This window comes from Acidisoma sp. 7E03, assembly GCF_054665075.1.
Map to the genome: position 1 here is coordinate 55527 of NZ_BAAFHE010000014.1, position 49485 is coordinate 105011.

At 69.1% G+C, this 49485-nt stretch carries 45 protein-coding genes and 1 pseudogene (1 of these 46 cut by a window edge); 24 read left to right on the forward strand and 22 right to left on the reverse strand.

Translation table 11 applies throughout. From position 1 onward, the window contains the following. The 3 genes in view from ACYQ6W_RS19225 to cobJ are tightly spaced (each overlapping or abutting the next) and all read left to right on the forward strand, a layout consistent with a single transcriptional unit that may run on beyond the window. Positions 1-474 carry the 3' portion of a precorrin-8X methylmutase gene (locus tag ACYQ6W_RS19225; RefSeq protein ID WP_459677594.1) on the forward strand. It extends 159 nt beyond the left edge of the window, so only the last 474 of its 633 coding nucleotides appear in the window; its start codon lies off the left edge, out of view; its stop codon occupies positions 472-474. Continuing rightward, on the forward strand, positions 471-1208 hold the full coding sequence (locus tag ACYQ6W_RS19230; RefSeq protein WP_459677595.1) for a precorrin-2 C(20)-methyltransferase: 738 nt from the start codon (positions 471-473) through the stop codon (positions 1206-1208). The genes ACYQ6W_RS19225 and ACYQ6W_RS19230 overlap by 4 nt, the downstream gene beginning before the upstream one ends. After that, positions 1205-1966 (forward strand): precorrin-3B C(17)-methyltransferase, encoded by a 762-nt coding sequence (gene cobJ, locus ACYQ6W_RS19235; RefSeq protein ID WP_459677597.1) that lies wholly within the window; start codon positions 1205-1207, stop codon positions 1964-1966. The genes ACYQ6W_RS19230 and cobJ overlap by 4 nt, the downstream gene beginning before the upstream one ends. Here the strand turns inward: cobJ and ACYQ6W_RS19240 are convergent. Further along, the gene (locus tag ACYQ6W_RS19240; protein WP_459677598.1) at positions 1939-2691 is read right to left on the reverse strand and encodes a cobalt-precorrin-6A reductase; all 753 of its coding nucleotides are present in this window, start codon (positions 2689-2691) and stop codon (positions 1939-1941) included. The genes cobJ and ACYQ6W_RS19240 overlap by 28 nt on opposite strands. On the opposite strand from ACYQ6W_RS19240, the gene cbiE reads away from it, so the two are divergent. The 3 genes from cbiE to cobM are packed head-to-tail and all read left to right on the forward strand — an operon-like array spanning position 2691 to position 5040. After that, positions 2691-3905 (forward strand): precorrin-6y C5,15-methyltransferase (decarboxylating) subunit CbiE, encoded by a 1215-nt coding sequence (cbiE, locus tag ACYQ6W_RS19245; RefSeq protein WP_459677599.1) that lies wholly within the window; start codon positions 2691-2693, stop codon positions 3903-3905. The genes ACYQ6W_RS19240 and cbiE overlap by 1 nt on opposite strands. Then, entirely contained in the window at positions 3902-4276 is a 375-nt protein-coding gene (locus ACYQ6W_RS19250) for a cobalamin biosynthesis protein (protein WP_459677601.1), read from the forward strand. Before cbiE ends, ACYQ6W_RS19250 begins: the two co-directional genes overlap by 4 nt. Further along, positions 4273-5040: a precorrin-4 C(11)-methyltransferase gene (gene cobM, locus ACYQ6W_RS19255; protein WP_459677602.1), complete on the forward strand. Its 768-nt coding sequence runs from the start codon at positions 4273-4275 to the stop codon at positions 5038-5040. The genes ACYQ6W_RS19250 and cobM overlap by 4 nt, the downstream gene beginning before the upstream one ends. Here cobM and ACYQ6W_RS19260 read toward each other — a convergent pair. Further along, positions 5028-6134, reverse strand: coding sequence for a cobalt-precorrin-5B (C(1))-methyltransferase (locus ACYQ6W_RS19260; protein WP_459677604.1), 1107 nt, complete (start codon positions 6132-6134; stop codon positions 5028-5030). The genes cobM and ACYQ6W_RS19260 overlap by 13 nt on opposite strands. 5 nt (positions 6135-6139) lie before the next feature. Between ACYQ6W_RS19260 and cobA the strand changes: the two genes are divergently transcribed. The 5 genes from cobA to ACYQ6W_RS19285 all read left to right on the forward strand — a co-directional run bounded on the left by cobA (position 6140) and on the right by ACYQ6W_RS19285 (position 10527). Beyond that, positions 6140-6970 (forward strand): uroporphyrinogen-III C-methyltransferase, encoded by an 831-nt coding sequence (gene cobA / locus ACYQ6W_RS19265; RefSeq protein ID WP_459677606.1) that lies wholly within the window; start codon positions 6140-6142, stop codon positions 6968-6970. Continuing rightward, entirely contained in the window at positions 6967-8286 is a 1320-nt protein-coding gene (locus tag ACYQ6W_RS19270) for a cobyrinate a,c-diamide synthase (protein WP_459677607.1), read from the forward strand. Before cobA ends, ACYQ6W_RS19270 begins: the two co-directional genes overlap by 4 nt. After that, complete coding sequence (cobT, locus tag ACYQ6W_RS19275; protein WP_459677608.1) at positions 8283-9296, forward strand: nicotinate-nucleotide--dimethylbenzimidazole phosphoribosyltransferase; 1014 nt, start codon at positions 8283-8285, stop codon at positions 9294-9296. The genes ACYQ6W_RS19270 and cobT overlap by 4 nt, the downstream gene beginning before the upstream one ends. Before the next feature lie 7 nt (positions 9297-9303). Then, on the forward strand, positions 9304-10044 hold the full coding sequence (gene cobS / locus ACYQ6W_RS19280) for an adenosylcobinamide-GDP ribazoletransferase (protein ID WP_459677609.1): 741 nt from the start codon (positions 9304-9306) through the stop codon (positions 10042-10044). Between the two features lie 270 nt (positions 10045-10314). Further along, positions 10315-10527, forward strand: coding sequence for a hypothetical protein (locus ACYQ6W_RS19285; protein WP_459677611.1), 213 nt, complete (start codon positions 10315-10317; stop codon positions 10525-10527). Between the two features lie 149 nt (positions 10528-10676). Here the strand turns inward: ACYQ6W_RS19285 and ACYQ6W_RS19290 are convergent, their stop codons facing one another. From ACYQ6W_RS19290 to ACYQ6W_RS19300, 3 genes are read right to left on the reverse strand one after another with little or no spacing between them, the layout of a single operon-like run. Continuing rightward, positions 10677-11675: a sugar ABC transporter substrate-binding protein gene (locus ACYQ6W_RS19290; protein WP_459677613.1), complete on the reverse strand. Its 999-nt coding sequence runs from the start codon at positions 11673-11675 to the stop codon at positions 10677-10679. A 50-nt stretch (positions 11676-11725) separates the two neighbouring features. Beyond that, entirely contained in the window at positions 11726-12766 is a 1041-nt protein-coding gene (locus tag ACYQ6W_RS19295) for an ABC transporter permease (RefSeq protein WP_459677615.1), read from the reverse strand. Beyond that, a complete protein-coding gene (locus ACYQ6W_RS19300) occupies positions 12766-13566 on the reverse strand; it encodes an ATP-binding cassette domain-containing protein (RefSeq protein WP_459677616.1) in 801 nt (266 codons plus the stop codon). The genes ACYQ6W_RS19295 and ACYQ6W_RS19300 overlap by 1 nt, the downstream gene beginning before the upstream one ends. Positions 13567-13790: 224 nt before the next feature. Between ACYQ6W_RS19300 and ACYQ6W_RS19305 the strand changes: the two genes are divergently transcribed. Beyond that, positions 13791-14138 carry a hypothetical protein gene (locus ACYQ6W_RS19305; protein WP_459677617.1) on the forward strand — a complete coding sequence of 116 codons (348 nt, stop codon included), beginning with the start codon at positions 13791-13793 and terminating at the stop codon, positions 14136-14138. Here the strand turns inward: ACYQ6W_RS19305 and ACYQ6W_RS19310 are convergent. Genes ACYQ6W_RS19310 through ACYQ6W_RS19325 form a run of 4 tightly spaced genes read right to left on the reverse strand, consistent with a single transcriptional unit; the run spans position 14116 to position 17303 of the window. Next, entirely contained in the window at positions 14116-14871 is a 756-nt protein-coding gene (locus tag ACYQ6W_RS19310; protein WP_459677618.1) for a gamma-glutamylcyclotransferase, read from the reverse strand. The genes ACYQ6W_RS19305 and ACYQ6W_RS19310 overlap by 23 nt on opposite strands. Positions 14872-14921: 50 nt before the next feature. After that, positions 14922-15227 (reverse strand): chorismate mutase, encoded by a 306-nt coding sequence (locus ACYQ6W_RS19315; protein WP_459677620.1) that lies wholly within the window; start codon positions 15225-15227, stop codon positions 14922-14924. Positions 15228-15230: 3 nt separating this feature from the next. Beyond that, the gene (locus tag ACYQ6W_RS19320; protein ID WP_459677621.1) at positions 15231-15779 is read right to left on the reverse strand and encodes a histidine phosphatase family protein; all 549 of its coding nucleotides are present in this window, start codon (positions 15777-15779) and stop codon (positions 15231-15233) included. Positions 15780-15815: 36 nt separating this feature from the next. After that, entirely contained in the window at positions 15816-17303 is a 1488-nt protein-coding gene (locus tag ACYQ6W_RS19325; RefSeq protein WP_459677623.1) for an aldehyde dehydrogenase, read from the reverse strand. 204 nt (positions 17304-17507) lie between these two features. Between ACYQ6W_RS19325 and ACYQ6W_RS19330 the strand changes: the two genes are divergently transcribed. From ACYQ6W_RS19330 to ACYQ6W_RS19340, 3 genes and pseudogenes are all read left to right on the forward strand, one after another. Beyond that, complete coding sequence (locus ACYQ6W_RS19330) at positions 17508-18092, forward strand: acetate uptake transporter (RefSeq protein ID WP_459677624.1); 585 nt, start codon at positions 17508-17510, stop codon at positions 18090-18092. 152 nt (positions 18093-18244) lie between these two features. Beyond that, a pseudogene (locus ACYQ6W_RS19335) lies at positions 18245-18733 on the forward strand (NAD(P)-dependent oxidoreductase); the annotation flags it as partial. A gap of 6 nt (positions 18734-18739) precedes the next feature. Then, on the forward strand, positions 18740-19162 hold the full coding sequence (locus ACYQ6W_RS19340; RefSeq protein WP_459677657.1) for an NAD-binding protein: 423 nt from the start codon (positions 18740-18742) through the stop codon (positions 19160-19162). Positions 19163-19177: 15 nt separating this feature from the next. Here the strand turns inward: ACYQ6W_RS19340 and ispD are convergent, their stop codons facing one another. The 3 genes from ispD to ACYQ6W_RS19355 all read right to left on the reverse strand — a co-directional run bounded on the left by ispD (position 19178) and on the right by ACYQ6W_RS19355 (position 21145). Further along, a complete protein-coding gene (ispD, locus tag ACYQ6W_RS19345) occupies positions 19178-19858 on the reverse strand; it encodes a 2-C-methyl-D-erythritol 4-phosphate cytidylyltransferase (RefSeq protein WP_459677625.1) in 681 nt (226 codons plus the stop codon). A gap of 101 nt (positions 19859-19959) precedes the next feature. Further along, entirely contained in the window at positions 19960-20382 is a 423-nt protein-coding gene (locus ACYQ6W_RS19350) for a hypothetical protein (protein ID WP_459677626.1), read from the reverse strand. A 94-nt stretch (positions 20383-20476) separates the two neighbouring features. Next, positions 20477-21145, reverse strand: a complete 669-nt coding sequence (locus tag ACYQ6W_RS19355; protein WP_459677627.1) for an HAD-IA family hydrolase — start codon at positions 21143-21145, stop codon at positions 20477-20479. 328 nt (positions 21146-21473) lie between these two features. Here ACYQ6W_RS19355 and pstB point away from each other — a divergent pair, with 328 nt between their 5' ends. Genes pstB through phoB form a run of 3 tightly spaced genes read left to right on the forward strand, consistent with a single transcriptional unit; the run spans position 21474 to position 23793 of the window. Beyond that, on the forward strand, positions 21474-22316 hold the full coding sequence (gene pstB, locus ACYQ6W_RS19360; protein WP_459677628.1) for a phosphate ABC transporter ATP-binding protein PstB: 843 nt from the start codon (positions 21474-21476) through the stop codon (positions 22314-22316). A gap of 5 nt (positions 22317-22321) precedes the next feature. Further along, positions 22322-23050 carry a phosphate signaling complex protein PhoU gene (phoU, locus tag ACYQ6W_RS19365; RefSeq protein WP_459677630.1) on the forward strand — a complete coding sequence of 243 codons (729 nt, stop codon included), beginning with the start codon at positions 22322-22324 and terminating at the stop codon, positions 23048-23050. Positions 23051-23070: 20 nt separating this feature from the next. Then, entirely contained in the window at positions 23071-23793 is a 723-nt protein-coding gene (gene phoB / locus ACYQ6W_RS19370) for a phosphate regulon transcriptional regulator PhoB (protein WP_459677631.1), read from the forward strand. A 57-nt stretch (positions 23794-23850) separates the two neighbouring features. Here the strand turns inward: phoB and ACYQ6W_RS19375 are convergent, their stop codons facing one another. Continuing rightward, a complete protein-coding gene (locus ACYQ6W_RS19375) occupies positions 23851-24834 on the reverse strand; it encodes an adenosine kinase (RefSeq protein WP_459677659.1) in 984 nt (327 codons plus the stop codon). Positions 24835-25177: 343 nt separating this feature from the next. On the opposite strand from ACYQ6W_RS19375, the gene ACYQ6W_RS19380 reads away from it, so the two are divergent. Next, positions 25178-25735, forward strand: coding sequence for a bactofilin family protein (locus ACYQ6W_RS19380; protein WP_459677633.1), 558 nt, complete (start codon positions 25178-25180; stop codon positions 25733-25735). Positions 25736-25914: 179 nt separating this feature from the next. Here the strand turns inward: ACYQ6W_RS19380 and ACYQ6W_RS19385 are convergent, their stop codons facing one another. Together ACYQ6W_RS19385 and recG are read right to left on the reverse strand one after the other, a co-directional pair. Beyond that, positions 25915-26349: an NUDIX hydrolase gene (locus tag ACYQ6W_RS19385; protein WP_459677634.1), complete on the reverse strand. Its 435-nt coding sequence runs from the start codon at positions 26347-26349 to the stop codon at positions 25915-25917. Then, positions 26346-28448: an ATP-dependent DNA helicase RecG gene (gene recG / locus ACYQ6W_RS19390; protein WP_459677635.1), complete on the reverse strand. Its 2103-nt coding sequence runs from the start codon at positions 28446-28448 to the stop codon at positions 26346-26348. Before recG ends, ACYQ6W_RS19385 begins: the two co-directional genes overlap by 4 nt. On the opposite strand from recG, the gene ACYQ6W_RS19395 reads away from it, so the two are divergent. Then, positions 28447-28716 carry an FAD assembly factor SdhE gene (locus ACYQ6W_RS19395; RefSeq protein ID WP_459677636.1) on the forward strand — a complete coding sequence of 90 codons (270 nt, stop codon included), beginning with the start codon at positions 28447-28449 and terminating at the stop codon, positions 28714-28716. The genes recG and ACYQ6W_RS19395 overlap by 2 nt on opposite strands. Next, positions 28713-32156 carry a transcription-repair coupling factor gene (gene mfd / locus ACYQ6W_RS19400; RefSeq protein ID WP_459677638.1) on the forward strand — a complete coding sequence of 1148 codons (3444 nt, stop codon included), beginning with the start codon at positions 28713-28715 and terminating at the stop codon, positions 32154-32156. The genes ACYQ6W_RS19395 and mfd overlap by 4 nt, the downstream gene beginning before the upstream one ends. 27 nt (positions 32157-32183) lie before the next feature. Here mfd and ACYQ6W_RS19405 read toward each other — a convergent pair whose 3' ends face one another. Then, entirely contained in the window at positions 32184-32945 is a 762-nt protein-coding gene (locus ACYQ6W_RS19405) for a gamma-glutamylcyclotransferase family protein (protein WP_459677640.1), read from the reverse strand. 246 nt (positions 32946-33191) lie between these two features. On the opposite strand from ACYQ6W_RS19405, the gene ACYQ6W_RS19410 reads away from it, so the two are divergent. The 3 genes from ACYQ6W_RS19410 (at position 33192) to ACYQ6W_RS19420 (ending at position 37268) form a co-directional block, all read left to right on the forward strand. Beyond that, a complete protein-coding gene (locus ACYQ6W_RS19410) occupies positions 33192-35669 on the forward strand; it encodes a Hint domain-containing protein (protein ID WP_459677641.1) in 2478 nt (825 codons plus the stop codon). 91 nt (positions 35670-35760) lie between these two features. Further along, positions 35761-36276: a DUF2867 domain-containing protein gene (locus tag ACYQ6W_RS19415; protein ID WP_459677643.1), complete on the forward strand. Its 516-nt coding sequence runs from the start codon at positions 35761-35763 to the stop codon at positions 36274-36276. 77 nt (positions 36277-36353) lie between these two features. Beyond that, positions 36354-37268 (forward strand): bestrophin family protein, encoded by a 915-nt coding sequence (locus ACYQ6W_RS19420; protein WP_459677644.1) that lies wholly within the window; start codon positions 36354-36356, stop codon positions 37266-37268. Between the two features lie 11 nt (positions 37269-37279). On the opposite strand, the gene ACYQ6W_RS19425 is transcribed toward ACYQ6W_RS19420, so the two are convergent. From ACYQ6W_RS19425 to ACYQ6W_RS19450, 6 genes are all read right to left on the reverse strand, one after another. Beyond that, positions 37280-37837 carry a cytochrome b gene (locus tag ACYQ6W_RS19425; protein ID WP_459677646.1) on the reverse strand — a complete coding sequence of 186 codons (558 nt, stop codon included), beginning with the start codon at positions 37835-37837 and terminating at the stop codon, positions 37280-37282. Next, positions 37834-38889, reverse strand: coding sequence for a catalase family peroxidase (locus tag ACYQ6W_RS19430; protein WP_459677648.1), 1056 nt, complete (start codon positions 38887-38889; stop codon positions 37834-37836). Before ACYQ6W_RS19430 ends, ACYQ6W_RS19425 begins: the two co-directional genes overlap by 4 nt. Positions 38890-39113: 224 nt before the next feature. Continuing rightward, positions 39114-41060: a glycosyltransferase gene (locus tag ACYQ6W_RS19435; RefSeq protein ID WP_459677649.1), complete on the reverse strand. Its 1947-nt coding sequence runs from the start codon at positions 41058-41060 to the stop codon at positions 39114-39116. A gap of 84 nt (positions 41061-41144) precedes the next feature. Then, positions 41145-42707 (reverse strand): SEL1-like repeat protein, encoded by a 1563-nt coding sequence (locus tag ACYQ6W_RS19440; protein ID WP_459677650.1) that lies wholly within the window; start codon positions 42705-42707, stop codon positions 41145-41147. Between the two features lie 24 nt (positions 42708-42731). After that, positions 42732-46331, reverse strand: a complete 3600-nt coding sequence (locus ACYQ6W_RS19445) for an O-linked N-acetylglucosamine transferase family protein (protein ID WP_459677651.1) — start codon at positions 46329-46331, stop codon at positions 42732-42734. A gap of 115 nt (positions 46332-46446) precedes the next feature. Further along, positions 46447-49485, reverse strand: a 3039-nt coding sequence (locus tag ACYQ6W_RS19450; protein ID WP_459677652.1) for a beta strand repeat-containing protein, incomplete at its 5' end; no start/stop codon positions are given.

Below are 49485 nucleotides of genomic sequence, written 5' to 3' on the forward strand. Positions count from 1 at the left end.
GCCATCCGTTTCGGCGGCGGCTTTGCGGAAGCCGCGCGTGCTGCACTCCTGGCGGGGGCGCCGATCCTCTGCGATTCCCAGATGGTGGCGCATGGCATTACCCGCGCGCGGCTGCCCGCCGGCAATGCGGTCGTCTGCACGTTGGGCGCGCCGGAGGTGCCGGAGATCGCGCGGCGCATTGGCAATACCCGTTCCGCCGCCGCCTTGGACCTCTGGGGCGAGAGGCTGGCGGGTGCGGTGGTCGCCATCGGCAATGCGCCGACGGCGCTGTTCCATCTGCTCGAACTGCTCGATGCCGGGGCGCCGCGTCCGGCCGCCGTCATCGGCCTGCCGGTGGGCTTCGTCGGCGCCGTCGAATCGAAGGAGGCGCTGGCCGCCGATGGCCGCGTGCCCTTCCTCATCGTCGAGGGCCGCCGGGGCGGCAGCGCCATGGCGGTCTCGGCCGTCAATGCCTTGGCGAGCGAAGCCGAGTGAGCAGCACGCAAGCCGGCCGGCTCTACACGCTCGGCATGGGCCCGGGCGATCCGGAACTCCTCACCCTCAAGGCCGCGCGGATTTTGGCCGCGGTGCCGATCATCGCCTATTTCGCCAAGGCCGGCCGGCGCGGCCATGCCCGCACCCTCGCCGAGGGTCATCTGCGCGCCGATGTCGAGGAGCTGCGTTTCGACTATCCGGTGACCGTCGAGATCCCGCATGACGATGACCGCTACGTCGACGCCATGACGGCCTGCTACGACGCGGCGGCCGAGGCCATCGCGGCGCGCCTCGCCGCTGGGCAGGATGTCGCTCTGCTCTGCGAGGGCGATCCCTTCTTCTACGGCTCCTCCATGTATGTCTTCGACCGGCTGCGCAGGCGCTTCGCGCAGGAGATCGTGCCCGGCATTCCCGGCATGGTCGGCTGCTGGGCGCAGGCGCAGCTGCCGATGACGCATGGCGATGACGTGCTGGCCGTGCTGCCCGGCACCATGGCGGAAGAGGCGCTCGAAGCGGCGCTCCGTAGGGCCCAGGCTGCGGTGGTGATGAAGCTCGGCCGCAACCTGCCGAAGGTGCGGCGGGTGCTGGCGCGGCTCGGCCGCGCCGAGCGCGCCGTCTATGTCGAGCGCGGCACCATGGCCGCCGCCCGTATCGTCCCGCTGCCGGAACTGGCGCAGGAACCGGTGCCCTATTTCTCGATGCTGCTCATCCCCGGCCGCCAGGGGCGGCGATGAGCGGGCGGCTTTACGTCATTGGGCTCGGCCCGGGGGCGGAGGCGCTGATCACGCCCGAGGCGCAGCAGGCCCTCGCCCAGGCGACGGATCTCTACGGCTATTTTCCCTATGTCGCGCGGGTGGCGGAGCGTGCGGGCCTGACGCGCCATGCCTCGGACAATCGAGAGGAATTGGCCCGCGCCCGCGCCGCCCTCGCGCGCGCGGCCGAAGGGGGCGTCGCCGCCGTGGTCTCGGGCGGCGATCCCGGCGTCTTCGCCATGGCGAGCGCGGTCTTCGAGGCGGTGGAGCAGGGGCCGGCGGCGTGGCGCGCGCTCGACATCCAGGTGATCCCGGGCATTTCGGCGATGTTCGCCGCCGCCGCCCGGATCGGTGCGCCGCTGGGCGGGGATTTCGCGGTGATCTCGCTCTCCGACAATCTCAAGCCGTGGGAGGTAGTGCTGGCGCGGCTCGCCGCGGCAGCCGGCGCCGGGCTCACGCTCGCCCTCTACAACCCGATCTCCGTCGCGCGGCCCTGGCAGCTCGGCGCGGCACTCGGGCATCTTCTCGGCGTCATCCCCGGCGATGTGGCGGTGGTCTTCGCCCGCGCCGTGACCCGGCCGGACGAGCGCATCGAGATCCTCACCCTCGCCGAAGCGGCGGAGGCGACGGCACGGGCCGATATGCGCACCCTCGTCTTCGTGGGCACGGCGGAGACCCGCCGCATCGAACGGGCAGCGGGCGCGCCCTGGCTCTACGCACCGCGCCGGGTGCGGGCGTGATCGAGAATCCAGGCGAGCGCGGCCTCGGCCGTTTCGGCGCGGTCTCCCCCCGAAGCGGGCGGCCGCTCGACCATGACCACGGGCAGGCCGAGGCTGCGGGCGGCGGCGAGCTTGGCGTCGGAGCCGCCGGAATTTTTCGTCACCAGGATGTCGATGGCCGCCTCGGCGAGCAGCCGGCGCTCGGCCTCCGCCGCGAAGGGGCCGCGGGCGGTGATGAGGCGGGCCTGTGGCGGCAGAAGGGCCGCCTCCGGCGCATCGACGCTGCGGATCAGATAGTCGTGCTGCGGTGCCAGGTCCCGGAAGGGGATGAGATCCTGCCGGCCGATGGTGAGGAAGACGCGGCGTGGCGCGGTGCCCAGGGCCTGCGCCGCCTCGGCCATGGTGGCAACCGGGTGCCAGTCGTCACCCGCCTGGGGCACCCAGCCCAGCCGTTCCAGGCGCAGCAGCGGCACGCCTGCCACGCGGGCAGCGGTGATGGCATTGGGCGTGATGCGGGCGGCGAAGGGATGCGTCGCATCCACCAGTGCCTCGATGCGCTGCTCCGCCAGATAGCGAGCAAGGCCCTCGGCCCCGCCGAAGCCGCCGATGCGATGCGGAATGAGTGGCAGCACGGGGCTGCGGGTGCGCCCGGCGAGCGAGAGGATGGGCGTCACGCGCGTCTCCTCCGCCAGCAGCCGGGCCAGCGCGCTCGCTTCCGTCGTGCCGCCCAGGATGAGCAGCCGCAATGGTGAAGCCGGTTCCATGGCTGGCGATTGTCGGCATCGGGGAAGACGGTGTCGAGGGGCTCTCCGCCGCGGCGCGCGCGGCGATCGCGGGGGCGGAATGCATCGCGGGCGGTGCGCGGCACCTGGCGCTGGCTGCCGCCCTCATCCCGGCGGCGGCCGAGCAACTGCCCTGGCCGAGCCCGATGACCGAGGCGCTCCCCGTGCTGGAGAGCTGGCGCGGCCGCCGTGCCGTGGTGCTTGCCTCGGGTGACCCCTTCTGCTTCGGCGTCGGCAGCCTGATCGCCAAGCGCCTGGTCCCTGGGGAATGGCGCAGCCTGCCGGCGCCCTCCGCGGTCTCGCTCGCGGCCAACCGTCTCGGCTGGGCGCTGCAGGATGTCGCCGTGATTTCCTTCTGCGGCCGCCCGCTGGAGGCGCTGCGCCCCTTGCTGCAACCGGGCGCCCGCATTCTGGCGCTCTCGGCGGACGCCACCACGCCGCCGGCGGTCGCCCAGGCCATGACCCGCTGGGGCTTCGGCGACAGCCAGATCACCGTGCTGGAACAGCTCGGCGGCCCGGACGAATTTTCGTTCAAGTTCAAGGCATCCCGCGGCGTTCATGATCCGATCGCAGCGCTCAACCTGCTGGCGATCGAGGTCACGGCCGGCCCCGCCATCCCCCTGGCCCCGGGCCTGGACGAGGACTGGTTCGAGACCGATGGGCAGATTACCAAGCGCGAAATCCGCGCCCTGACGCTCACCGCGCTGGCGCCCCGCCGGGGCGAACTGTTGTGGGACGTCGGCGCCGGTTCCGGCTCCATCGGGATCGAATGGATGCTACGCCACCCGGCCAACCGCGCCATCGCGATCGAGGCTCGGGCGGATCGCGCGGCCCGTATTTCCCGTAATGCCAAGGCTTTGGGCGTTCCAGCTCTGATCGCACGTGAAGGCCGCGCACCGGAAGCTCTGGATGGATTCCCGGTGCCCAATGCGGTCTTCATCGGTGGTGGAGCCCATAATTCCGAAATCACAGAGCTTTGCTGGGCAGCATTGAAGTCCGGCGGCAGGTTCGTGATCAACGCCGTGACTCTGGAGACGGAGCGCGCCGTGCTGGCGCTGCATGCCCGCTGGGGTGGGCGGCTGACGCGCATCGGGATCGAGCGTCTGGAGGCGCTGGGCCCGATGCAGGGCTTCGCCCCCGCTCGTACGGTGCTTCAATATCGGGCGGTAAAGCCATGATCGTAGCTGGTATCGGTTGCAAGACCGGCGTCTCGGCCGCAGCCGTGCTGGCGCTATTGCACGCCGCGCGGGACGAAGGCTTCGGCACGCCTGATCTGCTCGCCGTGCCGGAGTTTCGTCGCGGCGAGGCCGGCATTGCCGAGGCCGCGCAGGCGCTCGGCATCCCCATCCTCTGGATCGGCCGGGCGTCCTTGAAGGGCGAGCAAGGCCGCTGCCTCACCCGCTCGGCGCGGGCGGAGCGGGACGTGGGCCTCGCCTCCGTCGCCGAAGCGGCGGCGCTGGCCGGGGCAGGTCCCGGCAGCCGCCTCATCCTGCCCCGCATCGCGGCCGGCGGCGTCACCTGTGCGCTCGCGGAAGGTTTGGTCCATTGACCGTCTATTTCATCGGCGCCGGGCCGGGTGCGGCCGACCTGCTGACGCTGCGCGGGCGGGACATCCTGGCCCGCTGCCCCGTCTGCCTCTATGCCGGCTCCATCGTACCGTCGGAGATGCTGGCGCATTGCCCGCCGGGCGCGCGCCTCGTGGATACCGCGCCGCTCGACCTCGACCGCATCACCGCGGAATATGCCGCCGCCCATGCAGCGGGCCAGGACGTCGCGCGGCTGCATTCGGGCGATCTCTCGCTCTACAGCGCGGTCGCCGAACAGACCCGTCGGCTGGATCGTCTCGGCATCCCCTGGGAAATGGTGCCCGGCGTGCCGGCCTTCGCCGCGGCTGCTGCCGTGCTGGGGCGGGAACTCACCGTCCCCGGCCTCGCGCAGAGCCTGGTGCTGACGCGGATGGACGGTCGCGCCAGCCCAATGCCGCCGGGCGAAAGACTCGCCGCCTTCGCGGCGACGGGCGCGACGCTCGCCATCCATCTCGCGATCCATCGTCTCGCCGAGATCGTGGACGTGCTGACGCCGCATTACGGTGCGGATTGCCCGGCCGCCATCGTCGCCCATGCGAGCTGGCCACAGCAGCGAGTGATGCGGGGCACGCTCGGGACCCTCGCGGCCCTGCATGCGGCTGATCCGGTGGCGCGCACCGCCCTCATCCTGGTCGGGCTCGCTCTGGCCCCCGAGGATTTCCGCGAAAGCGCGCTCTATGACGTGGACTATGTGCGCCGCTTCCGCGGCCAGGATCAGCCGGGATGACGTGCGAGGGGCGTGCCCGCCCGGTCGATGATCAGCACCTCGAGCGCGATCGGCGCCGTGCCCAGCACCTCGGCCGCTGTGGCATGGGCGCGGGCGGCGATGGCCTCGGCCAGCGGCAGATCGCCAGCCAGGGCGAAGGCGTGCAGCGTGGTATTGGCCTGCGCGATCTGCGTGACGAGGCCCGGCTCCGCACCAAGGTCTTGCGCCACTTGGGCGAGTGCCGCCGCATCCACGCTGCCGCGCTTGGAATGGAGATCGAGGCGCCCTTGCGCGAGCTTCGTCATCTTCGCCGGGCCGCCGGCGATGGTGACCCGCGGCACGGGATGGCGGCGCAGGTATTTCAGCGTGCCGCCGACGAAGTCCCCCATGTCGATCAGTGCCGCATCGGGCAGGCCGTAGAGCCGCTGCGCCGCCTCTTCCGAGGTGCGGCCGGTGCTGGCCGCGACGTGAGGCAGGCCGAGGGCGCGGGCCACATCGATCCCGCGATGGATGCTGTCGATCCAGGCCGAGCAGGAGAAGGGGATGACGATCCCCGTCGTGCCCAGCACCGAGAGTCCGCCCAGGATGCCGAGGCGGGGGTTCAGCGTCTTCTCGGCCAGCGCCTCGCCGCCGGGGATGGACAGTTCGACATGCCAATCGGTCTCGCCAGTAAGCTCGGCCAGAGCCTCCGCGATCATGCGGCGCGGCACCGGGTTGATGGCGGGCTCGCCCGGAGGAATCGGCAGGCCGGGCAGGGTGACGGTGCCGACGCCCGGGCCGGCCGCGAAGGTGACGCCGTGGCCCAGGCCCCCGCGCGAGACCGTCGCGCGGATCAGGGCGCCATGCGTCACGTCTGGGTCGTCGCCTGCGTCCTTGACGACGGCGGCTTGCGCGGCGTTTGGAGAGAGCCGCGTTTCGGCAAGGGCGAACGCCACCGCCTGTCCGCCGGGCAGGCGGATGGTGACCGGATCGGGGAAGTGGCCGGTGAGCAAGGCTTCCGCCGCGGCGCGCGCCGCCGCGGTGGCGCAGGCGCCGGTCGTCCAGCCGCGACGGAGAGAGGGCGTATCCACGCCCAAGGTTTTAGAGAGGCGCCGGGCGCGAGTCACGGCGGGCATGACGGATGGTGATGGAGACCGAGCGGGAGAGGGGGTTCGCGCGCCTGATCGCAAACCGGCCGCGGCTGGAGCCGGGCCATGTCTGGCTGGCGGGCGCCGGACCGGGTGACATCGGGCTGCTCACCCTCGATACCGTCAGCGCCCTCGCCCAGGCCGAGGTCGTGCTGCATGACGCGCTGGTGGGGACCGAGATCTTCTCGCTGATCCAGCCGGGGGCGGAGCTGATCCATGCCGGCAAGCGCGGTGGCAAGCCCTCCTCCGAACAGGCCGGGATTTCCGCCGAACTCGTGGTGCAGGCCCGCGCCGGGCGGCGCGTGCTGCGGCTCAAGGGCGGCGATCCCTTCGTCTTCGGCCGCGGCGGGGAGGAAATCCTGACCCTCGCCGAAGCCGGCATCCCCTTCCGCGTCATTCCGGGCATGACGGCGGGTGTGGCCGGGCTCGCCGCCGCCCTCATTCCCGCCACCATGCGGGGCGTCAACCAGGCCATCATCTTCGCGACCGGCCATGGCGCGGAAAGCCAGCATGCGACGCTGAACTGGGAAGCGATGGCCGGGCTCGGCCAGCCCATCGTGCTCTACATGGGCGCCAAGCGCATCGGCACCATCGCCCGCCGCCTGATGGCGGGCGGCATGCCGGCGGATATGCCCGCCGCCCTCATCCAGGGCGCCACCACGCCGGAGCAGCGGGTGACGGTGACGGATGTCGCCCATATCCCCGATATCGCGGCCGGGGCGGAGGATGCGGCGCCGGCCCTCATCGTCATCGGCCGCATTGTCGCCCTCCGCCGTCAGATTCTGGATCTCGTCGCCCAGCTCGCGCCGGAGCTGCGCGGATGAGCGTGCGCGGCCTGATCCTGGCCGCACCGCGCTCGGGCTCGGGCAAGACGACGGTGACGCTGGCGCTCGCGGCTGCGCTCCGCCGCCGGGGTCTCACCATTGCCGTCGCCAAGTCCGGCCCGGACTACATCGACCCGGCCTTCCATGCGGTGGCGACGGGGCGGGCGGTGCTCAACCTCGACAGTTGGGCCATGGCGCCCGGCCAACTCGATGCCCTGGCCGCGGCCGCGGCCGAGGGCGCGGATCTCCTGCTCATCGAAGCCTCTATGGGTCTCTTCGACGGCGCCGGCCCTGCGGGTCGCGCCGGGCGCGCGGCCGATCTCGCGGCGCGCTTCGGCCTGCCGGTCGCCCTCGTGATGGACGTTTCGGGCCAGAGCCAGACGGCGGCGGCCGTCGCACGCGGCTTCATCGGGATGGAGCCAGGGGTCGCGATCGCCGGCGTCATCCTCAATCGGCTGGGCAGTGCCAAGCACGAGGCCGGCATTCGCCCGGCGATGCAGGTGGTGGGCCTGCCAGTCTTCGGCGGATTGCCGCGCGCGGCGGCCATCACTTTGCCGGAGCGGCATCTCGGCCTGGTCCAGGCAGAGGAGACGGGCGATCTCGCGGCGCGGATCGCGGCCCTCGCCGATCTTGCCGAAGCCCGCTTCGATCTCGACGCTCTGCTGGCGGCAGCGCAGCCCCTGGGGCTGCAACCCTCGGCGCAGCCCGCGCTGCGCCCGCCGGGCCAGCGCATCGCGGTCGCGCGGGACGCCGCCTTCACCTTCCTCTACCCGCATCTCCTGGCCGGCTGGCGCCGCGCGGGGGCCGAGATTTCCTTCTTTTCGCCGCTCGCCGACGAGGCACCGGCCGAACACGCCGATGCCTGCTGGCTGCCCGGCGGCTACCCCGAGCTGCATGCGGGGGCGCTGGCCGCCGCGCGCGGATTCAAGCACGGCCTGCACCGTTTCGCGGAAACCCGGCCGGTGCATGGCGAATGCGGCGGCTACATGGTGCTGGGCACGGCGCTCACCGATGTCTCTGGACAAACTCACGAGATGGTGAGACTGCTGGGCCACGCGACGAGCTTCGCCGCGCGCAAGATGCACCTCGGCTACCGCCGCGCGACCCTGCTGGCCTCCGGTCCCTTGGGGCCGGCCGGCACCGTGCTGCGGGGGCATGAATTCCACTATGCGACCCTGTCCGAGCCCGGACCGGACCAGGCTTTCGTCGAACTGGCGGATGCAGGCGGTGTGGCGCTCGGCCAGGCCGGCAGCCGCCGCGGCTTCGTGACCGGCAGCTTCTTCCATCTCATCGCGCAAGAGGAGCACTCCGTATGATGGCATCCCAAGGGGATTTCCTGCAGGAGCTGCTGCGTAAACTCCCCGGGCCGGACCTGGAAGCAGCCGCCGCGGTCATGCGCCGGCAGGCACAGCTCACCAAGCCGCCCGGCAGCCTCGGCCTGCTGGAGGAAGGGGTGGAATGGCTCGCCCGCTGGCAGCGGCGGGACATGCCGCGGCTGGATCAGGTGGACGTGCTGGTCTTCGCCGGCAATCACGGCGTCACCGCGCAAGGCGTCTCGCCCTATCCGGCCTCCGTCACCGAACAGATGGTGGCGAATTTCCGTGCCAATGGTGCGGCGGTGAACCAGATTGCACGCAGCGTCGGCGCCAGCTTCTCGGTGGTGCCGGTCCAGCTCGACAAACCCACTGCGGACTTCACCGAAGCCGCGGCGATGACGCCCTTCGAATTCCGCGCCGCCCTCAAGGCAGGGTACGACGCCGTGGTCCCCGGGACCGACCTGCTCTGCCTGGGCGAGATGGGCATCGGCAATACGACGGCGGCGGCCGCCATGTCCCGCGCCCTCTTCGGCGGCACGGGTGCCGCGTGGGCCGGGCGCGGCACGGGGCTCGATGCCGCCGGCGTCGCCCACAAGGCGGAGGTGGTGGAGCGTGCCATCGCCTTCCATGGCGAAGCGCTGCGCGACCCCTGGGAAGTCGCCCGCCGCCTCGGCGGGCGGGAGACGGCGGCGATCCTGGGTGCCGTGCTCGCCGCCCGGCGCCACAGCATCCCGGTGCTGCTGGACGGCTTCGTCTGCTCCGCCGCCGCCGCACCCCTCATCCGGCTGATGGCGGATGGCTTGGACCACACTTTGATCGGCCATGCCTCCGCTGAGGCCGGACACCGCCGGTTGATCGCCGAACTGCACCGCCCGGTGCTGCTCGCGCTCGACATGCGGCTGGGCGAGGCCTCGGGCGCGGCCCTCGCGGTCTCCATCCTGCGCGCGGGTGTCGCCTGCCATGCCGGCATGGCGACCTTCGCGGAAGCCGCCGTCGACAATCGGGGCTGAGACGCCGATGAGCGTGAAGGCCGATCTCGCCTCGGCCTTCGGCTTGCTGACCCGGCTGCCCCTGCCGAAGGCCGCGCGCGCCTCCGCGCCGGGGCAGGGGGTGTGGGCCTGGCCGCTGGTGGGCGCCGTGGCCGGGCTGATCGGCGGTCTCGTCTATACCCTCGCGCTGCGCTGGGATCTCACGCCCTGGCTCTCCGGCCTGCTCGCCGTCTTCGCCATGGTGCTGACGACAGGCGGCTTTCATGAGGACGGCTTGGCCGATACGGCGGACGGCACCGGTGGGGCGACGCCGGAGCGGAGGCTCGCCATCATGAAGGACAGCCGCATCGGCAGCTATGGCGTGCTCGCGCTCATCGCGTCCGTTGCTCTGCGCGCCGGCGCGCTTGCCGCCATCACCGAGCCTGCGCGCGTGGTGCCGGCGGTGCTGCTGGCCGCGGTCGCGGGCCGCGCCGCGATGCCGGGCGTCTTGCTGCTGTCCGGCCCAGCGCGGCCGGGCGGGCTCGCGGCCAGCCTCGGCCTGCTGTCCTCCGCCCGGGTCTTGGCCGCCTGGGGCATCGCCATCCTGATCGGCCTCCTCTGTGGCGGGCTGCATGCGACGGCACTCACGGCCGCCGCCGTGCTGCTGGTGGCGCTGGGCGCCGCCTGGTTCGGCGACCGGCGCTTGGGTGGCTATACCGGCGACACGTTGGGGGCTGCCGAGCAGATCACCGAGATCGCGGTGCTGCTGCTGCTCGCGCCGCGCCTCTGAACCGTATCAGGTTGCCATCAGGCAACGAGTTGGCGCGCCAGAATTTCCCATTGACAAAGCGACGTTCGCGGCGCCAGTTTGTGGCATGATCCAAGTCTCCACCCGCATGATGCTGAATTATGCCGTGCGTCGTCATATCGACGACGGCAGGGGTGGGGATCGTGTACGCTAGGCAGATGAAAACAGCCTGAGTCGACGACCCAAACCCCTCTCACCCGAGGGGTTTTTTTATGTCCGGCCCCTCTTCCCCTCAGAAAGATTGGCCTGGTCATGAACCCACTTCTCGCCCGCTGGTTATGGCTCTTTCCACCCTTCGGGGCCGTGGCGCGGCCTCCCGGCGCGATCCTGCGCCGGCTTCTCGCCGATGATGCGCCGGTGCCCGAAGCGGCACCTTTGAACGATCATCTGCGCTATGATTGCGGCTTGTCCGATTGCCGGCCCCGTCGCCGCGCGGATCATGAAGGGAGCGAACCCTTCACCTGACGCGCTCCCTTCACCGTCACCCGCGGCTTCATGCCGCGGGTCTACCCGCCTGGGCGCCCAGACGCTGTCAGGGCGCCGCAGTGGGTCGGCCCCCGGGTCAAGCCCGGCGATGACGCGATGAGAGTGTTTCAGTTACGATCTGAACCGCTCTACCGGATGCCGCGCTTGATCAGCGGGATCAGCGCGTCGATGCTCTGCGGCGTCTCCACACCCGCGCCGGTATTGATGTTCAGCCCGGCAAATTTGTACTTAGACGAAAGCACGCACTGCATCACCGGCAGGAAGCCCTGCAGGTAGAGCTGCTGGTCCAGCGTCGCCGTGATGTATTTGGACTGCAGCCCCGCGATCGTCGCGGGCGCCAGATCAATACCGCCGACTATGACGTCACCCGGCTTCTTGCCGACCTGCTTCAGCGCCTGCGGAATGAAGGCGGTGACGCCGCCATGCTGGGTGCCGATCGCCTTCAGATTGGGGTGGGATTCGAGGAAGGCGACGAGGATGGGCACGGCGAGCGACGAGTCACTGTCCACCTGCGGCGAGATTTCGAGCTTCGTCACCTTCACGCCGGCCTTCTCCAGCGTGTCCGCCAGGCCGCGATCGCTCTGGCTGCGCGTGGTTTCGTTGAAGACGCCATATTCCAGCGCCTCGTCGCCGGATTTCAGCCCGGCCGCCAGCATGGCATTCGCGGTGATCTGGCCACCGACATAGAGATCGACGCCGGCATAGCCCGTGCCCTTGTCACCGAACATCTTCTCGGCATTGGGCAGCGGCGTATTGCCGACGGTCACCAAGATGCCCTGCTTCTCGGCCTTGTCGATCAGCGGGTCGAAGGCGTCATCCCCGGGATGCCCGGTGATGCCGATGCAGGTGGGCTGCGCCGCCATGGCCTGGCGGAACTGCGTCAGCATCTTCTCGGGGCTCCAGGCCGAGAACTGCTCGATCACCTTGATGCCGAAGGCATGGGCGGCGTCGGCCGCGCCGGTCTGGCGCGCGAGCGTTGCGCCGTCACCGGGATTGCCGCCCATCTGCATGTACATCACCATGCCCTCTCCGAGCGGACCCTTGGTGGTCGGCTCCGTCGCATGCGCGGCGACGCCGAATGCCACCAGGCCGATGCCGGCCAGCAGTGCCGATTTCAATCCTCTCATGACAGTCTCCCTCGTGTTCTTGTTGGTCTTGGGAAAGAGGGCCGGGCGCGCTATCCGCGATGGAGGCCCACGAAACCGCCGATCGCCCGGAGCTTGGCCGGGCTGTCGACGATCAGATGCAGGGTGACGGCGGCGACGAAGATGATTCCTTCGATCGCCTGCACCCAGAAGCCGGCGATGCCGGTGGCGACGATGCCGGCTTCCAGCATGCCGATGATGAAGGTGCCGAAGAAGGTGCCGACGACGGTCGCCGTGCCGCCGAAGACCGAGGTACCGCCGATGAAGACGCCGGCAAGGGCGGGCAGCAGATAGCCCTGGCCCTGGGTCGAGAAGTAGTTGAGGTTTTCAATCGTCAGCAGCACCGCCGCGAAGCCACCGAAGAGACCCATGGTGGTGAAGAGCTTGATCGTCTCCCGCGTCACGTTGATGCCGGCGACCCGCGCCACCTGACGGCTGTCGCCGATGAAGAGCACATGCTCGCCGAAGCGATGGCGGTTGAGGATGAACCAGGTGAAGACGGCGAGCCCCGCCGCCCAGACGAATTGCATCGGCAGCACGCCGAAGAGGTCACCCGCGAAGACGTTGTAGACCGCGGTGCCGTCGAGCTGCTGCAAGGCGTCCGACTGGCCACCGGAGAGGATGGAGGCCGCCCCGGCCCAGAAGAACTGCGTACCGATGGTGACGATGATGGAGGGCACGCCGACGAGCGCGACGAGCAGGCCGTTGACGACACCCACCAGCGCACCGCCCGCGAGGGCCGCGACGACGCCGAGCCAGGGGCTGCCGAGATCCCCCGCGCAGACCGAGAAGAGATAGCCGGAGAAGGCGAGGATGGAGGGGAAGGAGAGGTCGATCTCGCCGGCCGCGACGACGAGGGTGAGGCCCGTCGCCAGCACCATCATCGGCGGCACGGTGGTGAGGAAGGAGAAGTAGATCGGCCAGTGCAGGAAGACGCGCGGCGCGAAGACGACGAAGAGCAGCACGAGCAGGATGCAGACCAGGATGATGGGCAGACCCTCGATGCCGGCTAGGCGGGCGAAGCCCCGCGCGCCCGGCCGCTGTGCCCCGTTCGCAGAGAGATGCGTGCTCATCAGCCAACCCCCACGTTGCGGCCGCCGTGCTGCAGGTCGATCAGGAATTTCGTGAGTTCTTCCAGCGTCATTTCGCCGGACTTGATGTCGGCGACGATCCGTCCGCGGTCCAGCACGATCAGCCGGTCGGCCAGTTCGTGGACATGCGCCAGGTTGTGCTCGATGTAGATGCAGGCCCGGCCCGAGTCCTTGATCGAGCGCACGAAGTCGAGAACCTTGCGGACTTCGCTGATGGCGAGCGCCACCGTCGGCTCGTCCAGGATGATGAGATCGCTGTCGAAATGCATGGCGCGCCCGATGGCGATGCCTTGCCGCTCCCCGCCCGAGAGCTTGGAGATGGTCGAATCGGCGTCGATGCCGACACCGCGGAAGCCCAGGCGATTCTTCAGCAGGTCGTTCGCGATGCGCCGCTCTTCCGCCACCTTGATGAAGCCGAAGCGGTTGGTGAGCTGTCGGCCCACGAAGATGTTGCGCCACAGCGGCTGCTTCTCGCCGAGTGACTTCTCCTGATAGACCGTCTCGAAGCGCAGCCGGTGCGCCTCCCGCACCGAGTAGCGTGTCCAGTCAACCAGCTCGTCGCGAATGTAGAGCCGGCCGTTGGTCGGCCGCACGACGCCGGTCAGCACCTTGATGAGCGTCGATTTGCCGGCGCCGTTGTCGCCGATGAGCCCCACGATTTCGTTGCGGCCGATCGCGAGGTCGATCCCCTGCAGCGCGCGGATCTTGCCGTAGGACAGGCTGATGCCGTCCGCCCTGACGATATGCTGGTACGGCCGGACAGCCGGCGGCTCCTGGTCCATCCTGTCGGTTCCCCCGTTTATGCCGTGGTCAGGCCCCCTATCCGGGGTCTCTGCCGGGTCTTCTAATTATCCGACTTTTGAATGGTCGGACGTTACGAAGCGTCGGGAGAGCTGTCAAATGGAGTTTGCGGCGCGGGCCGACGGCGGCCGGACGATGCACCCTATTTGTGCCGTTTTAAGCCCCGTTTCGGCATCGTACACTCGGCATGCGAAACGGAGAGGGGATGACGGCAGTCATGAAGCGGATGCCAGGCTCGGCCCTCTGTGGCCTCGCGGTGGTTCTCCTGGTCTCCGCCCTCGCGCCTAGCGCGGCAGAGGCACGGTATTGCCGGAGGCCGGGCTACCCGCCCGGCTGCGTCGCGCATCCGGTGGCAACGCCCGGCGCCGGTGCGCCCGGCGTCGGCGTCGTGCCCGGGGCGGGCGCGGGTGCTCCCGGTGCCGGTGTGGCGCCACGGCCAGGGGTCGGCGCCTATGGCGCGGGGGTCACACCTGGTGTCGGCTACGGCGCGCCGGGTGCGGGCGTTCAGCCCTACAACGCCGGCGGCCCGGTCAATCGGCCGGGCTACCGCTGATCCCGCCTGAGTTCGTGCGGGCGGTGACGCGCGCGGCGATGCGGTCCAGCATCGGGTCCGACAGGCCAAGGGCGGCGAGTGCCGCGACCGTGTCGAAGAGATAGGCGGCACAGGTGCCGAGGATGCCGGAAGCGCTCGCCACCCGGTCGGCAATCTCGGCTTCGTCCAGCGCGCCCGCATAGCGGGGATAGGTGCGGTCGATGACGAAGGTGAGCGCCCGCACCGGCCCCTTGGGTGTCTCCGCCGTCACCCATTCCGCGCAATAGGCGCGGCCCGCCATCTCCCGCCGCCAGACCAGGCGCATCTCGCCGATCATCTGGGCGCGCGGGATGCGAAAGGCGACGCCGCTGCACGAGCCGCCATGATCCAGCGCCAGCATTAGGCCGGGGTTTTCGGGTGAGCCGCGGCCGAGATGCAGCCACAGGCAGTAGCTGCGGTGATAGCCGTGGATGGTCGCGACCCGCCGCTCGGCATAGTCGATGACCGGGTTCCAGATCAGCGAGCCATAGCCGAAGAGCCAGAGGTCCTCGCCCTCGGGCAGGGTGCCGAGCGTCCTGGCGAGATCCGCATCGAGCTCCGCATCGCTGGCGAAGCGCATGGCCTCCGGGGAATTGGTGCGGATGTAGCTGAGCAGAGAGCCGTCGGTCAGGTTCTCCCGGGTGATGGCATATTGCTGGCCCTCGGGCGGGGGCAGGGCGGCGGGGGCCTCGGGCGGCGCGCGGTGATCCGTCATTGGGGGAGGCTAGGGGGGTGCCCGGCCTGGGGTCAAGCCGCGCGGCCGGCTCAGCCCTGCCGGGCGGCCTCGTGATGCCGGATCACCTCGCGGATGACGAAGGTGAGGAACTTCTCGGCGAAATCGGGGTCAAGGTCGGCGGCCTGGGCCAGGCTGCGGAGGCGGGCAATCTGCTGCTCTTCCCGCGCCGGGTCGGCGGGCGGTAGATCATGCGCCGCCTTCAGCGCGCCCACCGCCTTGGTGCAGCGGAAGCGTTCCGCCAGCATATGGATCATGGCGGCGTCGATGTTGTCGATGCTGCGGCGCAGTTGCAGCAGTTCCACCATTGCCGGGCTAGAGGACGGGGTATCGGCCATGGGTCATGCCTCCTGCGACGAAACGGGAATGATGCGCACGGCGCCCAGAGCTGGCGCCGGGGCGGAAAGGTCCACCGGCCGGCCTTCGGCCAGAGCGGTGAGGATTTTCAACGGCCCGCCATGGGTGACGAGCACCTGCGCTTTACCCTGTGCCGCGATCTCCGCCCAGAGGCTAGAGACACGTGCGAGAAGATGGGCGCCGCTTTCGCCGCCGGGCGGGGCAAAGCCCAGGAGGTCGGCCGCCCAGTCATCCAGCGCCGCGCGGGGGACCTCGTCCCACACCCGGCCCTCCCAAGCGCCGAAATCCATCTCCTGCAAGCGGTCGTCCAGGCGCGGGGGCGGCGCCTGCCAAGCCGCGGCAATCGCCTCGGCGACCGCGCGGCAGCGACGGCGCGGGCTGGTCCAGATCGCAGCACCTTGCAGCGGCGCCAGGGCGGCGACCATCGGCGGGATGTCGGCGGGGTCGGCGAGCGGCAGATCGAGCGCACCGTAGCAGCGGCCGGCGCCACCCGACACGGCCGGGTGGCGCACCAAGGCGAGAGGCCAGGGCATGGGCGGAGCGGAGCGGCCGAGGCCGCCCTTTCGGGCTCAGGCCAGCTTCACCCAGGTCGACTTCGACTGCGTGTAGCTCACCACGCTGTCGAAGCACTTGTCGCGGGCGTCGCCCGACTGCTTGTAGCCACCGAAGGGCTGCGTCATGTCGCCCTCGTCGAAGCAATTGACCCAGACCGTGCCGGCTTCGACTTCCCGCGCCATGCGGTGCGCGGTGGTGAGATCGGTGGTCCAGATGCCGGCGGCGAGGCCGTAGATGGTGTCGTTCGCCACCGCGATCGCATTCTCCACGCCATCCACCGGGATGAGGGCGGCGACGGGGCCGAAGATCTCTTCCTGCGCGATGCGCATCTTGTTGTTGACGCCGGTGAAGAGCGTCGGCGCGACATAGGCGCCCTTTTCCAGCCCCTGCGGCACGTTGCCGCCGAAGGCGAGGGAGGCGCGGTCCTCGTTCTTGCCGATGTCGATGTAGTTGAGCACGCGCTTCTGGTGCTCGAAGGTGACGAGCGGGCCCATGTTCGTGCTTTCCAGCAAGGGATCGGCCGGCTGCCAGGCTTCGGCTTCGCGCATGAAGCTGAACAGGAACTCGTCGTGGATCTTCTTGTCGATGAGCAGGCGCGAACCCGCGTTACAGACCTCGCCCATGTTGTTGTAGATGCCCCAGGCCGCGGTCTTGGCGATGGCGCCGACGTTGCGATTGTCGCCGAGGATGATCTGCGGCGTCTTGCCGCCGCATTCCAGCGCGACCTTCTTCATGTTGGACTGGCCGGCATAGACCAGCATGAGCTTGCCGATTTCGGTGGAGCCGGTGAAGCTGACCTTCGCGACGTCCATGTGCAGGGCGAGGGCGCGGCCGGTGATCTCCCCGGGGCCATTGACGACGTTGAAGACGCCCGGCGGGCCGCCGGCCTCGACGAAGAGGCGGGCGAGATGCACGGCGGAGAGCGGGGATTGTTCGGCGGGTTTGAGGATGACGGAATTGCCGGCGGCAAGCGCCGGCGCGATCTTCCACACCGCCATCAGCAGCGGATAGTTCCAGGGGACGATGCAGCCGACCACGCCCAAAGGCTCGCGCGTCGTGTAATGCAGCACGTTCGCCGGGCTCGCCGTCGTCGTGCCGGTGATCTTGTCGATGCATTCGGCGGAAAAGCGGATGGTGTGGGCGGCCGAGGGCACGTCGATCGTCACCATGTCGTTGATCGGCTTGCCCATGTCGAGCGTGTCGAGCAGGGCGAGAAGCTCGACTTCCTTTTCGATGAGATCGGCGAAGCGATACATCACCGCCATGCGGTCCCGCGGGTCCATGCGCGACCAGCTGCCGCTTTTGAAAGCTTTCAGGCCATCGGCGACGGCGCGGTCCACGTCGGCTTCCGTCGCGATCCCGATGGCGGCGAGCACCTGGCCGTTGGCGGGGTTGATGGTTTCGAAATGGCCGCCGCTCATCTCGGCCATCGCGCCACCGATGAAGGACCGCGTCTCGAAGGTGAGGGCGGCCGCTTTCTCGTGCCAGCTCGGGCTCGTCATGGGTCTCTCCATCCTGGGGTGTGTGGCGCCGAGCCTATCACGGCTGCCGGGTGCGGGAAGGGGGCGAAAACAGTCCGAATACTGGAAACGATACGAATCTTTCATCGGCGCGCAGCACGGGTGTAGGATTCGCCCGCGGCGGAGATTCTGCCGCCCAATCAAAGCGATCCCGGGCGCAGGCATTCGGGACGATGGGAGAACGACATGAACAAGCTTGCCAATCCGGCGCCCCTCGGGCTCGTGGGCTTTGCGCTCACCACCTGGATGCTCAGCATGGTCAATGCCGGCTGGTATCCGGCGACCAGCGTGCCGATGGTGCTGGCGCTGGCCTTCGCCTTCGGCGGCACGGCACAATTCGTCGCGGGCGTTCTGGAACTGCCGCGCGGCAATACCTTCGGCTTCGTCGCCTTCTGCTCCTACGGCGCCTTCTGGTGGTCCTTCGCCCTCTTCGTGCTGTTCTTCGAGGCCAAGGTGCCGCCCGCCTTCGTCGGCTGGTATCTCTTCATGTGGGGCGTCTTCACCTTCTACATGTGGATCGGCAGCCAGGCGCTCACCCGGGCCGTCTCTTACATCTTCCTCGCCCTCTGGATCACCTTCCTGCTGCTCGCGCTGGGGGCCTGGGGCATCGGTGCCGCCCACATGATCGGCGGCTATGCCGGCCTCGTCACCGCGATCCTCGCTTTCTACGTCTCGGCGGCGGAGGTGATCAACGAGACCCATGGCCGCATCGTCCTGCCGCTCGGCAACCGGCTGGCGCCGGGTGACGTGCGGGCCGCCCAAGTCATCTGATGCAGGTCGTCTGATCCGGACGGAGGGGTGATTTGACTTGCGGGGCATTTGCCCCGCAGGTGATGGACCGACCGGCTGATCGCGCGGGATGACCCGGCGCCAGGCAAGGCGCCGGGTCAACTGCGTCTGGGGGCCGAGGATCAGGCAAGAAGAGAAAGAGGGCGGCTTTGACCAAGGAACGAGTGGGATTTATCGGCCTCGGCCATATGGGCCGCGGCATGGCGCGCAACATTCTGCGTAAGGGCTGGCCGCTCGTGGTGATGGGCCATCGCAACCGCGGCCCGATTGAGGAACTGGTGGCCGAGGGTGCCACGGAAGTGACGAGCGCGCGGGCGATGGCCGAAGCCGCCGACGTCGTGGTCCTCTGCGTCACTGGCTCGCCCGAAGTCTCGGCGGTGGTGGAGGGGCCGGAGGGCCTGGCCTCCGCCGGGCGGCCGCTGGTGATCATCGACTGCTCGACCTCTGACCCCGCGCAGACCATGGCGCTCGCCGCGCGCCTGGCCGAGCGCGGCATCACCCTGATCGACGCGCCGCTCAGCCGCACGCCGAAGGAGGCCGAGGCGGGCACGCTGGACGTGATGGTGGGGGGCGCCGAGGACGTCGTGGCGCGGGTGCGGCCGATCATCGATTGTTTCGCCGGCCGCGTGGTGCAGACCGGCCCCACCGGCACCGGCCACACCATGAAGCTGCTGAACAACTTCCTGTCCATGGGCTATGCCGCGCTCTATGCCGAAGCCCTGGCGCTGGGTGCCAAGGCGGGCCTCACGCCGCAGGTCTTCGACCAGGTGATCCGCGGCGGGCGGATGGACAGCGCCTTCTACCAGACCTTCATGAAATATGTGCTGGAGCGGGACCGCAACGCCCATCTCTTCGCCATCCGCAACGCGCTGAAGGACATGACCTATCTCGCGGGTTTTGCCGCGGCGACCCAGTTCGCGAATCCGATGGGGGCGGCGGTGCGCAATTCCTTCGCGGCCGCCGTGGGCGCGGGGCGAGGCGAGGACTACGTGCCGATGCTGTCGGACTTCATCGCCGAGGCGAACGGCGTGTCACTGGTGGAGAAGGGCTGAGGCAGGGTCAGCCCCTCACTCGTCGCCCCTGAGATGCCGTTCGGCACGACGGAGGTCCGCCTCCGTCGTGATCTTGAAGGCGTCTTCGGAGCCCTGGACGATGGCGACGGGGATGCCGAGTGCCTCGGCGACCGAGGCGTCATCCGTCACCGGCGGTAGATCCCGCCGTTCGGCGACCCGGCGGTGCGCCTCCAGGATCACCGGAAAATGGAAGGCCTGCGGCGTCTGCGCCCGCCACAGCACGGCGCGGTCGATGGTCGCCGTGATGATGCCGCCCTCCGCCCGCTTGATCGTGTCGAAGACCGGCATGGCCGCGATCGCCGCAGGGCCTGCATCGAGCGCGCCGATGGCGGCAGAAATCGTCTCGGCGGTCACGAACGGCCGCACGCCGTCATGGATCAGCACGCGATCGGGCGCCGCATCCCCCGCGAGCGCTTCCAGCCCCAGGCGCACCGAGGCATCGCGCGTTGCGCCGCCGATGATGGGCGGCAGCAGGGACAGGCCGCGCACGGCCTCCTCATAGAGCGCCCCGTCCTCGGCATGGATGACGACGGCGACGTCGGTGACGGCGGGGTGGCGGAGGAAGGCTTCGGCCGTGTGGCGCAGCACGGCGGTGCCGCCCAGCCGGCGATATTGCTTGGGGGCGCCTGGCCCCATCCGGGTGCCGCGCCCGGCGCAAACGATCAGCGCGGTCACTCTCATCCTGCTCGGCCCTTCTCCTGGCGCCGCTGGGCGGCGTGCCGCCGCTCATGGACCGGACGCGGCCAGGGCTCAAGCCCTGGCGGCGAAGAGCCGCGTTACTGCGCCGTGCCGTAGCTGCGGTCGCCGGTGGAATCCGAGCAGTAGCAGCCCGAGCCTGGGGCGCGCGCGACCGTCATGGCGCAGGACATGGTGGGCGTGATGCAGCTCCGCGCCGCGGCCGTCGCGCTCTGCGGCTGCGGCGGGAAATAGGGCGCGGGCGGCGCCGGATAGACCACGGCCGGCGGGGCATAGACCACGGGGGGTGGCGCGTAATAGACGGGCGGCGGCGCCACCACCACCGGCGGCGGGTAGACCACCGGGGGCGGTCCCCAATAGGCGGGCCCCGGCCCCGCGACCCAGACGCCGCCGCGCCACCAGGCATGAGCCGGGGTCGCGCTCAGCGTCAGGCAGGCGAGCAGGGCCGTCGCGCCCGCCGCGCTCGCGGCGAGCATGCGCTTGCTCCGAATGGCTGCGATCATGAAGCGTCCTCCTGCGCATGTTATGCCGCCGAACTATGCGCCCAATCTCATGACCAAATCGAGGCGAGGCGGCATCGGGACTCAGGCGCGGCCCTCAGACGTGGGTGAGGTGCAGCACGCCGTCCTGATGGGTGACGCGGAGGCCGGAGAGATCCGGCACCCAGAGTTCTCCCTTGCGGTCCAGCCCTTCGGCCGACTGGGTGGAGGCGACGGCGACGATCTGCGCCCCGGCGGCGCGGCCGGCGGCGAGGCCGGCATCGGCATCCTCGAAGACGATGCAGTCCCGCGGGTCGAGGCCGAGCCCTGCGGCGCCGAGCTGATAGCAGCGCGGGTCGGGCTTGCCGCGCTCCACCGACTCGGCGGTGATGAAGACGCGGGGAATCGGCAGGCCGCAGGCGGCGAGGCGTGTGCGCGCCAGCGCTTCGTCGGCCGAGGTGACGACGGCCCAGGACTCCGCCGGCAGAGAGGCGATGAGCGCCCGGGCGCCGGCGATTTCCAGCAGACCCTCGGTATCCAGCCGCTCCGCGTCTTCCAGCTTGCGCGCCTCGGCCTCGATGTCGAGGATGCCTTTGCCGAACATGGCGATGGTCTCGACCGCGCGGCGGCCATGGGCGACGGGCATCAGCCCGTGCACGTCCAGCCCTTGGGTCGCAGCCCAAGCGCCCCAGACGCGCTCCACCACCGGGCCCGAATCGACCAGCGTCCCGTCCATGTCGAAGAGGAAGCCGCGCGCCGTCAGAGTCCGTCCCGCTTCAAACCGCATGCCGTGTTCCGATCATTCCTGGCCTGCCGTGGCCGGCGGGCGCCTTTCCTCCAGGCTCTACCGGCCTCCCGGCGGATGCGCAAACGTGATCTGGGAATACGTCTGTGATGCGCGGCAAAGACTGCGTGAGCGGCCGGCCCGGCGCCGGGTGCCATGGAAGGGTCATGGAAAGGGATGCTGCGGCCGTGCTTTTTATGGCAAAACGGGGCCGCACCCTGGGGTGTGACGCAAGACCGTCATGAAAGCTTAACGGACTTCCCATGGTTCCGCCGGGGTAGCTCCGCTATGTGCGCGCTTGATCCAGGCGGGATCGGTAAGGATTCGGTCAATGTCCATGGAAAGTAATGTCGAGATGCCGGTGACTGAGCAGATAAGACCGACCGCGAACAACCTCGCCGCAACCACCAATGCACAGCAGCGGACCCGCATCGCGATCCGCGACCTGAATTTCTACTATGGCGAAAATCACGCCCTCAAGAACATCAATCTGAGCGTGGATGAGCGCCGGGTGCTGGCCATGATCGGGCCCTCCGGCTGCGGCAAGTCCACGCTGCTGCGGGTGATCAACCGCATGTACGACCTCTACCCCGGCCAGCGGGCGGTGGGCGAGGTGATGATGGACGACATGAACATCGTCGGCGAGAAGATCGACCTCAACCTCCTGCGCCGGCGGGTCGGCATGGTCTTCCAGAAGCCGACGCCCTTCCAGATGTCGATCTACGACAACATCGCCTTCGGCGTGCGCCTGCACGAGAAGCTCTCCCGCGCCGAGATGGACGAGCGGGTGCAGTGGTCGCTGAGCCGCGCGGCGCTGTGGGACGAGGTGAAGGATCGTCTGAAGGCGCCCGCCACCGGCATGTCCGGCGGTCAGCAGCAGCGCCTCTGCATCGCGCGCTCCATCGCCATTCGCCCCGAAGTGCTGCTGCTCGACGAGCCGACCAGCGCGCTCGACCCCATCAGCACGCTGAAGGTCGAGGAGCTGATCGACGAGCTGAAGAAGGACTTCACCATCGTCATCGTCACCCACAACATGCAGCAGGCAGCCCGCTGCGCGGATCGCGTGGCCTTCTTCTATCTCGGCGAGCTGGTGGAGGTGGATGCGGCCGCCTCGATGTTCACCAATCCCAAGGAGCGGCGGACGCAGGAATACATCACCGGTCGGTTCGGGTGAGCCCCATGGACCGCAACGAGACCGAAAGCGAGCACATCGTGAAGAGCTACGAGCAGGAGCTGGGGCGCCTCAAGGGCTTGCTCACGCAGATGGGCGGCATGGTGGAGGCGCAGGCTGCCAATGCGACGCGCGCCGTGCTGGAGCATAATGCGACGGCCGCCGGCTTCGCCGTGCAGGACGATCTGGCCGTGGATGCTCTGGAGCGCGACATCAGCGATTTCGCCATCCGGCTCCTGGCGCTCCGCCAACCCGTCGCCTCCGACCTGCGGCTCATCGTCTCCTCCCTCAAGATCGCCGGCGACCTCGAGCGGATCGGTGATTATGCGGCGAACGTCGCCAAGCGCAGCCTGGTGCTGAACGAGATCGCCGTGCCCTTCTCGATGAGCGGCATCGCCCATATGTGCCGCCTGGTGCAGGAAAACCTCAAATCGACGGTCGACGCCATCGGTGAGAACAATGGCGAGCGGGCGGTCGAGGTGTGGCGGTCCGACAGCGCCATCGACGACGTCTATTCCGCGATCTTCCGCGAGCAGATCACCTATATGATGGAAGACCCGCGCAACATCACGCCCTGCACGCATCTGCTGTTCATGGCGAAGAACCTGGAACGCATGGGCGACCATGCGACCAACATCGCCGAGACGGTCTATTACGCCATTACCGGCCAGACGATGCCCGCCAACCGCCCCAAGGGCGAAAGCAGCTTCGCGCCGAGCCGCCCGGTGGGCGGCTGATCTTTCAAGGAAAGACAGACGTGGGTCCTGACAGCGTTTCCTCCCTCTCCAACAAGCCGCTCGTCCTCATCGTCGAGGATGAGGCCGCGCTGATGACCATGCTGCGCTACAATCTCGAAAAGCAGGGCTTTCGCGTGGAGGAAGCGGGCGACGGCGAAGAAGCGCTGAGCCGCATCAACGAAGTGAAGCCCGACATGGTGCTGCTCGACTGGATGCTGCCGCATCTGTCGGGCATCGAGGTGTGCCGCCAGATCCGCCGGCGCCCCGCGACGCGCGAACTGCCGGTGATCATGATCACGGCACGGAGCGAAGACCAGGATGCGGTGCGCGGTCTGAACACCGGCGCCGACGACTACGTGACGAAGCCCTTCAGCACCGAGGCGCTGGTCGCGCGGATGCGGGCACTGATGCGCCGCTCCAACACCGTGCCGGCCAAGGGCGAGCTGCGCTTCCACGACATCGTGCTGGATCTCTCGGCCCATCGCATCATGCGCAACGGCCGGCAGCTGCACCTCGGCCCCACCGAATACCGCCTGATGGAATACCTCATGCAGCGCCCGCGCCGCGTCTTCTCGCGCGAGGAACTGCTGGACGCGATCTGGGGCCCCTCGATCCATGTCGAGCCCCGCACCGTCGACGTGCATATCCGCCGGCTGCGCAAGGCGATCAACGGCCCGGGCGAGCTGGATGTGGTGCGCACCGTGCGGGCTGCCGGCTACGCGCTGGATACCGAGAACACCTGACGTATCGTCCGGTCGCACGCGGATCCGGGCGGGTGGGCCTCGGCCCACCCTCTAAGTTCAGCCGCGCAGGTAGGAGAGGTCGCCTGGCGGACGCGCGCCCATGCGGCTGATGGTCTCGGCGGCCGCCCGGCTGCCCCAGCGTCCGCAAGTCGCGAGATCCTTGCCCGCCGTCAGTGCCGTCATGAAGCCCGCGGCATAGGCGTCGCCCGCGCCCGTCGTGTCCACCACCGTCGTTGGCACCGGCGCGATTTCGACGCGCTCATCGCCGCGGAAGATCACGCTGCCGCCGGAGCCGCGCGTCAGCGCCGCGATGTCCACCTGGCCGCGCACGGCCTCGGCGGCGGCGTCGAAATCGGCGAGCCCGGTGAGGGCCGCGAGTTCCTGTTCATTGGCGAAGAGAATGTCCACATGGTCGCGCACCATGGTCTGGAAGGCCTCGAGATTGCGCTCCACGCAGAGGAAGTCGGAGAGGCTGATGGCGACCTTCCGGCCGGCGGCATGGGCGATCTCCGCGGCCTGGCGGCTCGCCTGCGCCGATTCGGGCACGTAGAAGAGGAAGCCTTCGAGATAGCTGATGGCACTGTCCCCGATCAGCGCATGGTCGAGATGGTGGGGCGCGAGCGTGCTGGAGACGCCGAGGAAGGTGTTCATGGTGCGCTGGCCGTCCGGCGTCACCAGGATGAGGCAGCGCGCGGTGGGCGCCGTGCCACTGGCCGGCGGCGTCGCGTAATGGACTCCCGAGCCGCGGATGTCGTGGCGGAAGATGCTGCCGAATTCGTCATCCGCGACGACGCCGATGAAGGCGGCGCGGGCGCCCATCTGGCCGGCGACGGCGGCGGTATTGGCGACCGACCCGCCGCTCGTCTGCACCGCGGGCGGCATCTCGGCATAGAGCACGTCGGTCCGCGCCGCGTCGATCAACTCCATGGCGCCTTTGATCATGCCCTGATCGGCCAGGAAGCCATCCTCGACCTCAGCCAGGATGTCCACAATGGCATTGCCGATGCTCAAGATGTCGAAGCGAGGGGATGTCATGCGGATTCCTGTGCGAAGTCTCTGAAATTCGGCCCATCCGGTAGCAGTGGCCTCGGCCGCTGGCAAACCTCGGCTAGCATCCAGGGGTTTAACAAAAGGAACACCTTGGGTTGTTCACGGCACTAAGTTCATGATAGGCCCGCGACTTCGCCAAGGCAGGGACGAGACGAACGTGTTCAAGCGCCGCAGCACAAAACCAGAAGACGACCTCAAGCCTGCCGGGGGACTGCCCCTCGGCGCCGGACTGAAAACGCAGCCCCAGGGTGCGGCTCCGGCCAAGCCTGCCGATACTGGCCTCGGCGTTCCGCCCTTCCGCCCCGCTCCGCCCAAGGACAAGGACCCTTCCGACATGGCTCGACCGCCCTTCGCTCCGAATCCGTCCAACAGCGTCCCCAGCATGCCGCCGGCCCCGGCGCGCGCGCCGGCCGCGATGGCACCGGGCCGCGCCCCCGGCGCGACCGAAGGTGGCGAGCGCCGCACCCTGGTCGTCGGCCGCGGCATCAGCGTGCAGGGCACGATCACCGATGCCGAGCGCCTGGTGGTGGAAGGCACGGTGGAAGCCAGCATGATCCACGCCGCCGAACTCGCCGTCATTCAGGGCGGCGTCTTCAAGGGTGAAGTCGAGGTCGAGGAAGCCGAGATCGCCGGCACCATCGATGGCGTCGTCACCGCCCGCACCAGCCTGGTCGTGCGTGCCACCGGCCGTGTGCTGGGCCGCGCCCGCTGCCGCCGCCTGCAGGTGGAGGATGGTGGCCAGATCACCGGCCAGATCGAAATGCTGACCGACAACCCGGCGCCTTCCGCCACCGCGACGCCGGCCCCCGGCGTGGCCCCGGCGCCCGCGCCGGCCCCGCCGATTACCCCGACCTCCGATCTCGACCGTCCGGCCGCCCCGAACGAGGTCTGATCGCCGCACGGCGGTCAGATTTCTACGGAATGAACGTCATGCCCGGCCTGGCCGGCCGCGCTTCATGCCGGGCATCCACCCGTCTGGGCGCTGCAGCGGGTAGGTCCCCGGGTCAAGCGCGGCTGGCCAAGCCCGGCGATGACTGCAGGAACTGTGCTTCAATCAAAACCTCACCACCCCTAAACGCCCAAGGCGCGCCGCGCGAGGCCGATGATGCGATGCGCCTCGCTCCATAGATCGTAGCGCGCGAGATCGCCGAGATCCGCCCAGGTGACCTCCGCAGCGTCCGAGAGCGCCTGCGGCTCGCCGCCTTCCCACAGCCCCGCGAAGTCGAGAATGGTGTAGTGGTAGCGCACGCGGCCGGCCTCGTCCCGGTCGATGCTGTCCACGGTGCCGGCGAGCACCAGAGGGCCGACGGTGAGGCCCGTCTCCTCCCGCAGTTCCCGCCTCGCGGCCTCTTCCGCCGTCTCGCCCAGCTCCTGGCCGCCGCCGGGCAGGCCCCAGGCGCCCAGCATCGGCGCGCGGCCGCGCCGGATCAGCAGCACCTCCTGCGGCGGACGCAGCAGCACGATGCCGATGCCGACGATGGGGCGCGCGGGATATTCCCGGCTCATCCGGCGTGGATCAGACGCACGCTGTCCTCCTTGTCGAAAAGCCGCAGCAGCAGGTCCGCCGCACGCCCCCGCGGGCTCTGCAGCGTGGGGTCGCGGTCCAGCAGCATGTCCGCGTCCTTGTGCGCCGTGAAGCGCAGCTGGTCCTGGTCCGGCACGTCCGCCACGCGGTAGCCGGGCAGGCCGGATTGCTTGGTGCCGGTGATGTCGCCCGCGCCGCGCATGCGAAAATCGGCATCGGCGATGATGAAGCCGTCCTGGGTTTCGCGCATCAGGCTCAAGCGTTCCTGCGCCACCTGGCTCAGCCCATCCTCGTGCAGCAGCAGGCAGAAGCTATCGGCGGCACCCCGGCCCACCCGCCCACGCAGCTGGTGCAACTGGGCGAGACCGAAGCGCTCGGCATGTTCGATCACCATCACCGTCGCCTCCGGCACGTCGACGCCGACTTCGACGACAGTTGTCGCCACCAGCAGGCGGGTACGGCCGGCCGCGAAGTCGGCCAGCGCCTGCTCTCGTGCGGCCGCATCCTGCTGGCCATGGGCGAGGCCGACCTGGCCGGGGAAGCGGCGGTCCAGGAGCGCGAAGCGGTCTTCCGCGGCGGCGAGGTCCACCGCCTCGCTCTCCGAGACCAGCGGGCAGACCCAATAGATGCGGGCGCCGCCGGCAAGCGCGCGTTCAAGGCCACCCAGCACCTGGCCGAGCGCGCCGAGCCCATGCAGCGTCGTGCGGATGGCGCCGCGGCCGCGCGGCTTCTCGGTGAGCTGGCTCACCTCCATCTCGCCATATTGGGTGAGACGCAGCGAGCGGGGGATGGGCGTCGCCGTCATCACCAGCACGTCCGTCGCGTCGCCCTTGGCGCCGAGGCTCACGCGCTGCTCCACCCCGAAGCGGTGCTGCTCGTCGATCACCGCGAGGCCGAGGTCGCGGAAGGCGACCGCCTTCTGAAAAAGCGCATGCGTGCCCACGACGAGGGGCAGGGCGCCGGAGGCCAGCCCCTCCAGCACCTGGCGCCGCGCAGCCGTCGGCATGGAGCCGGTGAGCAGGCCGACCGGCACGGGGGAGAGGGCGGAGAGGGTGCGGAAATGCTGCTGCACGAGAATTTCGGTGGGCGCCATCAGCGCCGCCTGGGTGCCGGCCTCCGCGGCACGCAGCATGGCGAGCAGTGCCACCAGCGTCTTGCCCGAGCCGACGTCGCCCTGCAGCAGCCGCAGCATCGGCCGGGGAGCAGCAAGATCCGCGTCGATTTCGGCCAGCGCTCGGGTCTGCGACGGCGTCGGCGGAAAGCCGAAACGGGCCAGCGCCTCGGCACGCAGATGGCCGTCGCCCGTCAGAGATCGGCCCGGGCGCCGCTTCCAGGCGATGCGCCGCAGGCCGAGGGCGAGTTGCTCGGCGAGCAATTCGTCATAGGCGAGGCGTGTGCGGGCCAAGTCACGGCCCGCGGCATCCAGCTCCGGCGCCTGCACGCGACGCAGTGCGGTTGAGAAATCCGGCCAGCGCCGGTGCGTGACGAGGGAGGGCTCGATCCATTCCGGAAAGGCGGGCAGGCGGGCCAGCGCCCCGCTCATCGCCTTGCCCACCACGCGGTTGGTGACGCCGGCGGTGAGTGGCCAGATCGGCTCGATCTCCGGCATCTCGCCGGCGCGGGCCAGTGGCAGCACGTAGTCCGGATGCGGCAGAGTCAGCGTATCGCCGAAGCGGTCGAGCTTGCCCGAGACGATGAGCCGGGCGCCGACCGGCATCTGCGAGAGGCGGGACTGATGGAACAGCACGATCTCGGCGAAGTGCGTGCCGTCCGTCACGATCGCCCGCCAGGGCTGGGACTTGCCGCGCGGCTGCTCGTGCCGCACCACCTCCACCTCGACCGTGATGATGCCGCCTGGCCGCGCCTGGGCCAGCTTCGGCCGCTCCCGCCGGTCCAGATAGGTGTCCGGCATGTGCAGCAGCAGGTCGCGGATCTGTGGGCCGGCCAGCCGTGTCAGCCCCTCGGCTAGCCGCGGCCCTATGCCGGGCAGGAGGGTCAGCGGCGCGCGCAGGGCGGAGAGAGGATCGGGCGTCAAAGGCTGACTCTTCGGCGGCAGGTGACTATAGCTCGCATCCGCCATGAGTGAATCTGTTCCTGATCTCGATCCGCGCCGCCGGCGCCTCCTCTTCCGGGCCACCCATCGCGGCACGCATGAGCTCGACCTTCTGATCGGCGGCTTCGTGTCATCCCGGCTCACCACCTTCACGGAGGACGAGCTGACGGAGATCGAGCGACTCCTCGACCTGCCCGAGCCCGATCTGGCCGACTGGCTGACCGGGCGTCAACCCGTGCCCGCGGCGGTGGATCACCCGCTGCTGCAGGCGATGATTGCGGCGGCCGGCCGATGAGCCGCCTCACCGTCTATGGCGCGCCGGAAGGCTGGGACGCCGCGCTGCTGGTGCGGCGCGCACTGGAGGCCGATGGACCGGTCATTCATGTCGCGAAGGACGACCAGCGCATGGCGCGGATGGCGGAGGCTCTGGCCTTCTTCGCCCCCGAGCTGACGCAGCTGCGCTTTCCCGCCTGGGACTGTCTGCCCTACGACCGCATCTCCCCCAATGCCGCCATCGTCTCCGAACGCATCGCGACGCTCGCGACCCTTGCGGCGGGCGGGCTGCGCCGCGGCGTCGTGCTCACCACCGTCAACGCCTTCGTGCAGCGCGTGCCGCCGCGCGCCATGTTTCAGGGCACCAGCCTGACGCTGAAGCCCGGCGCCACCGTGCAGCCGGAGAAGCTCGCGACCTTCCTCGAAGCCCATGGCTATGCCCGCACCGGCACGGTGATGGAGCCCGGCGAATTTGCGATCCGCGGTGGCATCATCGATCTCTTCCCGGCGGGCGAGAGCGACCCCGTGCGTCTCGACCTCTTCGGTGACGTGATCGAGACGATGCGCCGTTTCGACACCGACAGCCAGCGGAGCGGCGAGGCGGCCGCCGCGATCAGCCTGCATCCCGTTTCCGAAGTGCCGCTCGATCCCGATTCGGTCAGCCGCTTCCGCACGGAATGGCGCGAGATGTTCGGCCAGGCCGCGACCGAGGACCCGCTCTATCTCTCGATCTCCGAGCGCCGCCGCCATCCCGGCATGGAGCATTGGGTGCCGCTGTTCCATGAGGCGATGGAAACCCTGGTCGATTACGTGCCGCAGGCGACCGTCGCGCTCGACCATCAGGCGGAGGAGGTCCTGGCCTCCCGCCTCGAACTCATCGCCGACCATTACGACGCCCGCCGCGTGCCGCCGCGGGATGGCGAGACGCCCTATCGGCCCATCCCGGCCGAACGCCTCTATCTCGATGCCGAGGCCTGGGCGGCCATGCTGGCCCAGGTGCAGAGCTTCGCCTTCAGCCCCTTTGCGCGGCCCGATGGCGCGGCCGGGGTGGATGGCGGCGGCCGCCCAGCCCCGCTCTTTGCCCCCGGCGGAGACATGCAGGCCGATGTCTATGACCGGCTGCGCGACCAGGCCGCGGCCTGGACCGCAGAGAAGAAGCGCCTCGTCATCGCCGCCTGGACGGATGGCTCGCGCGAGCGGCTGGGCGCGCTGCTGCGCGAGCATGGCTTCGACCAGTTGCAGATGGCGGCCAACGCCGATGCCGTGCGCAAGCTGCCGCCCTCGGCCATCGCCCTCGTCACGCTTGGTCTGGAGCGCGGCTTCATCGGTGACCGCATGGCCGTCGTCGGTGAGCAGGACCTGCTGGGCCGGCGCCTGGCCCGCCCGCCACGGAGGCGGAAACGCGCCGACCAGTTCATCGCGGAAGCGACCGACATCGCCGAGGGCGATCTGGTGGTGCATGAGGATCACGGCATCGGCCGCTATGACGGGCTGGTGACGATCCGCGTCAACGACGCGCCGCATGATTGCCTGCGCATCATCTATGACGGCGAGCACAAGCTGTTCCTGCCCGTCGAGAACATCGAGATGCTGTCACGCTTCGGCTCAGAGACGGCAGGCGTGCAGCTCGACAAGCTGGGCGGCGCGTCCTGGCAGAACCGCAAGGCCAAGGCGAAGGTCCGCATTCGCGACATGGCGGCCGGGCTCATCCGCATCGCGGCCGCCCGGCGGCTGCAGGAGGCGCCCAGCCTCGCCCCACCGGAAGGGTTGTGGGACGAGTTCTGCGCCAAATTCCCCTTCGTCGAGACGGAGGATCAGTCCCGCGCCATCGCCGACGTGCTGGAGGACATGGCCTCCGGCCGGCCGATGGACCGGCTGATCTGCGGCGATGTCGGCTTCGGCAAGACGGAAGTCGCCTTGCGGGCTGCCTTCGTGGCCGCGATGACCGGCGCGCAGGTCGCCGTCGTCGTGCCGACGACGCTGCTGGCGCGGCAGCATTTCCGCAGCTTCTCGGCGCGCTTCGCGGGGCTCCCCATCAAGGTGGCCCAGCTCTCCCGCATGGTGACGGCGAAGGAAGCGACGGCGGTCAAGGCCGGCATTGCCGATGGCACCATCAACATCGTCGTCGGCACGCATGCCTTGCTTGCCAAGTCCATCACCTTCGCCGATCTCGGTCTCGTCATCGTTGACGAGGAGCAGCATTTCGGCGTCGCCCACAAGGAACGTCTGAAGTCGCTCAAATCGGACGTGCATGTGCTGACGCTGACGGCGACGCCCATTCCTCGCACGCTGCAACTGGCGCTGACGGGCGTGCGCGAGATGAGCATCATCGCGACGCCGCCCGTGGACCGTCTGGCCGTGCGCACCTTCATCATGCCCTTCGACAGCCTCGTCATTCGCGAGGCGATCCAGCGGGAGCGCTTCCGCGGTGGGCAGATCTTCTGCGTCTGTCCGCGTCTCGAAGATCTCGAGCGCGTCGGCAATCGTCTGCGCGAAATCGTGCCTGACCTGCGGATCGTCGAAGCCCATGGCCGCCTGTCCTCCACCGACCTCGAGCGCGTGATGACGGAGTTCGGTGACGGCAAGTATGATGTTCTGCTCTCCACCAACATCGTGGAAAGCGGGCTCGACATGCCTGCAGTGAACACCTTGATCATTCATCGGGCCGACATGTTCGGCCTCGGCCAGCTCTATCAGCTGCGCGGGCGTGTCGGCCGCGGCAAGCAGCGTGGCTACGCCTACCTCACCTGGCCCGCGAACTTCCGCCTCTCCGCCGCCGCGGAAAAGCGGCTGGACGTGATGCAGACGCTGGATACGCTGGGCGCCGGCTTTACGCTCGCCAGCCACGATCTCGATATTCGTGGTGCGGGCAATCTGCTGGGCGACGAGCAGTCCGGTCATATCCGCGAAGTCGGCATCGAACTCTATCAGCAGATGCTGGAAGATGCGGTGGCGGATCTGCGCGCCGAGCGCGGGCGGAAGAGCCGGGCGGCCGAGCGCGACTGGACGCCGACGATTCAGCTCGGCCTGCCGGTGCTTATCCCGGAGACCTATGTGCGCGATCTGCCCGTGCGCCTCGGCCTCTATCGCCGCATCGGCGGCCTGACCTCGGTGGAGGAGACCGAGGCGATGGCAGCGGAACTCGTGGACCGCTTTGGCCCGCTGCCTGAGGAGGTGGACAATCTGCTGCAGGTGATGACGCTCAAGCGGATCTGCCGCGAGGCCGGAGTGGAGAAGCTCGACGCGGGACCCAAGGGCATGGTGCTGAGCTTCCGCGGCAATGCCTTCGCCAACCCGGCCGGGCTCATCCCCTGGATCGCCTCCCGCAGCGGCGCGATCAAGCTGCGGCCGGACCATAAGCTGGTGGTGGTGGGCGACATGGACATCGGCCGCCGCATCCGGCTTGCGAAGGACATCCTCGGGAATCTCGCGCGCATCGCGGGCCAGGCAAAGGCGGCCTGAGGGACGGGGGCGCCGCGCGCGGCGTCCCTACTTCCCGCGCAGGTTTTTGGCCGCATAGTCCTCGGAGAAGAGGCGGTCGGCGAAGTCCGGTGCGGAGGCTTTGAGCAGCGCGTCCACCGCCTCGTAATTCTTGTCGAAGACCCAGGGGCGGCGCGCCAACTCGCGGTCGTTCAGCCAATAGGCGTTCCAGCCCTTCGTCGTCTCGATGATTTCGCGCGCGAAATCCGGCCCGTATTCCAGGCCGCCCTCGATCACCACGTCGACATAGGATTCGAGGAGAGGATAGGCGGCGTCCGGCAGCGGCAGATCGACGCCCGGCGCCTCCTCCTCATGCTGTGGCACATAGACCCAGATCTTGCCTTGCAGCGGTAGCTGCTCCCAGGAAACTGCCTGGATATCCGCCCGCGGCACCTCCACCCGGGCATAGCCCTGCTCACGGGCATCGAAGCCGGCCATGTCCTCGCCCACCACGGGGAAGAGCACGCCGTTGATCGTCATCGCAGTTTCGCCCGGGCCGGGGCGGGCGAGGCCCAGGGCGGTAAAGCCGCAGGTGCACCGGTCGTCCCAGGTGCGGACATAGCCGAAGGCGGCCGAGACCCGCACGGGAATGGCATGGATCGGGCTGCTTGCCGTGGAATTGCGCGAGGCCGAGTTGATCAGCGAGCCATAGCCAAAAATGTAGTCGGTGGGCTGATGGGGCAGCATCCGGCCCCAATAGTCGGCAGCCTGTGCCGTGAGCGACAGCGTCATCAGGGCGCAGGCCCCGAGAAGAGAGGTGATGACCCGCATGATCTGATCGCTCCGTTCCGCCAGGGATGCGGGCGGAGGTTAGACCGCTGCGCCGCGCGCGGCCAGACAATGCTACGAATGTGGAATAATCAGACTAAATAATTGATACTATTTGGTTTCCGGGCGCGACTTCCGTTGCTGAACAGAACGGAAAATGCGACAGTGAAGGAAAGATCGGCGCCGGTGGACCGATAAGACACCGATAAGCCCAATCAGGGCCGCCGCACCCGCCTGGAGGAGACGCAGATGACGACGTTCACGGTGACCAATCTCGACGACACCGGGCCAGGCTCGCTCAGGGATGCGATCGAGGCCGCCAATAGCGCGGGCGGGCCCTCTACCATCACCTTCTCGGTCAGCGGCACCATCACCCTTGCGAGCGCGCTGCCCTCCATCAGCCAGAGCGTCACGATCGACGCGACGAGTGCCCCCGGCGCCACGGCGGGCGGCCCACCTGTCGTGGGAATCGACTTCGGCGGCAATGCCGGGCTCACCTTCGCCGCCGGCTCAGATGGCTCCACACTTGAAGGGGTCGCGGTCGGCGGCGCCTTCGGCAACGGCATCACCATCGAATCGAGCCAGGTCACCATCGCCGGCGATTATGTCGGGCTGACGACGGCGGGCACCGCCCTCGGGAACGGCGCCGCCGGCATCTACATCGCGTCCACCTCCTCGGACAATACGATCGGCTACAACCCGACGGCGGCCTCGGGCGTCGTCTCCAACGTCATCTCCGGCAACGCCGGCGATGGCATCGTCATCGACGGCAGCTCGGACAATACGCTGGTCGACAACTACGTCGGCACCGACCCGACGGGCACTACGGCCATCGCCAATGGCGGCAGCGGCATCGTCATCATGAACGGTGCGGCCAACAACCTCATCGGCGGCACGGCCTACACCGATTCCAATACCGGGGAGGAGAACAACCCGACCGGCACCAAGGGGACCGTGCCCGCCGTGATCGTGACGCCGCCCCTCGGCAATCTGGTTTCGGGCAATACCGGCAACGGCGTCCTCATCGAAAGCGGCTCCAACAACAACGTGCTGAGCGGCAATTTCATCGGCACCACGGCGAGCGGCGACGCGGCGCTGGGGAATGGCCAGGACGGCGTCGCCATCGTCGGCGCGAACAACAACTCGCTCATCGGCTGCACGGCGCTCGATCAGCCCTTCGTCTACTACAACGTCGTCAGCGGCAATGGCGGCAACGGCCTGCGCATCACCGATTCCAACGACACGACGGTGCAGGCGAACTTCTTCGGCATCGGCGCGAACAACGCCAGTATCGTCGCCAATGCGCAGAACGGCATTCTGGTCAACGGCTCCTCTTCCAACACCCAGGTCGGCGGCGTCATCCCGCTCGGCAATGTCTCCGCCGGCAACGGCGCCAATGGCATCGAGGTTGCCGATACCGCGAGCCATTTCATCAGCTTCAATACCTTCGGCGGCCTCTACGCCTTCCAGGGCGCCGCACCGAACGGGAATGACGGCATCCTCATCACCTCCACCGGTGGCCACAATACGCTGCAAACCAACGTCTTTTCCGGGAACGCCAATAACGGCATCGAAATCACGGGCAATGCCTCCGGCGTGACCGTAGACCCGAACATCGTCGGGCTTGATACCGAAGGCACGGCGCTGCTCAGCGGCGGCGGCAACGGCAATGACGGGCTGAAGATCGGCGGCACCGCGCATGACATCACGGTCGGCGGCAACCAGCAGTCCGTGATCCCCGAGAACGTCTTTTCGGGAAACGGGAATTACGGCATCGAGATCACGGATAGCGCCTACAACAACCAGATTTTCGACACCTATGTCGGTGTCAGTTCCCTCGGCAACCAGGGCTTCGGTAACGGCACCGGCGGCATCTCCGTCTCCGGTACGGCGCATGACAACACGATCGGCGGCACGGTGCCGGCGGGTGACACGGCAACGAACGTGATCAGCGACAATCACGGGCCGGGCGTCATCTTGGGCGACGGCACCAGTGCCACCACCGTCACCAACAACATCATCGGCTATGGTGCGGACGGCATTCAGCCGCTGCCCAACCAGGGCCTGCCGATCAACCCCGGCCTCAGTACCGGCAATACCATCCAGGACAATCAGACCTTCGCCTGCTTCGCCCGGGGTACGCGAATCGCGACGCCGCGCGGTGAGGTTGCGGTCGAGGACCTGCACGAAGGCGATCTCGTCCTCACGTTGGATGGCGAGGCCGAGCCTATTCGCTGGATCGGCCTGCGCACGGTCGATTGCCGCCGGCACGCGCGGCCCGAGGCGATCCTGCCCGTGCGGGTGCAGGCGCATGCCTTCGGTCGCGGCCTGCCGCACCGGGATCTCGACCTCTCGCCCGACCACGCCGTTTTCGCCGAGGGTGTGTTCATTCCGGTGAAATACCTGATCAACGGCCGCAGCATCCGTCAGATGGAGGTCGCCTCCGTCACCTATTTCCACATCGAGCTGGATGGCCATGCGGTGATCTATGCCGAGGGCCTGCCGACGGAGAGCTATCTCGACAGCGGCGACCGCGCCTCCTTCGTCAATGCCGAGGGGGCGGTCGCCCTGCATCCGGCCTTCGGCCAGGCGCGCGCCGATGTCAGCCTGGTCTGGGAAGCGCGGGCCTATGCGCCCTTGCGCGTGACGGGACAGGAGGTTGCCCGCGTGCGGCGGAAGGTCGCCGCCGCCGCACGTCGCGCGGCGGCGGCGCGACGCGCCGGGTAAAAGGCTCGTGGCCTGATGCGCGGGCCCGGCCACGTGCCGGGCATCGCGGCGGCGTTGGCGTGCCACTTGTCTCTGTGGCAGGCTAGGCCGCATGCATCGCAGCCCCTTACCTCCGGACAGCCTCCTCGCGCCGCTTTTCGCAGGCGCTGATTTGGCGGATGCCTATGGAACGGCGTTGCCGGCGCGCACCGCCGGCTTGCCGATCGAAGACCTGGCGCGACGGTTCTTCGCGAAACCCGCCTGGTGGTTTCGCGCGCTCCTCGGCATCCGCGATGCGGTGATGACACGGTTCGGCATCAAAACCTCCCGGCAGATGCGCGCGGCGCTGATCGGCGATGGGCGGCCGCGGGTGGATTTTTTCCCCATTCTGGAGACCAGCCCGGATGAGGTGATCCTCGGGGAAGACGACCGGCACCTGAATTTCCGGGCCTCCATCCTGCGGCGCAGGAGGCCGGGCGGGCAGAGGACGGAACTGATCGTCACCTCCGTCGTCCACTGCCATAATGATCTTGGGCGCACCTATCTCGCCCTCATCCGGCCCTTTCATCACGCCGTCATCCGCTCCAACCTGCGCCGCGCAGAGCGAGTGGGCTGGGCCGTCCGCTGAGCGGGGCAGGTCTTCGCCACGCCTCGCAGCGCCGCTATACCTTTTCCCAACCACCCCGACATTGATGACGGACCATCATGATCGTTCGGCCGCGTTTGGGCTTCCGCGAAATCTTCATCTTCCGGCATGAGACGGTGCTGGGTGAAATCTGGCGCCCGCTGCTGGGCTTCGGCCTCTGGGCCGCCCTCGTGGTCGTCATCCACGACACGCTGCCCCGGGTCCTGCGCGGCCATGCACCGGGGCCTTACGCGCTGATCGGCGTCGCCTTGTCGGTCTTCTTCAGTTTCCGCAACAACGCCTGTTACGAGCGCTGGTGGGAAGGGCGCTGCCAATGGGGGCACCTCATTCTCTCGGTGCGCAACTTCGCGCGGCAGACGCTGATTTTGGAGACGGGGGCGGGGGAGGAACGCCGTCACTTGCTGAGACTGACGGTGGCCTTCTGCTACGCCCTGGTCAGCCATCTCCGCCCGAGCTTTGCGCTAGCGGCGTCGGACCGCTTCCTCACTCCCGAAGAGGTCGACGCCCTTCGCACCGCGCCCAACCGGCCGAATGCGATTCTCCAGCGCATCGGGCAGAGTCTGGCGGCATTACGGGCGGCCGGCACGGTGAGCGATATCGGCTTTCAGCTGCTCGATCATAGTGTGCAGCAATTCGGGACGACCCTGGGCGCCTGCGAGCGCATCCGCTCCAGCCCCGTGCCCTTCTCGTACCATCAGCTGCTGCAGCGCACGACCTTCCTGTTCCTGCTCGTGCTGCCCTTCGGCTTCCTCGGTATCCTCGGCTGGGCCGATATCCTGGCCGAGGTCATCATCGCCTATGTCTTTCTGGGCCTCGACGTGCTGGGGGATGAGCTGGAGCGGCCCTTCGGCGACCGGCCCAACAACCTGCCCCTCGCGGCCCTCGCGCAGATCATCGAGATCGATCTGCGCGCGGCAATGGGGGAGACGGATCTGCCCCCCATGCCGAAGGCCGTGGACTGCGTTCTGATGTAGCGGTCGTCCCGTCAGTTGCGCTTCTGCGGGCCGTGCAAATCGGGCCCCATCGTCTCGAACACGCCGTCCTGCCGGACGAGGGCGTGGAAGAGCGCGGCAGCGACATGCAGCAGGATCAGCGCGAAGAAGAGGAAGGCGAGGTAGCGGTGCGCATCCCATAGCAGGCTGTGCAGCGTGTCGCTCAGCGGCAGAATCTGCGGCAGGGTGATCGTGCCGAAGAGCACCACCGGATAGGCGGCGGCCGAGAGCATGGCCCAGCCCAGCAGCGGCATCACGATCATCAGCCCGTAGAAGACGACGTGCGAGAGATGCGCGGCGAGCTTCATCGGTGTCGGGAAATCATGGGGCAGGGCCGGCGCGCCGAAGCGCAGACGCAAGGCGATGCGGATCAGCACCAGGATGAGGATCGCAAGCCCGAGCGGCTCGTGGATCTGCACCAGCGTCAGATACTTGGCAGAGATGGTGGAGACCATGCCGACGCCGATGAAGAGCATGGCGAGAATGCAGGCGGCCATCACCCAGTGCAGGAAGCGCTGAGGGGCGGCGAAACGGTCACCCGGCGTCGTCATGGCGTGGCTCCGGCAGGGGTGTGGGGATAGTCAGCCGACTCGGCAGTGCGGCGGTTGTAAGAGACGGCGTAGGCCGCAGAACGCGCGGCCGGGAAGGGATCGTCCGAGGTCGCCATGCCGGGGGGCAGCACCGTCGGGTCGAAGTTGAGGTCGCGGCACGGCCCGTCCGGCTCCGGCTGGATCTTGTCCACGGTCAGCGTGCCGGCATCGACGACGCGCCGGTCCGCCGGCCAGGCCTTGGTAGGATCGGCCGTCGGGTCGCCGGGCTCGGCGACGGTGATCGCGAGTGTCCAGCTCTGCGGAGCCTTCGCGACACGGGCGGTGATGTCCTGCTCCAGCGCGTCCGGGCCGCGCTTGGCGAGATCGGCGGGCGCGATGGTCTCCGGCGTCGCGGCCGGAATCCAGGACCAGCGGACGATGTGGCGCGCGCCTTGGGCATTGGTGAAGGTGAAGCTGTCGAGGCTGTTGAAACGGTCCTCGGCGTAGCTCGGCGTCCAGGTGGCGGATTGCACCCAGGAGAGGAATGGCAGGAACTCGGGATGCGCGCCGACGAACTGCTTCATCGCCGCGGGATCTTTGGCATGTACCGCCGTCTGCAGGTCATAGAAGCCGCGCGGGGTCGAGACCGCGAAGATGGGGGCGGTGATCATCGCCATGCGCCAAGTCGCGCCCGGTGCCGTGATCTGCAGGCCGAGGCCGCGGATCGGCACGGTTGCGTCCGGCACGGGAAATTCGGAACTCGCCAGGTTGAAGCGGCCGATCGCAGGGTAGCTGCCGGCCGCCAGCATGGGGGCGGAGGAGAGCGCGGCCCCCGCACCGTTTGCCTGGAAGCTGCCGGTGAAGCAGATGCCCTTGCTATGGTTGCGCCGGTGGCCAAGCGCCGGCCCGCCGGGCGGCGCCAGGGAATTCACGACTTTGACCGGGGTGATCCGCCCCGGGGAGAGCCAGCCTGCCGTATAGGCGAAGGCACCCGCACCCAGCACGACGACCGCACCGATGATAAGGAAACCGCCTATGCCCCCGGCCGCGCTCTTACTCTGTGGTCTCGCCATTCAAAACCTCGCATGTCCGGCCCTTGGAAACTGGACCATCCGTCTCCTACGATGAAAGCACCCCCGCGGTTACGCGGTGATCCCGCATCGATCGCGACGCTCTCAGAACGAGCGCCACTGTCGGTGGAATTGTCACGGAAAGCTAGGATAAATCTGCTGTCGGCTGAGACAGGCCGGATCGGGCAGGGTCGCGCGGCCTGTGAGGCCGCGCGGCGGTGGCCTGCTCACCCGAACGGCGTGAGGCAGAGATCCGGCAGGTAGGGGTGATTGGGCCGGTCCAGCGGGCCGGGCAGCGGATCGCGCGCGAGGCCGGGCAGGGCGTCCAGATCGCGCCGCAGGAAGGAGAGTTCGAGCACCGTCGGCACCGGCACGCCCTGCACCACGGCGAAGCGGCCGTAATTGTTGGCATGCAGATGCACGGGCGCGTGGCTCGCCGAAAGCACGTCCAGCAGCGCCGTCGCCCGGCGGAGGAAGGCGGTTTCACCCAAGCGGTCGAGATCATGAATCTCGCAGGCGATTACTGGGAAGTCTGCGAGCAAGGCAGGGTCGATGCGCGCGAAGGTCGCGTATTCGGCGCCTTCGATGTCGAACTTCAGCAGCGGACGGCGCGGCTGCTCGCGCGCCAGCAGGCTGAGAATCTCGGCAAAGCTCAGCAGATCATCGCTGGATTGGGCACCGAGGCCTTTCTTGTGGAACCGGAAATTCGCGTGCGCGGTGGGCGGGCGTTCGACCGTATGGTCGAACTGCAGGATGATCGCGCCACGCTCGGCCATGGCCAGGTCAAAGCTCACGTCGTGGCCGACGCCGATGGAGAGGACAACGTCCGCCTCCGCCGCGATCTGCGGCAGCACGTAGCCGCCGTCATAGTCGTTGCCGATCCGTGTCTTCGCCATGCCTGTCATCTGCCAGGGGCGCAGGCGCTGGACGAAGCCGAGGACGTCGCCTTGCGTCAAGATGGCGGGCGCAGCCGCGGGCCGGGCCGCATCTTGCCCCACGCCCTCGAACAGCGCCGCGATCTGGTCTGCCGCCGCAGCCCAGGAGAAGCGCGTAAGCACCGTCTCGCGCAGCGACGCCATCTCCTGAGGGCGGGGGGCTGCACCATCGCAGATCCGCCGCATCGCCTCCAGCAATGCCTCGCCATCCGGCTCGATATAGCGGCCGGGCGCGCGGGACTCGAAGTCGGCAAGCGTGGCCTGCCGGCCCGGCACGCGCAGTGCCAGGCCTTCGGGGCAGAATTCCTCGGTCGCGCCGCCGGCGGTCACGATCACCGGCGTGCCGCAGGCGATCGCCTCCAGCACCGGCAGGTTGAAGCCTTCGGCGCGATAGGGGGAGACATAGGCATCCGCCATCCCATAGAGGTCGCGGAGCTGCGGGCGGGTCAGGTGGCCCGGGATGATCGAGATGGCGGCGAGGGTCGCCGCGTCGAAGGCGCAGGCCCCGCTGTCGGTGAGTTCCTTGACCACCGTTTCCGCAGTGCGGCCGTAGAGGTCCCGCTGGTCCTTGAGCAGCAGGCGGATGCGGGGCCGGCTCTGCTTCAGCCGGCAGAAGGCGGTGAGGAGAAGGTCCAGCCCCTTGTTCCAGAAGGCGCCTCCGACATTGACGAAGACGGTCTCGTCCAGAGCAAGGCCCAGCAGGGACCGGCGCGCCCGGCGCTCCTCCGCCGTCAGCGGCGAAAACAGGTCGCGATCCGCACCGTGCGGCACGACGGAGACCTTCTCCTCCGGGAAGCCGAATTCGACGATGCGGTCGCGCGACCAGCGGGAGGGGGTGACGATCCGGTTGTCGTCGCGGCAAAAGAACGCGAAACGCTCGGGGGACGGTGCGAAGTTGTGGAGCGGCAGCCCGAGCTCCGCCACCATGAAGGTGATGGTGCAACGATCGTCCTCGGGGGCGCCCGCGTGTATGGGCGCGCCGATGCGATAGACGTAGTCGATCGGCCTGTCCCCCGGCGGCGGGATGGCGTCGATCAACGCCTGGTCGGTCGAGGGAAAATCCGCGCCGTTGCGCGCCCGGCTCCAATCGGGGTGGAGAAATGGCAGGTCGCGGGCAAACAGGTCGAAGGTGTCGGCGGCGAGCCATTCCCGCAGCTGATACTGATTGACCAGCGCGTAGGAGTGGTTGATGCCGCGCCAGCCTTCCACCAGCAGTGCGGGTTTGGCATGGGGCGGCATGGGGACCTCTCATCTCCTGCAGGCGGAACGGCGACAGCCGCCCGATCCGTGCTTGTCGCCCGAGGAGTCTCAAGAAAGTCTTGCTCAGGCGGTGGCCATGCCCTCGGCATGAAGGATCTCGACCATGCGATGCGCCAGCGGATGGCCGGCAGCGTGGGCGCGCTCGAACCACTGGCAGGCATCCTGCCGGTCCACCGCATGGCCATGCTCGCCCATGGCGAGCAGACCCAGCATGAACATGGCGCCAGAGCGGCCGTTCTGGGCTGCCATCAGCAGCCACCGGCGCGCCTCGGCGAGGTCGGCAGGCAGCCCACGTCCATGCAGGTAGCAATCGGCGAGCGCCAGCTGCGCGTCGGCCTCTCCGGCGGCAGCGGCGCGGGCAAAACAGGCGGCGGCGCCGGCCTCGTCCCGCGGCACGCCGCGGCCTTCGGCCAGCAACCGGCCGTACCAATATTGCGCGAGGGGCAGGGAGGGGGCTGCCTTGGCGAGCAGGGCGGCTGCCTCGGCGTCATCTCCCGGCCCGCCGATGCCCTGCAGGCGGCAGACGGCATAGTTGAAGGTCGCCAGCGCATCGCCTTCGGCCGCCGCCTGCTGCATCCAGCCGAGTGCGGCCTCTTCGTCCCGCGGCGCGCCCACGCCGTGCAGATAGAGCATCGCGAGCTTGTGGGCCGCACCGGCATGGCCGTGTTCGGCGGCGGCGCGGAACCAGGCCATGGCTTCGGCGTAGTTCGGCGGCAGTTTCGGGTCGTCGGTGTAGAAGGCGCCCACCAGGGCGGCCGCCTCGGCATGGCCGGCCATGGCCGCGCGGCGCAGCCAGGTTTCGGCCTGCAGCCGGTCGACGGGGCCACCCAGCCCCTCCAGCATCATATAGCCGAGCCGCGCTTGCGCAGCCGGCACCCCGGCCGCACCGCCACTCTCGTAATGCCGCCGCGCCTCCGCCAGATCGCGCTTCGTGCCCAGCCCTGCTTCGGCGCTGAGGCCGAGCAGATAGTGGGCCTCCCCGACGTCTGCCTCAGCGGCCTGCTGCAGATAGGGGCGCGCCTCCTGCCAGTGGCGGCCTTCGGCGTCATGCAGGATGAGACTGAGCGCGAAGCCGAGGCAGCCGCGCCCAAAACCCTGCTCGGCCGCGCGCCGGTACCAGGTGGCACTTGCCGCGGTATCCCGCATCTCCGGCGGGCCATGGGCGTAAAGATAGCCCATCAGCGTCTGCGCCTCCGGGTCTCCCGCTTCGGCAGCGCGTGTCGCCCACTGCAAGGCGGCGGCGAAGTCCGGCGTGCCCAGCCCGTCGTTGCGGACGAAGAGGGCCGGCGGCGTCGCGACCGAATCCGGGGTGATGCCGCTGAGCGCGAGCTGAGCCAGGCAGCGGGCGGCCACCTGCTCTCCGCGCAGCGCGGCGAGCCGATACCAATAGGCGGCGGAGGCGAGATGCCTGGGCACGCCGCAACCGTCCCGATAGCAATCGGCGAGGCCGCTCAGGGCTTGAAGATGGTTCCTCCGCGCGAGGCGGGTGAACAGGCGGACGGCGCCGACCGGATCGGTGGTGCGGCGCCTGGCGGCGAGACGCAGAGCGAGCCCGGGCAGCGCGAAGACGAGTGCCGTTTCCCACAACTGGGCCGGATGCGGCAGCGCGGCCCATGCCCGGCGCATCTCAGACGGCCCGGTCGCGGTACATCACACCGTCTCGTCGAGACGAGGAGCCGGCGCCGCCCCGCGGGAGGCGGCCAGGCTCTGCAGATCCCGCAGGATCTGCGTCATGACGTCGGACCAGTCTCGCCCCGGCCGGCCTTGGCGGTAGAGGCGGAGGGAGGGGTACCACGGCGTCCCTGCCTGATCCAGCGGCCAGGTGAAATGCGGCGCGAAGGGGATCATCCCCCAGGCGGGTAGGCCGAGCGCGCCCGCCAGATGCAAGGGCGCCGTGCAGGAGCTGAGGGTGAGGTCGAGTTCCGCCATGATCGCCGCGGTATCCGCGAGGTCTCCAATCTCCGGCCCGAGGTCGAGCACCTCCGGCGGCAGCGCGAGACGGTCGATCTCCTCCCGGCCCGGCCCCTTCTGCAGGATGACGAAGCGCACGCCCGATGCGTCGAAGAGCGGCCGCACCGCTGCGAGCCCGGGGGAGCGCAGGTAATCCCGCTGGACGGCGGGATTGCCGGCCCAGACGAGCCCAACGTTCAGGCGGCCATCCTGCGGCAGCCGGCGGCGCCAGCGCACCCGCTCCTCGAATTGGGGGGCGAGATAGGGCGAGGGACTCTGCGGTAGGGGGCCGCGCCGGGATAGTGCCCAAGGCAAGCTGAGGATGGGACTGTAGAGGCTGGGAGCCGTCGCCGCGGCGTCGGCCGGGTTCACGATGTCCACCCCCGGCAGGCTGTGCAGCAGGCGGCGTGCCGGTTCGGGGGTGGCCACCACCACGCGCGCTGCCTCCGCCGCCAGAAGCGGCAGGTAGCGCGCCGCGAAGATGACGTCGCCCAGACCTTGCTCCGCCGTCACGAGAAGGGTGCGATCGGTGAGAGGCTCCCCCTGCCAGCGCGGCGCCGAGGCGTGGGGCAGAACGAAGTTCGGCATCTGCCAGCGCCATTCGTACTCCGCCCAGCCGGCGGCTTCCTCGCCCAGCAGCAGGAGGAGCTGCGCGCGATGGAAATGATACTCGGCTTGTTCCGGCAGCAGCGCGATGGCGCGATCCACCGCCACAACGGCCTCCTTCAGCCGGTTCAGGCTGCGCAAGGCGTGGGAGAGGTTGAACCAGGCGGCCGCCATCCCGGGTTCGGCCGCGACGGCCCGCGTCAGATGCGGCAAGGCGGCCTCACCCGCGCCAAGCTCCGCCAGAAGTCCGCCGAGCGTCGCCTCCACCAGCGGGGCGGAGGCTGGCAGGGCGTGTGCATGCTCCGCGACGGTCTGCGCCTCGAGCGGAAGGCCGAGGTTGAGGAGGCATTTGCCCAGGTTGCAATGCGCCATCACCGAATCCGGCAGCAGAGCGACCGCCGCCTCTGCGGCACGCCGCGCCTGCGGCCAGAGGCCGAGTTCCATGAGCGTGGCGCTGAGATTGGCGGCGGTGATGCCGCTCGCCGGGTCGAGCGCCGCGGCCCGTTCCAGCACGACCTTCGCCTCCGCAAAGCGCCCGAGATCGTGCAGGGCCTTGCCGAGATTGCTGTGCCCGAGCGCATTGTCCGGCCCGTGGTCGATCGCTTTGCGGTAGAAGGCGACGGCGGCATGCGGCCGGCCGAGCCCGAGCAGCGCCGTGCCCATGTTGAGGTTGGCCTCGGCGAAATCCGGCTGCAGCGTCAGCGCCTGTCGGTACTGCGGAATGGCGCCGGCGGCATCGCCTGCCACGGCGCGCGCATGCCCGGCCGCGAAGGCGGTGAGCGCATCGGCGTGCCGCGGCGTCCCGGCGGAAGCGGCCGCGGCAGACGCCGCCTGATCGCGCCCTGCGAGGGTTAGCAGGCTCGCCTCGTAGCGCTGCATGAAGCGCGTGGTATCACCGATCGTCTCCTGCCAGGCAGCGGGCGTAATGCGGGCGCGATAGGCTTGGTGCGCGGCCTCGTCCACCGCGAAGCGGCAGGCGAGGTCGACATACTGGTGGCGGTCCGTCGCAATCCCCTCATGTGCGTCGAGCGCATGCAGCAGGCTGGTCGCCATGCGGGAGGCGAAGGCGCGACCGCAGAGGGTGACGATCGGCAGGCCCATGCGCAGCGCATCGCTCGCGACGGTTCCCGCATTATAGGGGAAGGTGTCGAGAAACAGGTCTGCAAGCCGGAACCGCCCCATGTAGCTTGCCGGGTCAACCCGCTCTGAAAAGATCAGACGCTCGGGCGCGATGCCCGCGGCCTCGGCCTCCGCCCGGAGATTGATCTCGGAGGCCTCATTGTCCCGCGTCAGCCACAGGACGGCGCGCGGCGTGCGCCGCAGAATCTCCATCCAGGCGCCGAAGACCTCTTGCGTGATCTTGTAGTGCTTGGAGAAGCAGGCATAGACGAAACAATCCGCGGGCAGGCCGTCCTCCGCGCGGGTGCGCTCTGCGCCCACGGCCCGCTTGCTGTCATTCGCCTGATAGAGCGGCCCCAGCACATGCGGCTTCGTCTCATAGGCCGCGACATGCTCGGGCGGGATGACGACGCCGTCGCAGAAGATGTAGTCCAGCTCCGGCAAAGGGATGGGCCCGACGAAGCCGAGATAGGTCGCCTGGATCGGTGCCGGCCGCCAGCGCAGGACCGGCAGCCGGCTGCCGTCGGTGATGCCGTTGAGATCGACGAGGATGTCGATCTCGTCTTCACGGATGAGCAGGGCCGCCTCTTCGTCGCTCAAGCTGCGAATCGGCCGATACTGGTCGAAGCTCGCGAGCAGGCGGCGCCGCACCGCACTGCCGTCCTCGAGCGTTGAGCAGTATCCATAGACCTCGAACCGGCCGCGGTCATGCCGCTCGAAGACCTCCGCAATGAGATAGGCCATGGCATGGCTGCAGAAATCCGAAGAGAGATAGCCGATGCGAAGGCGTTCATGCGCATAGGGCCGGGCGGGCGCCAGATGCCGCGGGGCCGGCGAGGTCTTGCGTTCGATCCAGCGGCGCGCTGCCTCGCGCTGCGCCACGATGTCGTCCGTCAGCGCCATGATGCCGAAGGGGCCGGACTGGGCGAGGTCATAGCGGCCGTCGGACGGAAGCACCGGCCAGCGGCAGGTCTTCTGCCGCAGATGCAGCCAATGATGGCAGACGTCGAGCTGCGTCGGGTCGAGCGCCAGGATTTCGGCGAAGACGCGTTCGGCTTCCGCATAGCGTCCGCTCGCTTCCAGCAGCCGGCCGCTATGGGTTTGCAGCGCGATGCGGGCCGCCGCCGGCTGCGTTGCCTGCGACCAGATGGTGATGGCCAGCTCCGCCTGGCCCTGGGACTCATAGAGCAGGCCGAGATTGACGGCAGCGAGATGAAAATCCGGCTTGATGCGGAGCGCGGCGCGGTAGGCTTCCGCTGCCGCATCGGGGCGGCGCTGGCGCCCGAGGCCGACGCCGAGGTTGAACCAGGCGGCCGGCAGCAGCGGATGTTCCGGATGACCCTCGATCCAGCCGCGGTAGAGGGCGAGTTCGGCGTCCCCCGAGAGACGTGGGACCTGGGCTTCCCGCAGCGCGATCAGCTGGTCCAGCGGCATGTCGCGCAAGGCGGCAGCGAGGTCGGGGATCAGCGTCTCGGGCTGCGCCGTGCCCAGCAGCCGGTCGAGCCAGCCGAGATCGCCCTCGCGCTCGCGCTCGGCGTCCTGCGGCGTGTCCTCAACGTGCACGTCTGAATCCATGAGGCGAAATCCTGAGCGGCAGGGAGGCGTTCCGCATCTCTAGCCGCCCAAAGCTTAAGGCTTTCCCTCGGCCGGGGGGCCGGCCCGGCCTGCGCCGGAGCCGGCCGCGCCCGGATCAGAGGGCGTTGATCTGCGCCGAGGTCATCGCCGCCAGCTGGGTGTTCGTCAGGTCCTGAACCTGTGTGTTGCTCAGGTAGCCCAGTTGCACCGTGCTGAGGGCGCGGATCTCCGTCGTCGTCAGCGCCTGGATCTGCGCCGAGGTGAGGGCCGAGATCTGCACCGAGCCGAGGGCCGAGATTTCCGCCGTGGTCAGCGAGGCGATCTGCGCCGTTGTGAGCGAGGTCACGTCGGCGCTGGTGAGGCTGGAGACCGTCCCCGTGGTCATGCTCGCGATCGCCTTGGTGGAGAGCGCTGCGAACTGGATGGGCTGCAGGTTCAGCAGCGTGGTGCCGAGCGCCGTCACCTGGGTCGAGGTCAGACCGCCGATCTGGGTGGAGGAGAGGGTGCTGATGCCCGTGCCCAGGGCGGCGATGGCGGTGGTGCTGAGACCACCGACCTGCGCCGAGGTCAGGCCCGAGAGCGTCGCATTGGTCGCGGCCGAGAAGTTGTTGCCGAACCCTCCGATGCCGGTGGTGGTGAGCGCGCCGAGCTGTGTCGAGCTCAGGCCCGAAACCGCCGCCGTGCCGAGCACGCTCGCCTCCGCCGAAGTCAGGCCGGTGAGGGCCGCGGTGGTGAGCGAGTCGAAGGTGGTGCCGAGCGCGGAGGTATCGGCGGTGCCGAGCACCGCGACCTGGGCGGAGCCGAGAGCCGCCACCTGCCCGGTGCTGAGCACCGCGGCTTGCGCGGTCGTCAGACCCGCCAGCGCGCCAGTGGTCAAAGCCCCGACGGCTGCCGTGCTGAGGGCGGTGACGGCGCCGGTGGCGAGCTTGCCGAGATCGGCGGAGGCCAGCCCCTTGATCTGGGTCGCGCTCAGCGCGCCGGCCTGGCCGGAGGTGATCGCCGCGGCTTCAGCCGTCGACAGGGCGGCCACCTGCGCGGAACTCAGCCCGGAGATCGCCGTATTGGTGACGGCGGAGAAATTGCCGCCCAAGCCCGAGATCGCGGCGGTGGTGAGTGCCCCGAGCTGCGAGGAACTGAGGCCGGAGATCGCCGCCGTGCCGAGCACGCTCGCTTCGGCCGAGGTGAGGCCGGTGAGCGCCGCTGTGGTGAGCGAGTCGAAGGTGGTGCCGAGCGCGGAGGTATCGGCGGTGCCGAGCACCGCGACCTGGGCCGAACCAAGGGCGGCCACCTGGCCGGTGCTGAGCACCGCGGCTTGCGCGGTCGTCAGACCCGCCAGCGCGCCAGTGGTCAGAGCCCCGACGGCCGCGGTGCTGAGGGCGGTGACGGCGCCGGTGGCGAGCTTGCCGAGATCGGCGGAGGTCAGCCCCTTGATCTGGGTGGCGCTCAGCGCGCCGGCCTGGCCGGAGGTGATCGCCGCGGCTTCAGCCGTCGACAGGGCGGCCACCTGCGCGGAACTCAGCCCGGAGATCGCCGTATTGGTGACGGCTGAGAAATTGCCGCCGAGGCCGGAGATCGCGGCCGTGGTCAGCGCACCCAGCTGGGAAGAGGAAAGACCAGAGATGGCGGCGGTGCCGAGCACGCTCGCTTCGGCCGAGGTGAGGCCGGTGAGCGCCGCTGTGGTGAGCGAGTCGAAGGTGGTGCCGAGCGCGGAGGTGTCGGCGGTACCGAGCACGGCGACCTGGGCCGAACCAAGGGCGGCCACCTGCCCGGTGCTCAGCACCGCGGCTTGCGCGGTCGTCAGACCCGCCAGCGCGCCAGTGGTCAAAGCCCCGACGGCTGCCGTGCTGAGGGCAGTGACGGCGCCGGTGGCGAGTTTGCCGAGATCGGCGGAGGTGAGCCCCTTGATCTGGGTGGCACTCAGCGCGCCGGCCTGGCCGGAGGTGAGGACGGCCGCTTCCGCCGTGGACAGCGCGGCGACCTGCGCGGAACTCAGTCCGGAGATCGCCGTATTGGTGACCGCCGAGAAATTGCCGCCGAGGCCGGAGATCGCGGCGGTGGTGAGTGCCCCGAGCTGCGAGGAACTGAGGCCGGAGATGGCCGCCGTGCCGAGCACGCTCGCTTCGGCCGAGGTGAGGCCGGTGAGGGCCGCGGTGGTGAGCGAGTCGAAGGTGGTGCCGAGCGCGGAGGTATCGGCGGTGCCGAGCACCGCGACCTGGGCGGAGCCGAGGGCGGCCACCTGGCCGGTGCTCAGCACCGCGGCTTGCGCGGTGGTGAGGCCGGCCAGTGCGCCCGTCGTGAGCGCCCCGACGGCCGCCGTGCTGAGGGCGGTGACGGCCCCCGTCGCAAGTTTGCCGAGATCGGCGGAGGTCAGCCCCTTGATCTGGGTGGCGCTCAGCGCACCCGCCTGGCCCGAGGTGAGGACGGCCGCTTCCGCGGTGGACAGTGCCGCGACCTGCGCGGAACTCAGCCCGGAGATCGCCGTGTTGGTGACGGCGGAGAAATTGCCGCCAAGGCCGGAGATCGCGGCCGTGGTCAGCGCGCCGAGCTGTGTCGAACTCAGGCCCGAAACCGCCGCCGTGCCGAGCACGCTGGCTTCGGCCGAGGTCAGGCCGGTGAGGGCGGCTGTGGTCAGCGAGTCGAAGGTGGTGCCGAGCGCGGAGGTGTCGGCCGTGCCAAGCACCGCGACCTGCGCCGAACCAAGGGCGGCCACCTGGCCGGTGCTCAGCACCGCGGCTTGCGCGGTCGTCAGACCCGCCAGCGCGCCAGTGGTCAGAGCCCCGACGGCTGCCGTGCTGAGGGCGGTGACGGCGCCGGTGGCAAGTTTGCCGAGATCGGCGGAGGTGAGCCCCTTGATCTGGGTGGCACTCAGCGCGCCGGCCTGGCCGGAGGTGAGGACGGCCGCTTCCGCCGTGGACAGTGCCGCGACCTGCGCGGAACTCAGCCCGGAGATCGCCGTACTGGTGACGGCGGAGAAATTGCCGCCCAAGCCCGAGATCGCGGCCGTGGTGAGCGCGCCGAGCTGCGAGGAAGAGAGACCGGAGATGGCGGCGGTGCCGAGCACGCTCGCCTCCGCCGAAGTCAGGCCGGTGAGGGCCGCGGTGGTGAGCGAGTCGAAGGTGGTGCCGAGCGCGGAGGTATCGGCGGTGCCGAGCAC

Coding starts and splice junctions, on each gene's coding strand:
- cobJ (WP_459677597.1), top strand. CDS start 1,205: ATGAGCGGGCGGCTTTACGTCATTGGGCTCGGCCCGGGGGCGGAGGCG.
- cbiE (WP_459677599.1), top strand. CDS start 2,691: ATGGTGAAGCCGGTTCCATGGCTGGCGATTGTCGGCATCGGGGAAGAC.
- ACYQ6W_RS19250 (WP_459677601.1), top strand. CDS start 3,902: ATGATCGTAGCTGGTATCGGTTGCAAGACCGGCGTCTCGGCCGCAGCC.
- ACYQ6W_RS19260 (WP_459677604.1), bottom strand. CDS start 6,134: ATGCCCGCCGTGACTCGCGCCCGGCGCCTCTCTAAAACCTTGGGCGTG.
- cobA (WP_459677606.1), top strand. CDS start 6,140: ATGGTGATGGAGACCGAGCGGGAGAGGGGGTTCGCGCGCCTGATCGCA.
- ACYQ6W_RS19270 (WP_459677607.1), top strand. CDS start 6,967: ATGAGCGTGCGCGGCCTGATCCTGGCCGCACCGCGCTCGGGCTCGGGC.
- cobT (WP_459677608.1), top strand. CDS start 8,283: ATGATGGCATCCCAAGGGGATTTCCTGCAGGAGCTGCTGCGTAAACTC.
- cobS (WP_459677609.1), top strand. CDS start 9,304: ATGAGCGTGAAGGCCGATCTCGCCTCGGCCTTCGGCTTGCTGACCCGG.
- ACYQ6W_RS19285 (WP_459677611.1), top strand. CDS start 10,315: ATGAACCCACTTCTCGCCCGCTGGTTATGGCTCTTTCCACCCTTCGGG.
- ACYQ6W_RS19290 (WP_459677613.1), bottom strand. CDS start 11,675: ATGAGAGGATTGAAATCGGCACTGCTGGCCGGCATCGGCCTGGTGGCA.
- ACYQ6W_RS19295 (WP_459677615.1), bottom strand. CDS start 12,766: ATGAGCACGCATCTCTCTGCGAACGGGGCACAGCGGCCGGGCGCGCGG.
- ACYQ6W_RS19300 (WP_459677616.1), bottom strand. CDS start 13,566: ATGGACCAGGAGCCGCCGGCTGTCCGGCCGTACCAGCATATCGTCAGG.
- ACYQ6W_RS19305 (WP_459677617.1), top strand. CDS start 13,791: ATGACGGCAGTCATGAAGCGGATGCCAGGCTCGGCCCTCTGTGGCCTC.
- ACYQ6W_RS19310 (WP_459677618.1), bottom strand. CDS start 14,871: ATGACGGATCACCGCGCGCCGCCCGAGGCCCCCGCCGCCCTGCCCCCG.
- ACYQ6W_RS19315 (WP_459677620.1), bottom strand. CDS start 15,227: ATGGCCGATACCCCGTCCTCTAGCCCGGCAATGGTGGAACTGCTGCAA.
- ACYQ6W_RS19320 (WP_459677621.1), bottom strand. CDS start 15,779: ATGCCCTGGCCTCTCGCCTTGGTGCGCCACCCGGCCGTGTCGGGTGGC.
- ACYQ6W_RS19325 (WP_459677623.1), bottom strand. CDS start 17,303: ATGACGAGCCCGAGCTGGCACGAGAAAGCGGCCGCCCTCACCTTCGAG.
- ACYQ6W_RS19330 (WP_459677624.1), top strand. CDS start 17,508: ATGAACAAGCTTGCCAATCCGGCGCCCCTCGGGCTCGTGGGCTTTGCG.
- ACYQ6W_RS19350 (WP_459677626.1), bottom strand. CDS start 20,382: ATGATCGCAGCCATTCGGAGCAAGCGCATGCTCGCCGCGAGCGCGGCG.
- ACYQ6W_RS19355 (WP_459677627.1), bottom strand. CDS start 21,145: ATGCGGTTTGAAGCGGGACGGACTCTGACGGCGCGCGGCTTCCTCTTC.
- pstB (WP_459677628.1), top strand. CDS start 21,474: ATGTCCATGGAAAGTAATGTCGAGATGCCGGTGACTGAGCAGATAAGA.
- phoU (WP_459677630.1), top strand. CDS start 22,322: ATGGACCGCAACGAGACCGAAAGCGAGCACATCGTGAAGAGCTACGAG.
- ACYQ6W_RS19380 (WP_459677633.1), top strand. CDS start 25,178: ATGGCTCGACCGCCCTTCGCTCCGAATCCGTCCAACAGCGTCCCCAGC.
- ACYQ6W_RS19385 (WP_459677634.1), bottom strand. CDS start 26,349: ATGAGCCGGGAATATCCCGCGCGCCCCATCGTCGGCATCGGCATCGTG.
- ACYQ6W_RS19395 (WP_459677636.1), top strand. CDS start 28,447: ATGAGTGAATCTGTTCCTGATCTCGATCCGCGCCGCCGGCGCCTCCTC.
- recG (WP_459677635.1), bottom strand. CDS start 28,448: ATGGCGGATGCGAGCTATAGTCACCTGCCGCCGAAGAGTCAGCCTTTG.
- mfd (WP_459677638.1), top strand. CDS start 28,713: ATGAGCCGCCTCACCGTCTATGGCGCGCCGGAAGGCTGGGACGCCGCG.
- ACYQ6W_RS19405 (WP_459677640.1), bottom strand. CDS start 32,945: ATGCGGGTCATCACCTCTCTTCTCGGGGCCTGCGCCCTGATGACGCTG.
- ACYQ6W_RS19410 (WP_459677641.1), top strand. CDS start 33,192: ATGACGACGTTCACGGTGACCAATCTCGACGACACCGGGCCAGGCTCG.
- ACYQ6W_RS19415 (WP_459677643.1), top strand. CDS start 35,761: ATGCATCGCAGCCCCTTACCTCCGGACAGCCTCCTCGCGCCGCTTTTC.
- ACYQ6W_RS19420 (WP_459677644.1), top strand. CDS start 36,354: ATGATCGTTCGGCCGCGTTTGGGCTTCCGCGAAATCTTCATCTTCCGG.
- ACYQ6W_RS19425 (WP_459677646.1), bottom strand. CDS start 37,837: ATGACGACGCCGGGTGACCGTTTCGCCGCCCCTCAGCGCTTCCTGCAC.
- ACYQ6W_RS19430 (WP_459677648.1), bottom strand. CDS start 38,889: ATGGCGAGACCACAGAGTAAGAGCGCGGCCGGGGGCATAGGCGGTTTC.
- ACYQ6W_RS19435 (WP_459677649.1), bottom strand. CDS start 41,060: ATGCCGCCCCATGCCAAACCCGCACTGCTGGTGGAAGGCTGGCGCGGC.
- ACYQ6W_RS19440 (WP_459677650.1), bottom strand. CDS start 42,707: ATGCGCCGGGCATGGGCCGCGCTGCCGCATCCGGCCCAGTTGTGGGAA.
- ACYQ6W_RS19445 (WP_459677651.1), bottom strand. CDS start 46,331: ATGGATTCAGACGTGCACGTTGAGGACACGCCGCAGGACGCCGAGCGC.